Source organism: Sanguibacter gelidistatuariae (assembly GCF_900096585.1).
Taxonomy (GTDB): Bacteria; Actinomycetota; Actinomycetes; order Actinomycetales; family Cellulomonadaceae; genus Sanguibacter; species Sanguibacter gelidistatuariae.
Window position 1 is genome coordinate 498451 of record NZ_FMYH01000002.1, and the last position, 57671, is coordinate 556121.

General features: G+C 70.6%; 50 protein-coding genes and 2 tRNA genes (1 of these 52 running past the window's edge). 23 read left to right on the plus strand and 29 right to left on the minus strand.

Annotated features, from left to right (window positions below):
• Positions 1 to 33: 33 nt before the first annotated feature.
• The gene (locus BLQ50_RS07060) at positions 34 to 1404 is read left to right on the plus strand and encodes an MFS transporter (RefSeq protein ID WP_093182353.1); all 1371 of its coding nucleotides are present in this window, start codon (positions 34 to 36) and stop codon (positions 1402 to 1404) included.
• Positions 1405 to 1464: 60 nt separating this feature from the next.
• Positions 1465 to 2265 (plus strand): exodeoxyribonuclease III, encoded by an 801-nt coding sequence (locus tag BLQ50_RS07065; protein WP_093182355.1) that lies wholly within the window; start codon positions 1465 to 1467, stop codon positions 2263 to 2265.
• 6 nt (positions 2266 to 2271) lie between these two features.
• Here BLQ50_RS07065 and BLQ50_RS07070 read toward each other — a convergent pair whose 3' ends face one another.
• The 15 genes from BLQ50_RS07070 to BLQ50_RS07140 form a co-directional block, all read right to left on the minus strand.
• Positions 2272 to 3252, minus strand: coding sequence for a hypothetical protein (locus BLQ50_RS07070; protein ID WP_093182356.1), 981 nt, complete (start codon positions 3250 to 3252; stop codon positions 2272 to 2274).
• On the minus strand, positions 3249 to 4214 hold the full coding sequence (locus BLQ50_RS07075; protein ID WP_093182358.1) for a hypothetical protein: 966 nt from the start codon (positions 4212 to 4214) through the stop codon (positions 3249 to 3251). The genes BLQ50_RS07070 and BLQ50_RS07075 overlap by 4 nt, the downstream gene beginning before the upstream one ends.
• Positions 4215 to 4218: 4 nt before the next feature.
• Positions 4219 to 5655, minus strand: a complete 1437-nt coding sequence (locus BLQ50_RS07080) for an ABC transporter permease (protein WP_245700937.1) — start codon at positions 5653 to 5655, stop codon at positions 4219 to 4221.
• Positions 5655 to 6368: an ABC transporter ATP-binding protein gene (locus tag BLQ50_RS07085; protein ID WP_175559059.1), complete on the minus strand. Its 714-nt coding sequence runs from the start codon at positions 6366 to 6368 to the stop codon at positions 5655 to 5657. Before BLQ50_RS07085 ends, BLQ50_RS07080 begins: the two co-directional genes overlap by 1 nt.
• The gene (locus BLQ50_RS07090; protein WP_093182359.1) at positions 6365 to 7939 is read right to left on the minus strand and encodes an efflux RND transporter periplasmic adaptor subunit; all 1575 of its coding nucleotides are present in this window, start codon (positions 7937 to 7939) and stop codon (positions 6365 to 6367) included. The genes BLQ50_RS07085 and BLQ50_RS07090 overlap by 4 nt, the downstream gene beginning before the upstream one ends.
• Complete coding sequence (locus BLQ50_RS07095) at positions 7936 to 8802, minus strand: hypothetical protein (RefSeq protein ID WP_093182361.1); 867 nt, start codon at positions 8800 to 8802, stop codon at positions 7936 to 7938. Before BLQ50_RS07095 ends, BLQ50_RS07090 begins: the two co-directional genes overlap by 4 nt.
• A 279-nt stretch (positions 8803 to 9081) precedes the next feature.
• The gene (locus tag BLQ50_RS07100) at positions 9082 to 9489 is read right to left on the minus strand and encodes a hypothetical protein (RefSeq protein ID WP_093182362.1); all 408 of its coding nucleotides are present in this window, start codon (positions 9487 to 9489) and stop codon (positions 9082 to 9084) included.
• Entirely contained in the window at positions 9486 to 9809 is a 324-nt protein-coding gene (locus BLQ50_RS07105) for a hypothetical protein (RefSeq protein ID WP_139185763.1), read from the minus strand. Before BLQ50_RS07105 ends, BLQ50_RS07100 begins: the two co-directional genes overlap by 4 nt.
• 128 nt (positions 9810 to 9937) lie before the next feature.
• Positions 9938 to 10999, minus strand: coding sequence for a hypothetical protein (locus BLQ50_RS07110; protein WP_139185764.1), 1062 nt, complete (start codon positions 10997 to 10999; stop codon positions 9938 to 9940).
• Positions 11000 to 11133: 134 nt separating this feature from the next.
• On the minus strand, positions 11134 to 12303 hold the full coding sequence (locus BLQ50_RS07115) for a P-loop NTPase (RefSeq protein WP_093182367.1): 1170 nt from the start codon (positions 12301 to 12303) through the stop codon (positions 11134 to 11136).
• A 64-nt stretch (positions 12304 to 12367) separates the two neighbouring features.
• Positions 12368 to 13366: a hypothetical protein gene (locus BLQ50_RS07120; RefSeq protein WP_093182368.1), complete on the minus strand. Its 999-nt coding sequence runs from the start codon at positions 13364 to 13366 to the stop codon at positions 12368 to 12370.
• 122 nt (positions 13367 to 13488) lie between these two features.
• Positions 13489 to 14487 carry a hypothetical protein gene (locus tag BLQ50_RS07125; RefSeq protein WP_139185765.1) on the minus strand — a complete coding sequence of 333 codons (999 nt, stop codon included), beginning with the start codon at positions 14485 to 14487 and terminating at the stop codon, positions 13489 to 13491.
• Positions 14487 to 15491, minus strand: a complete 1005-nt coding sequence (locus BLQ50_RS07130) for a hypothetical protein (RefSeq protein WP_093182371.1) — start codon at positions 15489 to 15491, stop codon at positions 14487 to 14489. Before BLQ50_RS07130 ends, BLQ50_RS07125 begins: the two co-directional genes overlap by 1 nt.
• A gap of 131 nt (positions 15492 to 15622) precedes the next feature.
• A complete protein-coding gene (locus tag BLQ50_RS07135; RefSeq protein WP_093182373.1) occupies positions 15623 to 16192 on the minus strand; it encodes a DUF1003 domain-containing protein in 570 nt (189 codons plus the stop codon).
• Complete coding sequence (locus BLQ50_RS07140; RefSeq protein WP_093182374.1) at positions 16185 to 17468, minus strand: magnesium transporter MgtE N-terminal domain-containing protein; 1284 nt, start codon at positions 17466 to 17468, stop codon at positions 16185 to 16187. Before BLQ50_RS07140 ends, BLQ50_RS07135 begins: the two co-directional genes overlap by 8 nt.
• Positions 17469 to 17581: 113 nt before the next feature.
• Between BLQ50_RS07140 and BLQ50_RS07145 the strand changes: the two genes are divergently transcribed.
• On the plus strand, positions 17582 to 18280 hold the full coding sequence (locus tag BLQ50_RS07145) for a YflT domain-containing protein (RefSeq protein ID WP_093182376.1): 699 nt from the start codon (positions 17582 to 17584) through the stop codon (positions 18278 to 18280).
• Here the strand turns inward: BLQ50_RS07145 and BLQ50_RS07150 are convergent.
• Positions 18277 to 19818, minus strand: a complete 1542-nt coding sequence (locus BLQ50_RS07150; RefSeq protein ID WP_175559060.1) for an aminopeptidase P family protein — start codon at positions 19816 to 19818, stop codon at positions 18277 to 18279. The two genes, BLQ50_RS07145 and BLQ50_RS07150, sit on opposite strands and share 4 nt — an antisense overlap.
• A 10-nt stretch (positions 19819 to 19828) precedes the next feature.
• Complete coding sequence (locus BLQ50_RS07155; RefSeq protein ID WP_245700939.1) at positions 19829 to 20653, minus strand: alpha/beta fold hydrolase; 825 nt, start codon at positions 20651 to 20653, stop codon at positions 19829 to 19831.
• A 117-nt stretch (positions 20654 to 20770) separates the two neighbouring features.
• On the opposite strand from BLQ50_RS07155, the gene BLQ50_RS07160 reads away from it, so the two are divergent.
• Both BLQ50_RS07160 and BLQ50_RS07165 read left to right on the plus strand, forming a co-directional pair.
• A complete protein-coding gene (locus tag BLQ50_RS07160) occupies positions 20771 to 21625 on the plus strand; it encodes a PHP domain-containing protein (protein ID WP_093182642.1) in 855 nt (284 codons plus the stop codon).
• Entirely contained in the window at positions 21622 to 22245 is a 624-nt protein-coding gene (locus tag BLQ50_RS07165; protein ID WP_093182378.1) for a MarC family protein, read from the plus strand. Before BLQ50_RS07160 ends, BLQ50_RS07165 begins: the two co-directional genes overlap by 4 nt.
• A 171-nt stretch (positions 22246 to 22416) precedes the next feature.
• Here the strand turns inward: BLQ50_RS07165 and BLQ50_RS07170 are convergent, their stop codons facing one another.
• Entirely contained in the window at positions 22417 to 24129 is a 1713-nt protein-coding gene (locus BLQ50_RS07170; protein WP_093182380.1) for a DEAD/DEAH box helicase, read from the minus strand.
• Positions 24130 to 24458: 329 nt separating this feature from the next.
• Between BLQ50_RS07170 and BLQ50_RS07175 the strand changes: the two genes are divergently transcribed.
• Positions 24459 to 25109 carry a ferritin-like fold-containing protein gene (locus BLQ50_RS07175; RefSeq protein WP_093182381.1) on the plus strand — a complete coding sequence of 217 codons (651 nt, stop codon included), beginning with the start codon at positions 24459 to 24461 and terminating at the stop codon, positions 25107 to 25109.
• A 52-nt stretch (positions 25110 to 25161) separates the two neighbouring features.
• Here BLQ50_RS07175 and BLQ50_RS07180 read toward each other — a convergent pair whose 3' ends face one another.
• On the minus strand, positions 25162 to 25386 hold the full coding sequence (locus BLQ50_RS07180) for a DUF3107 domain-containing protein (protein ID WP_093182383.1): 225 nt from the start codon (positions 25384 to 25386) through the stop codon (positions 25162 to 25164).
• 57 nt (positions 25387 to 25443) lie between these two features.
• Complete coding sequence (locus BLQ50_RS07185) at positions 25444 to 26109, minus strand: TetR/AcrR family transcriptional regulator (protein WP_093182384.1); 666 nt, start codon at positions 26107 to 26109, stop codon at positions 25444 to 25446.
• Positions 26110 to 26215: 106 nt separating this feature from the next.
• Between BLQ50_RS07185 and BLQ50_RS07190 the strand changes: the two genes are divergently transcribed.
• The 3 genes from BLQ50_RS07190 to BLQ50_RS07200 all read left to right on the plus strand — a co-directional run bounded on the left by BLQ50_RS07190 (position 26216) and on the right by BLQ50_RS07200 (position 33978).
• Entirely contained in the window at positions 26216 to 27223 is a 1008-nt protein-coding gene (locus tag BLQ50_RS07190; RefSeq protein WP_093182386.1) for a DUF3152 domain-containing protein, read from the plus strand.
• Positions 27224 to 27289: 66 nt separating this feature from the next.
• Positions 27290 to 30610, plus strand: a complete 3321-nt coding sequence (locus BLQ50_RS07195) for an ATP-dependent helicase (protein WP_245700941.1) — start codon at positions 27290 to 27292, stop codon at positions 30608 to 30610.
• Entirely contained in the window at positions 30607 to 33978 is a 3372-nt protein-coding gene (locus tag BLQ50_RS07200; protein ID WP_175559061.1) for an ATP-dependent helicase, read from the plus strand. The genes BLQ50_RS07195 and BLQ50_RS07200 overlap by 4 nt, the downstream gene beginning before the upstream one ends.
• Before the next feature lie 4 nt (positions 33979 to 33982).
• Here the strand turns inward: BLQ50_RS07200 and BLQ50_RS07205 are convergent, their stop codons facing one another.
• A complete protein-coding gene (locus BLQ50_RS07205) occupies positions 33983 to 34492 on the minus strand; it encodes a MarR family winged helix-turn-helix transcriptional regulator (protein WP_093182388.1) in 510 nt (169 codons plus the stop codon).
• Positions 34493 to 34599: 107 nt separating this feature from the next.
• Between BLQ50_RS07205 and BLQ50_RS07210 the strand changes: the two genes are divergently transcribed.
• On the plus strand, positions 34600 to 34962 hold the full coding sequence (locus BLQ50_RS07210) for a DoxX family protein (protein ID WP_093182390.1): 363 nt from the start codon (positions 34600 to 34602) through the stop codon (positions 34960 to 34962).
• Between the two features lie 20 nt (positions 34963 to 34982).
• Here BLQ50_RS07210 and BLQ50_RS07215 read toward each other — a convergent pair whose 3' ends face one another.
• On the minus strand, positions 34983 to 36197 hold the full coding sequence (locus tag BLQ50_RS07215; protein WP_093182391.1) for a phosphotransferase: 1215 nt from the start codon (positions 36195 to 36197) through the stop codon (positions 34983 to 34985).
• A gap of 101 nt (positions 36198 to 36298) precedes the next feature.
• Between BLQ50_RS07215 and nudC the strand changes: the two genes are divergently transcribed.
• Positions 36299 to 37294, plus strand: coding sequence for an NAD(+) diphosphatase (nudC, locus tag BLQ50_RS07220; RefSeq protein ID WP_093182393.1), 996 nt, complete (start codon positions 36299 to 36301; stop codon positions 37292 to 37294).
• Positions 37295 to 37482: 188 nt separating this feature from the next.
• On the opposite strand, the gene BLQ50_RS07225 is transcribed toward nudC, so the two are convergent.
• A complete protein-coding gene (locus BLQ50_RS07225; RefSeq protein ID WP_093182394.1) occupies positions 37483 to 37761 on the minus strand; it encodes a mycoredoxin in 279 nt (92 codons plus the stop codon).
• 171 nt (positions 37762 to 37932) lie between these two features.
• Between BLQ50_RS07225 and BLQ50_RS07230 the strand changes: the two genes are divergently transcribed.
• On the plus strand, positions 37933 to 40005 hold the full coding sequence (locus BLQ50_RS07230; RefSeq protein WP_093182396.1) for an ATP-dependent DNA helicase UvrD2: 2073 nt from the start codon (positions 37933 to 37935) through the stop codon (positions 40003 to 40005).
• 388 nt (positions 40006 to 40393) lie between these two features.
• Positions 40394 to 40816: a WhiB family transcriptional regulator gene (locus tag BLQ50_RS07235; RefSeq protein WP_245700943.1), complete on the plus strand. Its 423-nt coding sequence runs from the start codon at positions 40394 to 40396 to the stop codon at positions 40814 to 40816.
• Here BLQ50_RS07235 and BLQ50_RS07240 read toward each other — a convergent pair.
• Positions 40813 to 41847, minus strand: coding sequence for a ThiF family adenylyltransferase (locus tag BLQ50_RS07240; protein ID WP_093182397.1), 1035 nt, complete (start codon positions 41845 to 41847; stop codon positions 40813 to 40815). The two genes, BLQ50_RS07235 and BLQ50_RS07240, sit on opposite strands and share 4 nt — an antisense overlap.
• 107 nt (positions 41848 to 41954) lie before the next feature.
• Between BLQ50_RS07240 and BLQ50_RS07245 the strand changes: the two genes are divergently transcribed.
• Complete coding sequence (locus BLQ50_RS07245) at positions 41955 to 42527, plus strand: M48 metallopeptidase family protein (protein ID WP_245700945.1); 573 nt, start codon at positions 41955 to 41957, stop codon at positions 42525 to 42527.
• 4 nt (positions 42528 to 42531) lie between these two features.
• Here BLQ50_RS07245 and BLQ50_RS07250 read toward each other — a convergent pair whose 3' ends face one another.
• Entirely contained in the window at positions 42532 to 44040 is a 1509-nt protein-coding gene (locus tag BLQ50_RS07250) for a zinc-dependent metalloprotease (RefSeq protein ID WP_093182647.1), read from the minus strand.
• Between the two features lie 125 nt (positions 44041 to 44165).
• On the opposite strand from BLQ50_RS07250, the gene BLQ50_RS07255 reads away from it, so the two are divergent.
• Together BLQ50_RS07255 and BLQ50_RS07260 are read left to right on the plus strand one after the other, a co-directional pair.
• On the plus strand, positions 44166 to 45200 hold the full coding sequence (locus BLQ50_RS07255) for an NAD-dependent epimerase/dehydratase family protein (RefSeq protein ID WP_093182399.1): 1035 nt from the start codon (positions 44166 to 44168) through the stop codon (positions 45198 to 45200).
• A gap of 60 nt (positions 45201 to 45260) precedes the next feature.
• A complete protein-coding gene (locus tag BLQ50_RS07260) occupies positions 45261 to 46448 on the plus strand; it encodes a YlbL family protein (protein WP_245700947.1) in 1188 nt (395 codons plus the stop codon).
• Between the two features lie 10 nt (positions 46449 to 46458).
• Here the strand turns inward: BLQ50_RS07260 and BLQ50_RS07265 are convergent, their stop codons facing one another.
• Positions 46459 to 47037 (minus strand): PPA1309 family protein, encoded by a 579-nt coding sequence (locus tag BLQ50_RS07265; RefSeq protein ID WP_093182400.1) that lies wholly within the window; start codon positions 47035 to 47037, stop codon positions 46459 to 46461.
• A 160-nt stretch (positions 47038 to 47197) separates the two neighbouring features.
• Between BLQ50_RS07265 and BLQ50_RS07270 the strand changes: the two genes are divergently transcribed.
• The 6 genes from BLQ50_RS07270 to BLQ50_RS07295 all read left to right on the plus strand — a co-directional run bounded on the left by BLQ50_RS07270 (position 47198) and on the right by BLQ50_RS07295 (position 54555).
• The gene (locus BLQ50_RS07270) at positions 47198 to 50212 is read left to right on the plus strand and encodes a UPF0182 family membrane protein (protein ID WP_093182401.1); all 3015 of its coding nucleotides are present in this window, start codon (positions 47198 to 47200) and stop codon (positions 50210 to 50212) included.
• A gap of 129 nt (positions 50213 to 50341) precedes the next feature.
• The gene (locus tag BLQ50_RS07275) at positions 50342 to 51355 is read left to right on the plus strand and encodes an aldose 1-epimerase (protein ID WP_245700948.1); all 1014 of its coding nucleotides are present in this window, start codon (positions 50342 to 50344) and stop codon (positions 51353 to 51355) included.
• A gap of 264 nt (positions 51356 to 51619) precedes the next feature.
• Positions 51620 to 51693: transfer RNA gene (locus BLQ50_RS07280), tRNA-Met, on the plus strand.
• Between the two features lie 321 nt (positions 51694 to 52014).
• Positions 52015 to 52088 (plus strand) — tRNA-Met (locus tag BLQ50_RS07285).
• 159 nt (positions 52089 to 52247) lie between these two features.
• Positions 52248 to 53240 (plus strand): SDR family oxidoreductase, encoded by a 993-nt coding sequence (locus BLQ50_RS07290; RefSeq protein WP_093182404.1) that lies wholly within the window; start codon positions 52248 to 52250, stop codon positions 53238 to 53240.
• Positions 53241 to 53391: 151 nt separating this feature from the next.
• The gene (locus BLQ50_RS07295; protein WP_093182406.1) at positions 53392 to 54555 is read left to right on the plus strand and encodes a N(5)-(carboxyethyl)ornithine synthase; all 1164 of its coding nucleotides are present in this window, start codon (positions 53392 to 53394) and stop codon (positions 54553 to 54555) included.
• 48 nt (positions 54556 to 54603) lie between these two features.
• Here BLQ50_RS07295 and BLQ50_RS07300 read toward each other — a convergent pair whose 3' ends face one another.
• Together BLQ50_RS07300 and BLQ50_RS07305 are read right to left on the minus strand one after the other, a co-directional pair.
• Positions 54604 to 56049: a dihydrolipoyl dehydrogenase family protein gene (locus BLQ50_RS07300; RefSeq protein ID WP_093182651.1), complete on the minus strand. Its 1446-nt coding sequence runs from the start codon at positions 56047 to 56049 to the stop codon at positions 54604 to 54606.
• Positions 56050 to 56122: 73 nt separating this feature from the next.
• Entirely contained in the window at positions 56123 to 56539 is a 417-nt protein-coding gene (locus tag BLQ50_RS07305) for a winged helix-turn-helix transcriptional regulator (RefSeq protein WP_093182407.1), read from the minus strand.
• Between the two features lie 133 nt (positions 56540 to 56672).
• On the opposite strand from BLQ50_RS07305, the gene BLQ50_RS07310 reads away from it, so the two are divergent.
• Positions 56673 to 57542 carry an SDR family oxidoreductase gene (locus BLQ50_RS07310; RefSeq protein WP_093182408.1) on the plus strand — a complete coding sequence of 290 codons (870 nt, stop codon included), beginning with the start codon at positions 56673 to 56675 and terminating at the stop codon, positions 57540 to 57542.
• Between the two features lie 21 nt (positions 57543 to 57563).
• Here the strand turns inward: BLQ50_RS07310 and BLQ50_RS07315 are convergent, their stop codons facing one another.
• On the minus strand, positions 57564 to 57671 hold the end of the coding sequence (locus BLQ50_RS07315; RefSeq protein WP_093182410.1) for a universal stress protein. The gene runs 273 nt beyond the window's last position; the window shows 108 of its 381 coding nt (coding positions 274-381); its start codon lies off the right edge, out of view; its stop codon occupies positions 57564 to 57566.

The following is a 57671-nucleotide window of genomic DNA, read 5'->3' on the forward strand; positions in this document are numbered from 1 at the left end:
GTCCCGTCGACGTTGAGGGGCTAGTGTGCGGCAATGAGCTCAGTGCGCCGGCCGCCACCAGCCTCTCCCGCGAGCACGCTCCTGCGACGCGGCCGGGTGAGTGTGACTGCTGCCTACGCCGTCCAGGGCATGGCCTTCGCCGTCATGCTGACGAACGTCCCCACGTACAAAGACCGCCTCGGCATGGACGACGCGATCATCACGCTCGCCGTCCTGTGGGTCTGTGTCTGCGCCGGCACGGGCAGCGCTCTCTCCGGGCTGCTCGCCGCGCGCTACGGTTCCGCCAAGGTAGTCACCGGCGGCCTGATCGGTGCGGCGCTGGCGGTTCTCGCGGTCGGCTTCGCGACGACGTGGCCCGCCTTCCTCGTGGCCTTCGGTGCCTATGGGCTGTGCCTGGGCTCGGTGGACGCGTCGATCAACATGCAGGGCATCATGGTCGAGCGCGGCTACGGGCGCAGCGTCCTCGCCTCCTTCTTCGCGGCCAACGCCGCGGGCGGCGTGCTCGGCGCGCTGAGCGTGTCGGCCGCGGCCCTGGCCGACGCCGAGCTCGACCAGTCGCTCCCGCTCGTCGCGGTCGTGGTCGTCGCCGCGACGCTCGTGCTCTCCCGCGGCCTGCTGCACGGGGCGGAGACGCCCGCACCCACAGTCCCCGCACCGACCATGCCCGACGACGTCGCGCACGCTCTGCCCTCCGCCTCGCCCTCCGCAGTGCCGCTGTCCACGATCGTCGTGCTCGGTGCGGCGATGCTCGCCTACCCGGTCGCCGACTCCTCCGCGTCTACGTGGGGCGCGCCGTTCCTGCGCGACATCCTGGACGCCGGGAAGGTGGTCGCCCCGCTCGGGTACGCCGCCTATCAGGCGACGCTCATCGCCTCCCGACTGTTCGCCGACTCCTGGGTGGCCAGGGCTGGGCGGGTCACGGTCGTGCGCCTGGGTGGGACGGTCGGCGCGGCCGGGTTGCTGACCGTTGCACTCGCGCCGGGCTGGCCGGTCGCGCTCGTGGGTTTCGCGGCGACCGGGCTAGGTCTCGGCGTGGTCGCACCGCTCGCCTTCTCGGCTGCGGGGGACCGTGCGGCCGAGGCAGCCGCGCGTGCGGGCCAGGCGACGACCGTCGTCGGGACGTCGGCCGTCTCGACCGCCGAGACGTCTGTCGAGACGGTCACCGACCAGGCGGTCGCCAGGCTCAACATCTTCACCTACGTCGGTGCGGTCCTGGGCGGGGCGCTGACCGGCGTCTTCGCGACCGCGGACGCCCTGCGGGCCGGATTCGTCGTGCTGGCCGGGCTCGCTCTCGTGTCTGCCGTCCTCGCGCGGCGATTCCGCGAGACGGCGCTGCCTGAGACTGCCCCGCCGGAGACTGCGCTGCCCGTCAGGCCCGCGCCGGACGGCACGTCCCGACCCTGAAACCACCGTTCCACCCGCGAGCCGACACAGACTGTCGGTGGCATGCGGTTGGATGGGGGCATGGTCACCATCGCAACTGCCAACGTCAACGGCATCCGTGCCGCCTACCGCAACGGCATGGCCGCCTGGCTCGCCGAGCGCCAACCCGACATCCTCCTGCTGCAAGAGGTCCGCGCCCCTGACGAGATCGTCACGGGGTTGCTCGGCGAGGAGTGGCACATCGTCCACGAGGCTTGCGAGATCAAGGGCCGCGCCGGCGTCGCGATCGCCTCCCGGCTGCCCTTCCACGCCGTGCGCATCGGCCTGGGCAATGGCGAGCCGGAGGTTCCCGTCGACACGGGTCGCTGGGTCGAGGCCGAGCTCGACCTGCCGTCGGGGGAGCGGATCACCGTCGTCTCCACCTACATCCACTCCGGGACCGCCGGCACGCCGAAGATGGACCAGAAGTACGCCCACCTGGAGAAAGTCACGGCGCGCCTGACCGAGCTCGCGGAGAGCGGGCAGCACGTCGTGGTGGCGGGCGACCTCAACATCGCCCACACCAACAACGACATCAAGAACTGGAAGGGCAACCTCAAGAGCGCGGGCTTCTTGCCCGAGGAGCGGGCCTACCTCGACGCCTGGTTCGCCCAGGGCTGGGTCGACCTCGGCCGGGTGCACGGCGGCGACGGCCCCGGCCCGTACACGTGGTGGTCCAACCGCGGCCAGGCCTTCGCCAACGACTCCGGCTGGCGCATCGACTACCAGCTGGCCACCCCGGCCCTGGCGGAGCACGCCTCCGGCGTACGCGTCGACCGGGCGGACTCCTACGAGGCCCGCTGGAGCGACCACGCCCCGCTCGTGGTCGACTACGCGCTGTGATCTAGGTCAGGGGGGCGCCGTCTCCGGCAGTCGTGGGGTGTTCTCCCGGACGGTGAGGAGCAGCGCGTCGAGCTCCTTGCGGTTCTCCTCGAGGAACTCCTGCTCTCGGGCGATGCGGATCCCGTCTGTGATCGCGTCGTAGTCGAGGTCTGTGCGGCACGCGAGGTCGGCAGCAGCAGCCGCCACCTCGTCCGCTCGCTGGGCCTCGATCTCGTCGGGCGTCAGCTCGCCGTCGTTCGGGGGGAGCGCCTCCTCGAAGGTGGATGACGCGTTGCCGGGCGTGGTGTAGCCGAGGTACCCGGAGTCGGTCATGCACTGCGCCCACCGGGCGGCGATCTCGATCGTGCGCGGGTCGGTCCCGTCGGACGCGTACAGCTCGAAGATCTCCTCGTACAGGGCGAGGAGATCGGGGGTCGTCGCGAGGGCGCTCTCGATCGAGTATTCCGCCGTCGCCTGGTCGTTGCACCCGCCGACGTCCAAGAAGGCCGCGTAGTACGCCTCGCGCGCGGCCGGGGACAGGGCCAGGGCGATCTTGAGGTTGGGGTCGGGCTCGGACGCCGTCTGACCGGTTAGTGAGACGAGGGCGGCGGGGTTCTCCATCCCGACGCCCGTCTGCCCGGCCGTCACCCCCCACCCCTCGACAAGCTGGAATGCGGCCCAGTCGTCAGGCTCTGGCAGTGTGAACTCAAGCGGGCCGGCCAAGGACGGGATGTACTCGAAGCCCGCATCGCCCATGCATGTAGCAATGAAGTCTTGCTGCAAGCGGGCTTGTGCGACAAGGTCGACGCCGGCGTAGACCTCGGAGACGTACTCCTGGAGCAGGTAGGCGGACTCGGTGGGCGCCGTGGCCGGCTTGTCGTCGTCGGAGTCGCATCCGGCCAGCACCAGCGAGGAGCCCATCAGGGCCGCGCCGGTGGCGATCCCGAGGCGCCGCCGACGACCACTGCGCGGAGCGGGACGACCTCCGGTGCTCGCAGTGTTCGTCATGGAGTTTCCGTCTTCTCCGGCAGCCGTGGGGTGTTCTCTTGGGCGGCGATCACCATCGCGTCGAGGGCGTCCTGATTCTCGGTGACAAACTCGATGTTGCGGGCGGAGCGGATGTCCAGGGTGACCTGGTCGTAGTCGAGCGCCTCGCGGCACTGCTCGTCCGTGACGGCGGTCGCGACCTCGAGGGCGCGCTGGGTCTCGAACTCGTCGGGAGTCAGCGGAGACAGGGGATTGGCGACGATCTCCTCGAAGCGGCTCGAGGCGTTGAATGGGGTGGTGTACCCGAGGTACCCGGCGTCCGTCATGCACTGCGCCCAGCGGGCGTCGAGGTCGAGTATGCGGGGGTCGGACCCGTAGTTGGAGCGCACCTCCCGCATCTCCTCATACACGGCGGCGAGGTCCGGGGTAGGCGCGAGGGCTCCCTCGATCGAGTACGTCTCGCGGGCCACCTGGGAGCAGCTGGTCGTCGACACAAGCTCACCGGTCGCGCGATCGATGCCGTAGAGCGCAAGGTCATAGGCGTCCTTGGTGGACGCGGACATCGCGTCGACGATCACTTCGTTGGGGTCCACGTCGACGACGGGAGTGAGCCGGGTGGACGACCCGGGGCCGGCCATGCCGGTCCCCGACTGCTCGGCAGTGACTCCCCACCCCTCGACGCGCCGGAACTCCGCATTCTCGGCTGGGTCGCCGAAGTCGAGGCTGATGGCGGCCGCGCGCGCGAACGTCGGGATGTACTCGAAGCCGAGGTCCCCCATGCAGGCAGCGATGGCGTCCTGCTCGAGGGACAGGCTCGCCGTGTAGTCGAAGCCGGCGAAGATCGCGTCCATGTAGGACTCGAACTCGTCCCCGGGGGAGACCGCCGTATCCGGGGTGCCGGGAGTCGAGCACCCGGCCAGCGCGGCGACGCACAGCCCCAGGGCGCTTCCCAGCACCAGAGAGCGTGCAACGCCGGCCGCCACGGCGCTAGATCCCCCCGCGCAGCGCGGTGATCGGTTCGATCGCCGCGGCTTTCATCGCCGGGTACAGGCCGGCGAGCAGGCCGATGACCCCGCCCATCGCGGCGGCGCCGAGCGCCATCTTGATGTCGAGGATCGCCGTCCAGTCCTTCATGATCGACACACCCACCACGACGAACACCCCGATCGAGGCGCCGATCAGCCCGCCCAGCAGACCGATGACGACGGACTCCACGACGAACTGCCACGCGATGTTGCGCCGGGTGGCCCCGAGCGCACGGCGCAGGCCGATCTCCCCGCGCCGTTCCATGACGGACAGCAGCGTGACGTTGGCGATCCCGAGCCCGCCGACCAGCAGCGCGACGCCGCCCAGGGCGAGGAAGATCGCGTTGATGTCCGCCTGGACGTTCGCCCGCAGGTCCGATCCGGCCGGGGGAGCCTTGACCTTGAAGTTCTCCGGTCCGTTCGGGTCGAGCGCGATCGGTGCCTGTACCTTGACGAGCGGCCCGGCGCCGGTCGCGATCTGGATCTGCAGCTCGTCCGGGCGGGTGAGGCCGAAGTCCGCCTGCGCGGTGCCCATGGGGAGGATCACGGCGTCGAGCATGTCCGGGCGACGCTCCATCGCATTGACGATCCCGATGACCGTGTAGCTGTCGTCGCCGATGAAGATCGACGGCTGGCTCTCCAGCCGGCTGATCCCCAGCTTCTCCGCGGCCCGCTCGCCGAGCACGACGACGCGGTCGGCGCGGGCGCTGTGCCCGTCGTCGAAGTAGCGTCCGGTGTTGACCTGGCCGCGGACGGCGTCGAGCAGCCCGCCGGAGGTCGCCAGGACCGCGGGGCCGATGCTCGCCGACGCGGAGGGGTCGTTGACCGGGACGGCCGTGACTTTGGCGCTGTTGGTGTTGACGATTGCGATGAGGCCCGCCTGCTCGACGCCGTTGAGCCGCATGACGCGTTCGGGGGCGTCCCACGGCAGCTTCGTCTTAGGCTGGGCGTTCCCGCTCCAAGAGTTGCCCGTCGTGTCCGGCTCGACGACGACCTGCGTCGCGGCGACCGCGTCGAACTGCGCGCTGATCTGGCCGGCCGCGGTCTGGGCGAGGCCGACGGTCACCACGACGCTGCCGATGCCGAGCACGGTGCCCAGGATGGTCAGCAGCAGCCGGCCGGGGCGGGCGCCGATGCCGTGGGCGGCTTCGGCGAACAGGTCACGGACCGAGAAGCGGTCCCGTCGGGCGCTGAGGTGGATCTGCGCCTTCGCGGTGCGCTCGCCGCGCCCGCGGCGCAGGAAGCCGGGCACCCGCAGGCGGCGACGGGCCTTGGGACGTTCCTGCCCGACGTCGGGCAGGACGCCGGCGAGCAGGTCACCCTGCGGAGTGGTCGTCTCGGCGGTCGCCTCAGGGGTGGCCTCGGGCTGCGGGGCGCCCCGGGTCGAGATGCGGTCCATCAGGCGACCTCCGTCAGTTCGCCGTCGGTGATCCGGACCCGGCGGCTGGCGCGGGAGGAGACGGCGAGGTCGTGGGTGATGACGATGAGGGTGAGGCCGTCACGGTGCAGCTCGTCGAAGAGGTCCATGATCCCGGCGGAATTTGTCGTGTCGAGGTTCCCGGTGGGCTCGTCGGCGAGAAGCAGCTTGGGGCTGGCGACGACGGCCCGGGCGATGGCCACGCGCTGGCGCTCGCCGCCGGAGAGGGTCGACGGGGTGAAGGTCATCCGGTGTCCCAGGCCCACTCGTTCGAGGGCGACCTTGGCCCGCTTCGTGCGCTCGCCCCGCGGGACGCCGGAGTACAGGGTGGCGAGGAGCACGTTGTCGAGCACGGTGCGGTTGGGCAGCAGGTGGAAGGACTGGAACACGAAACCGATCCGCCCGCCGCGCAACGCCGACCGGTCGGACTCGGAGGCCTTCCCGGTGGGCAGCCCGTCCAGCAGGTACTCCCCGCTCGTGGGGCGGTCGAGCAGCCCGAGGATGTGCAGCAGGGTCGACTTGCCCGAGCCGGATGGGCCGATGATCGACAGGTAGTCACCGGGGTTGACGACCAGGTTCGCCCCGGTGAGCGCGTGGACGTCGGGCGGACCCGGGAACGTCCGAGTCAGCCCGGCGAGCTCGACGACAGGGTGCGTGACCGGTCCCTGCAGGTGGATCTCTTCGGTGACCGTCACTTGCCCACCACGACGAGGTCGCCGTCGGTGAGGTCGATCTCCGAGGAGACGATCTGGACGTACCCGCCCGCAGCCAGGCCGGTCTCTACCTTGATCAGCTCGGTCGTGTCACCGGTGACCTTGCGCTCGACCCGCGACTCCCCGCCCGGCCCGGCGGTCAGCGCGGCCGAGGGGACCGCGAGGACCTTGTCGCCGGTCGAGTTGACACCGATCGTGACCTTGATGTTGCTGCCCTGCAGGGTGGCGATCTGTTCCGGGGTCAGCGCGTCCGGGGTGAAGAGGACGGTGAAGCGGCCGGTGGTGGTCCCGGAGTCGCCGGTATCTCCCTCGTCGGTGCCGGTCTTCTCGGCGGCCTTGATCTCGGTGATCGTCGCGGTGGACGTGGTGCCGTCGGGGAGCGGGAAGGTCCCCGTCATGCCAGCCTCGAGCAGGTCGGCGTCCGAGCCCGCGACGGAGCCGGAGACGACGATGTTCGCTCCGGAGACGCTCATGACCGCCTTGGCGCTGGTGACGGTCTCGCCACGGGTCACAGTGACCTGGTCGACGCGTCGCGGGAGCGCGGCGAAGTACGTGATCTCGCTCGCGGGGAGGGAGGTCAATGTCGCCTCGAGCGCTAGGGCCAGCTCGGTCTCGGCGTCCTTGACGGCCTGGCTCGCGCTGTTGCGTGCGGTCTGCTGGGCGGCTGTGCCGGTCCCGGCGATCACGGCGTCGCGCTGGACGATCACGAGGTTGAGGCGATCCTGGGCGTCGGCGACGTCGTTCTCCTGCCCGCGGATGTCCTTGGGCAGGGCCACACCGTCGGCATCGACCTCGGCCGGGGCGTCACGCACGGCGATCGCCGTGTTGAGTGCGCGCTGGGCGCTGTTGACCTCGTTGTCGGCCGCGAGTCGCTCCGCCTTGGTCGGTCCGGACTTCGCGGTGGTGAGCTCGGCGTCGGCGGCGGTGAGCATGTCCTTGGCCGAGGCGAGCGAGGCGCGTGCCCCGGTCAGCGCGGCTGCGGCGTCCGCCGACGCGACGGGCGAGGGGTACCCGGCCATGACGTAGAGCTTGTCGACGGCGGCGGCAGTGCGGGCGTCGTAGAGGTCGGACTCGACGTTGCCCGGGTCGATCCCCAGGCTCGCGAGGGCCTGCTTGAGCTGGATGACGTCCGGGCCGGAGACTCCCACCCGCAGGCTGCGGAAGGCAGGCAGCTCGCCGGGCAGGGCGATGACCGGGCGCCCGGCGATCTCCAGCAGGATCGACGCCGCGGCGAGCTCGGTCCCGACCTCGGGGACCTTGCCCGTGACCACGGCGGCCCCGGAGATCTCGCCGGTCTCGATCTTCACCTCGACCGCCTCGTCGTAGAGGACGTCGGCGCGCATCGTCACGTCGTTGGCGATGACCCGGTTCTCGACCGGGACGGTGATCAGACCGGCGGTCGGCGGCTGGGCCTTCGCGGCGGCGTCGCTCGGGGACTGGATGAAGCGGCTGAGCAGCATGCCGGCAGCGAGCGAGAGGACGGCGACGATCGCGATCAGCCAGATGACTCGGTGACCGCGCAGCAGCGCGGTCCCGCGACCTGCGCCGCTCACTTCCGGGTGTCCTGGACGGCGGCGACGAACTCGTCGAGGGCGGCCTTGTTGTCCTTGACGAAGGCTTCCTCGAGCTCGAACTGAACCTTCTGCGAGATCTTGGCCAGGTCGACCGATTCCTTGCACTTGAAGTCGGCGAGCGCGGTCGAGAGCTCGATCTCACGGAAGGCCGCGATGGCCTCGCTCGAGGGGCCGGTGTAGTCCTCGGCCATCTCACCCTCGAAGCTGTAGAGCTCGTTCTGCGCTTCGCTCACGGAGGTCATGGCGTCGTCGGGGGTGGCGAACTCGGCGAAGCCGGCGTCAGCCATGCAGTCGGCCCATTTGGCGGACAGCTCGACGACGCGGGGGTCCTTCTGCGCGGACGTGTAGAGCTCGTTCATGGAGTCCATGAGGTCTTCGAACCGAGGGTCGGAGTAGATGTCCTGCTCGTCGCCGCTGATCTCGTGCTGAGCGGAGCCCTGGCAGCCGCTGTCCTCCCAGTTGTACTCGTAGGTCTCCATCTCTTCTTCGGTCATCTCCGGCTGGACACCGTAGAGCACCTCGTAGAAGGCCGTCATCTCGGTCTCGGACAGGGTGGCGACGTAGTCCGCGTTCGGGTCGACCCACTCCTGCGTCGGCTCGCCATCGGTCGGCTCCTCGGTCGCCTCCATGCCCATCGACATGCCGTAGCCGTTCTTGGCCACCCACTCCTCGGTGTTCATGTCGGCGAAGTCGTCCTCGTTGAAGGACATCGACATGCTCGAGTAGTCCTGCGGGGTGTACTCGAAGCCCTCCGCGGCCATGCACTCGGCGACCAGGTTCTCTACCTCGGCCTGCTGACGGGTGCTCTCCTCCTGGTCATACTCGCCAAAGGCGGCGCTCATGATCTTGGACAGCGGACCTTCCTCAGGCTCGGCGCCGGTGGACCCGGGCTTCTCGTCGCCCGAGCACCCGGCCAGGGCAACAGGCCGACGAGTGCAACTGCTGAGGACAGGCGCAGGAGGGAAGGTCGGATCATGGTCGGCAGGTCTCCTTTGACGAGGAATGCAATATGGTTGAAACCGGTACTAGACGGCATGCTGCTTGCCACAACCCTAGACGCTGTGAGTCTCCTATGGGTCCACCCATAGGTGGACATTCACTCACGTTCTCGCAGGTGGGGATCATCCGATCGGCTGACGGGCCTCCGTGAGTGCGGCGACGTATTCATCGAGGAGGGCCTTGTTGTCTTTGATGAAGGTCTTCTCGAGCTCGAACCGGACTTGTTGCTCTGTCGTGTCCCAGTCCACCTTCTGCTTGCACCTGAAGTCAGCGAGCGCGGTCGAGAGCTCGAGCGCGCGAAACTCGGCCCTGGCATCACTTGAGGGGCCGCTGCCCGCCGGGGATCCCGCACTGAGGTCGCGGTCAGCTGAACGCATAGACGTCTCGTCGTCCTCGGGGGTGGCGAGGTCGGTGAAACCGGCGTCGGCCATGCAGTCCACCCAGTCGGCGGCGGCCTCGGCGACGCGAGGGTCGTCCAGCTCCGCGGAGAAGAGGACGGAGAGGGCCTCGGTGAAGGTCTCGTAGGTCACGCTCTGGTAGACGGCATCTTCTTTGGCGTTGATCTCGTGCTGAGCGGCGCCGTCACAGCCGCCGCGCTCTGGGCCGACTCCCGAACCGTGTCCATGGCGGTCGATATGCCGTAGCCGTTCGTGGCCACCCACGCCTCGGTGTTCTGGTCGGCCAGGTCCTCGTCGGTGGCCACGGTGACGGTTCCCGTGAGGTCCCGTGGAAGGTACTCAAAACCCTCCGCGGTCATGCACTCCGCGATCAGGTTCTCAGATCTGACCCCGATCTTGTCGTAGTACTCCTGGTCACGGGCGCCCTCGGCGTCCCCGAGGAGCTGGGCCAAGGGGCCCTCCCTGTCCCCGGGGGCAGCAGTTGGCGCCGCCGTGCTGCCCGAGCACCCGGCAACGATGACCAGGCCGATCAGAGACGCCACTGACATCTCCCACGTGGGCATACGCCCGCTCATGCCGTTCACTCCCTGGCCTCGTGGTACGCCGCGACGAACTCGTCGATCTCGGCCTTGTGGTCGTCGACGAAGGTGGCCTCGAGCTCGAAGACGACCGTGTTCCACGTCGACTGCCAGCCGACCTGCTCCCGACAGGTGAAGTCCGCAAACGCGAGGGCGATCTCCTGCTCGCGGAACTCCGCGAGCTGCTCGCGGGTGGGACTGACGTAGTCGCCGGGAGTCCCGACGTCGCTGAAGAGTGCATTCGAGGCGCTGCTGAGGGAGTCCGCGGCCTCCGCCGGAGCGGGGAAGTCGGTGTACCCCTCGTCGGCCATGCAGTCGGCCCATGCAGCATCGGCGGCCATCGTGCGGGGATCTTCCTTCACATCGGCGTAGATGTCGTTCATCGCCCGGAAGAGGACGGTGAACTCGGGGCCGTTGAAGAAGGCGGACTCGTTGCCGGAAACCTTCTCGTCGGCTATGCCGGAGCACCCGGCCGTCGACGGGTCATAGGAACTCTCGCCCGACTCCACCTCCTCCTCGGTCAGGCCCTTGGACTCGCCGTAGAGAGCCGCGCGGTACGCGGCCGACTCCGCTTTCGACAGGGACGCGGCATAGTCCGTGTTGGGGTCGGTATGCAGGGGAACGGGCTCGCCGTCGGCCTGGGTGTTGACCAGCACGATGCCGTAGCCGTTCGTGGCGGCCCACTCGGCGGTGCCCTGCCCGACGAACCTCTCCTCATCGACGGCGTCGAACAACGACGAGTAGTCGACCGGGATGTAGTCGAAGCCCTGCTCGGTCATGCACGCCGCGATCTCGTTCTCAAGGGCGGCGCTCCTGGTACGCATCTCCTGAGGGTCCGGTCTGCCCAAGATCCCGCCCATAGCCTTCGAGAGCGGGCCGTCCTGCGGCCACGTGGCGGTGGCCTCGGGAGTTGGTGTCTGTGAGGCGCATCCGGTGAGGGCCATCGCCGCGACGAGGATCGTGACGCGCAGCGGTTGGTAGTTCACGGGGCGAGGCGCGCCACGCTCTCGCGAGCGTCGCGTGCTTGCTCGGGGGAGCAGGCCGTCGGCGGGGTGGTGTGACATGGGCGAGCATCCTTGCTCGAGACGCTTGCAACGGCCAGATCCGGCACCGGGCGGCGTTTTGATACGCCCACCCTAGGTGCCTGGATCGCCCGCGTCTATCCATCCCGGGACGGATATCACCACCACACCGACCGTCAGACGACGCTGAGCCCCAGCCGGCGTCCGGCCAGCCCGCGGCCGCGCGCCGCGAGCGTGCGGGAGATCTCGATGAGGGCCAACGCGGCGGGGGAGGTGGGGTCGCTGAGCACGACGGGGATTCCCTCGTCCCCGCCCTCGCGCAGCGTCACGTCGAGCGGGATGTGGCCGAGGAGCGGCACCTCGCCGCCGGTCAGCGACGTCAGGTTCGCGGCGACCCGCTCCCCGCCGCCCGTCCCGAACAGCGCGAGCCGGGAGCCGTCGGCCTGCTCGAACCAGGACATGTTCTCGATCACGCCGACAAGTCCCTGGTTGGTCTGCACGGCCACCGACCCGGCGCGCTCGGCGACCTCGGCCGCGGCCACCTGCGGGGTGGTCACCACGACGATCTCGCTGTTGGGGAGTAGCTGGGCGACGGAGATGGCGATGTCACCGGTGCCGGGGGGCAGGTCGAGCAGCAGCACGTCCAGGTCGCCCCAGAACACGTCCGCGAGGAACTGCTCGAGCGCGCGGTGCAGCATCGGACCGCGCCACACGACCGGCTGCCCGGCGGGCACGAACATGCCGATCGAGACGACCTTGACCTCGTGGGCGATCGGCGGCAGGAGCATGTTGTCGACCTTGGTCGGCTGGCCGGTCACTCCCAGCAGGCGGGGGATCGAGAAGCCGTAGATGTCGGCGTCGAGCACACCGACCTTGAGGCCGTCCGCGGCCATCGCGGCCGCGAGGTTCGCGGTCACGGTCGACTTACCGACCCCGCCCTTGCCCGAGGCGATCGCGTACACCTTGGTCAGGGAGCCAGGCTTGGAGAAGGGGATCTCGGGGGCGCCGGTGCCGCCGCGCAGCAGGGTGCGCAGGCCCAGGCGCTGCTCGGTGCTCATCACCCCGAGCTCGATGCGCACGTCTTCGATGCCCTCCACGGTGAGCGCCGCGGCGCTCGACTCGGAGGTCAGCGTGCTCTTCATCGGACACCCGGCCGTCGTGAGGTCGATCCCGACGACGGCGCGCGCCGCCCCCGGGCGCCCCGCGATCTCCTGCACGACGACGGAGCGCACCATCGACAGCTCGGTGATCGGTCGGCGGATCTCTGGGTCGATGACCGTGGTGAGCGCCTCGTGGACGGCGGTCTCGAGGGCGGTCAGGTCAGCCGGGAGCAAGGAGTCAGCCATGGCGCCATCCTACGCAGCGTGGGGCCGTGGAAAGTGTGACCTTGGTCGATCGGAGGCTTGCGGACTACTTCGCCTGGGAGGCCTGGACGACATAGTCGATGTACTCGTCGATCTCGGCCTTGTTGTCTGCGAGGAACTGGGCCTCGACCTCGTCGATGACGGAGTCCCGTACCGTCTCCCAGTCCACGGCTTCCTTGCAGTCGTAGTCGGCGAGGGCGACGGCGATCTCAAGGGCCTTGACCTCGTCGGAGGTGATGTAGGGGTCACCATCGGGACCGGGAGTGCCCTGGATCACGGCCGAGACGGACTCCCAGGCGTCGGTCGGAGAGGTGTAGACGTGCCCGGCGTCGGCCATGCAGTGCGCCCACTCGGTCGCCAGGTCCACCATCCTGGGGTGGGTGTCCAGGTCGCGCCAGGTAGTGGCGTACATGCGTTCCAGCAGGTCGGCATAGTCGGCGAAGAAGGCAGTGTCCCTGTCGGCATGCTGGACGAAGGCGGCCCAGGTGTAGCACCCGTCGGCCCGGGACCAGGGGGTGGACTCATCCCTGTCGTTGGAGAGCGGGGGTCCGTTCAGCGCGAGATCGTAGGCGGCCTTGGTGCCCTCGGACAGCTGGGCGTAGATCGCGTCGTTCGGGTCGACTGACGGGGGCCGCGCGGCGTTGGCGACACCGGAGGCGATCCAGGCGTCTCGTTCTGGACCTTCCAGCATTCCGCCGCTGAGGTCGTAGCCGACCCGGGCCACCCAGTCTCGGGTGCCCTTGTCGGAGACCTCGAGGTGGATCGTCTCGGGGGCGATGTAGGGGATGTAGTCGAACCCTGCCTCGGCCATGCAGGTGGCGATCCCCTCCTGGATCTCGATGTTGAGCGCAAGCTGTGCATCCTCGCCCGTCAAGGCTTCGGTGACCGGCGCCAGGTACTCCGTGAGCGGTCCCTCATAGCCCGTGCTGGGGCTGGCCGTGGCTTCGGGTGCGTCGCTCGCCGAGCAGCCTGACAGGACGAGGCTCAGTGCGGCGAGGAGCGCAGCAGTGCCTGCAGCGGTCCAGGGGTGAGCGGGTGCAGGCAACTGACATCTCCTCAGGTGCGGCCGCACGACGTCGGACGGCGCGAGTAGCTGATGCTAGGCATCCTAGGATCGGCGGTTCCCCGCGACATCCCCCCACAGGCGGATATGACGTACGGACTGCCCTATTCGAGCATGCTCTCCACGGCGGCGATGTACTCGTCGATCTCGGCCTTATTGTCGGCGAGGAACTGGGCCTCGACCTCGTCGCGGACCGTGTTCCTCATGGCATCCCAGTTCAAGGATGCCTGGCAGTCGTAGTCGGCCAGGGCAACGGTGATCTCAAAGGCCTTCAACTCCTCGGATGTGGCGTAGAGGTTGCCGCCCGCGCCGGGATCACCGTGGATCACGGCGTAGACGGAAGCCCATGCGTCCTCCGGCGAGGTGTAGGCGTGCCCGGCGTCGGCCATGCAGTGCGCCCACTCGGCCGTGAGGTCGATGATCTGGGGCTGAGAATCCAGGGTCTGCCATGCCGCATCCATGCGCTCGAGGAGATCGGTGAACTCGCTGAGGTCGTCCCGAGTCCGGCGGTCGGCCTGCTCGATCGCCCAGCTGGAGCATCCATCCTCCTTGGTCCACGTCGGGGAAGGGAGCGGCGAGCCGTTGACATCGATCGTGACCTGGTTGCGATTCTCCGGACCGTCGAGCGCGAGGTCGTAGGCGGCCCGGGTGCCCGGGGAGAGCTGCGCGTGCGGAGCGGCGTTCGGGTCGACGTAGTCGGGTATGTTCGCCTCCGCAGCCGCCCATGCCTGGGCCTCAGGCGTGCCCATGGCTCCGCCGCTCAGGCGGTATCCATGCCTGGCCACCCAGTCTAGGGTGCCCGCGTCCGAGACGGGTGCCACGACGAAGGGCGGCGCCACGAAGGGGATGTAGTCGAAGCCTGCCTCGGCCATGCAGCTGGCGACATCCTCCTGGTAGACGGCGTCGTCCGCCGCGGTCTGCTCGTCGCTCATGGTGGGGGCCAGGTATTCCAGGAGCGGCCCGCGGTGCTCGGTGGAGGTGGCAATGGCGGGGGTGCCCGGGGTGTCAGCTGATGAGCAGGCAGTCAGAACGAGCGCGACCGCGACGAGCGCCACAGCCGGCCCCCCGGTGGCCGCTGGTCGCGAGCGGGGAGACGCGCGCATCAGGGCTGTGGCCCTTGGAGCACGGCGGCGATGAACTCGTCGATCTCGGCCTTGTTATCGGCGAGGAACTGGGCCTCCACCTCGTCGACGACCGAGTTCCGCACCTCGTCCCACTTCAGGGTCTCCCTACAGTCGAAATCGGCCAGTGCGACTTCGATCTCGAGGGCCTTCGCCTCGTCAGAGGTGACATAGGGGTCGCCGTCAGGTCCGGGGTCGCCCTGGATCACGGCATAGACGGATTCCCACGCGTGTGTCGGGGAGGTGTAGACGTGCCCGGCGTCGGCCATGCAGTGTGCCCACTCGGTCGTCAGGTCCACCATCCGGGGTTGGCTGTCCACGGATATCCGGGAGACGATCATGCGTTGTGCCAGGTCGTCGTAGTCGCTCAGGTGGGCTGAGCGCCGAGCGGTGACCTCGCCGGACGCCCAGAAACTGCACCCGTCGTCGCGGGTCCACTCGACGCGCGTCCCAATCTCGTCGTCCGCTCCGTCGTCCTCGGTGAACCCAGGTCCGTATAGCGCGAGGTCGTAGGCGGCCTGGGTGCCCGGGGAGAGCTGGGCGTAGAGGGTCGTATTCGGGTTGACCCACTGGGGCAGCTCGGCGTTCGCGGCATCTTCGGCGAGCATGGCCTCGAGCTCCGGTCCCTCCACGACGCCACCGCTGAGACCGTAGCCGCGTCGAGCCACCCAGTCCCGCGTACCTGCGTCCGAGACCGGAACGCTGACACCGTTAGGGGTGGTGGCGTAGGGGATGTAGTCGAAGCCCGCGTCGGCCATGCAGCTGGCGATGGCCTCCTGGGTTTCGGTGTTGAGCGCGAGGTTTGCCTCTTCGCCCCCCACAACGTCGGCGATAGGGGCCAGGTACTCCGAGAGCGGCCCCCGGTGCGCCTCGGCGGTGGCCGCCGCAGCCTCGGGTCCCTCGCCCGCGGAGCAAGCCGTCAGGGTGAGGGCGAACGCCGCGGCCAGGGTGGCGGCGACCAGGGCGATCGGGCGGCGAGCGGTCATCGCGGTCTCCTTCACCGAGAGCCGCAGGTCCCGCGACGCCCCAGGCGGGCTGGTGGCCCCAGCCCTCGATGCCGGGAATCTACCGCACATCCGCCCACAGGCGGAGATCTTCGGTGGGCGCGCCAGCGCCGTCAGGCCTGGGCGTCCTTGCCGGTCGGCGTCTCGCCCTCGCGCTCCGCCTCACGCTCCGCCTGACGATCGGCCTCGCGTTCGGCGTCGCGTGCGCTGTCCTTGAGGGCGATCTCCTCGAGCAGGTTGCGGATCTCAGAGCGGACGAAGTCGCGGGTGGCGACCTCGCTCAGCGCGATGCGCAGCGCGGCCATCTCCCGGGCGAGGTACTCGGTGTCGGCGAGGTTGCGCTCGCCGAGCTGGCGGTCCTGCTCGGCGGTGACCCGGTCCCGGTCGGTCTGACGGTTCTGGGCCAGCAGGATGAGCGGCGCCGAGTATGACGCCTGGAGGGAGAGCATGAGGGTCAGCGCGGTGAAGCCGAGCGCCGCGGAGTCGAACTGCAGGCTCTCCGGCCCCCACACGTTCCAGGCCAGCCACGCGATGCAGAAGATCGTCATGTAGACGAGGAAGCGCGGCGTCCCCATGAAGCGGGCGATGCCCTCGGCGGTGCGGCCGAAGGCGTCCTGCTCGACCCGGATGGTCGGCAGCAGGGAGCGCTTGGCCTCCTTGGGCGTGTCCAGACGGTCAGCCACGTGGTCCCCCCTCACGGGTGCTCTCGGAGTCGTCACTCTCCCGCCAGTCCTCGGGGAGCATGTGGTCGAGCGCGTCGTCGACGCTCACCACCCCCACGAGGCGGCGTTCGGCGTCGAGCACGGGCAGGGCGAGCAGGTTGTACGCCGCGAGCAGGCGCGCGACCTGCCCGAGCGGGGCGTCGGTGCGCACGTGCTCGACGTCGGAGTCGAGCACCGAGCCCAGGGGCTCGTGCGGCGGCTCGCGCAGCATCTTCTGGAAGTGCACGACGCCGAGGAAGCGCCCCGTGGGCGTCTCGAGCGGCGGGCGCACGACAAAGACCATGGAGGCCAGCGCGGGCGACAGGTCGGCGCGGCGGATGTGCGCCATGGCCGCCGCGATCGACGTCTCGGGGGACAGGACCACCGGCTCGGTGGTCATCATGCCGCCCGCGGTGTTCTCGTCGTAGGCGAGCAGGCGTCGCACGTCCTTGGCCTCGTCGGGCTCCATGAGGCCCAGCAGCTCGGCGGCGTGCGCGACGGGCAGCTCGTGCAGGAGGTCAGCGGCGTCGTCGGGCTGCATGGCCTCCAGGACGTCCGCGGCGCGGTCGTTGTCGAGGGAGGACAGGATCGAGACCTGGTCGTCGCCGGGGAGCTCCTCGAGGACGTCGGCTAGGCGTTCGTTGTCGAGGGCGGTGGCTACCTCCAGGCGCCTGCTCGCGCCCAGCTCGTGCAGCACGTCGGCCAGGGCGGCGGGCTTGAGGTCGTCGTACGCGGCGAGCAGCCGGGCCGCGCCCTGGGAGGCGGCGGTGTGGGCGAGGCCGGTCACCGCGTCGAGGTCGACGACCTGGGTATGACCCCGGCGCCGCAGGCCGAGCGCGGACTTGCCCACGGGAGCGCGGCGGATGAAGAGCTTGTTGACCCGCCAGTCCCCGGTGCGCTGCTTCTCGATGGCCAGGTCTTCGACGATGGCCTTGCCCGAGCCGTCGGTCAGCTCAACCGTGCGGTCCAGCAGCTCACCGACGGCCAGCGTCTCCATCGCCCGCTGCTCGAAGCGGCGCATGTTGAGCAGGCCTGTGCTGATCACCTGGCCGGCATCGATGCTCGTGACCCGGGTCAGCGGCAGGAAGACGCGGCGGCGTCCGGGGACCTCGACGACGAGCCCGACGGCTCGCGGCGCGCCCTTGGACCCCATGAGGATGACGACGTCGCGCACCCGCCCTACCTGGTCGCCGATCGGATCGAAGACGATGGTCCCGGCGAGGCGCGCGACGAATACTTGAGTTCCGGCGCTGCTCACGCGGTAAGCCTACGCACTGGTCTGCACTTCGGCGTGCGACGACCACTGTTTGTGCAGGTGAAGGTCACAGATCCGGATCTGGCGGGTTGGCGGCAGGTGGGCGAGAATGAGGTATGAGCATGCCTCGCCAGAATGTTGCGCCCAAGCTTCCTACCCTCCCGCGCGGTGACCAGATCGCCGCCTACTCGACGTACCTCGAAGCGCAGAAGGCGGTCGAGGCGCTGTCTGCTGCGGGCTTCCCGGTCCAGCACGTCACGATCGTGGGGACCGACCTGAAGATGGTCGAGCGGGTCACCGGCCGGCTGACATACTCCCGGGTGGCCGCGGCTGGCGTGGCCTCAGGGGCCTGGTTCGGGCTCTTCGTGGGCCTGCTGCTGTCCCTGTTCGGGGGCACCGGGACGGCCCTGCCGCTGTTCGTGGCGATCGGCATCGGCGCCGGTTTTGGGCTGCTCTTCTCGGTCCTGTCGTACTCCCTGACCCGCGGCAAGCGTGACTTCACCTCCGCGAGCCAGATCGTCGCCATGTCCTACGCCCTGCTCTGCGACAGCGACCGCGCCGGGGAGGCCGGGCGGATCCTGCGCGAGAAGAACCTGCAGGGCACGGCGGCGGTCCTCCAGCAGCCGGTCGGATACTCGGCACCGGTCCAGGCGGGCACCCCAGCACCGTATGTCGCCCCGGGACAACCGGCCGCGACCCCGCCGTCAGGGCCGCCAGCAGGTCCGACGCCCCCCGCCCCGACCGGCGAACCCAAGTACGGCGTCCGCGTGGTCGACGGCAAGCCCCAGTACCCGACCCAGCCCCCCACCCCCTAGCGGAAGGTGGCCATCCAGGCCTCGACTGCCTCGGGGCGGCGGGGGAGGGCGGCCGAGAGGTTCTCGTGGCCGTCGGCGGTGATCAGGACGTCGTCCTCGATCCGGACGCCGATCCCGCGGAACTCCTCCGGGATCGAGAGGTCGTCGCTCTTGAAGTACAGGCCCGGCTCGATCGTGAAGACCATGCCCGGCTCGAGGCGGGCCTCGAGGTACATCTCGCGCCGCGCCTGCGCGCAGTCGTGCACGTCGAGCCCGAGGTGGTGGCTCGTCCCGTGCACCATCCACCGACGGTGGAACTGTCCCTCGGGGGCGAGGGACTCCTCGGCGGTCCCCGGCAGCAGGCCCCAGTCGGCCAGCCGGTCCGCGATGACCTCCATCGCTGCGGCGTGCACGTCCGCGAACCGGGAGCCCGGGCGCGCGACGGCGAAGGCGGCGTCCGCGGCGTCGAGCACGGCCGTGTAGACCTTGCGCTGGACGTCGGTGTACGTGCCGCTCACCGGGAGGGTGCGGGTGATGTCCGCCGTGTACAGCGATTCCACCTCGACGCCCGCGTCGACCAGGATGAGGTCGCCCGAGCGGACCTGGCCGTCGTTGCGGATCCAGTGCAGGATCGTGGCGTGCTCACCCGAGGCGGCGATCGTCTCGTAGCCCACGGTGTTGCCCTCGAGCCGGGCGTGGGCGTCGAAGGTCGTCTCCACGACGCGCTCGCCGCGGCGGTGATCGGTGGCTTGGGGGAGCGCGCGGACCACCCCGGAGAATCCGTCGATCGTGGCGGCGACCGCCTCGCGCATCTGGGAGATCTCGTAGGGGTCCTTGACCAGGCGCAGCTCAGAGAGGGCCTCGGCCAGCTCGGCGTCCAGATCGTCGTAGGCGGCGGCCTGGGCGTCCGTCTCGGCCTCGGCGCGCAACGACTCGACCAGGGCGGCGACGAGCTCGTCTGCGTCTGGCACGACCCGCAGGCGCACGGTACCGGCGTCGAGCGCGAGCGCGTCGGCGAGGGAGTCGATGTGCGCGGCCCGGATGCCGGTCAGCGTCGTCATGTCGTCGAGGGAGGGGCGGGCGCCCACCCAGAACTCCCCATAGCGGGAGTCGGCGTAGAACTCCTCGGTGTCGCGCGCGGCGAGCGGACGCACGTAGAGCACGGCGTCGTGGGAGCCGCCGGCCACCGGCTCGAGGACGAGCACGGCGTCGGGCTCCTGATCGGTGCCCAGGCCTGTGAGGTGGGCGAAGGCCGAGTGCGGGCGGAAGCGGTAGTCCGTGTCGTTGGACCGCTGCTTGAGCGTGCCGGCCGGGATGACCAGACGGTCACCGGGGAAGGCCGCCGAGATCGCGGCGCGGCGGGAGACGGTGAACGCAGCGGCGGGACCGGCCTCGACGGACAGGCCCGCGCGCGGGGCCCAGCTGCTCGTGATGAAGTCCCGGAAGGCGGGGGAGGACGGCCGCTGAGAGCGGTTGTCGCCCCGGTCGGCGAGAGGCTGGTCGTCGGAGTGCGTCGCAGGGTGGGCGGCGTCGGGGACGGGAGTGGTCTGGTCGTTCATACGTCCATCTTCACACCCCGTGCGCCACGGCCACACCCGAGGCGGCCGGAACATCGACCGGGGCGGGCGTCCGCGCCGTCGCGGGTTGCGTGGCGCGCTCGTGCTCGATGTCCTCCAGGACGGTGAGCATGACCCGGTTGAACTCGTGCGGGGCCTCGAAGCTCACGTCGTGACCGGCCTTGGGGATGACCACGAGGCGGGAGGTCGGGACGGCGGCGAGGTACTTCTTCTCCTCGAGGCGCAGGTGGTCGCGCTGGCCGTTGACGAACCAGATGGGGACGGTGATCTGCTTGAGGTTCTCGATCGAGGACCGCCCGGCGAGCTGACCGAGCATGTCGGTGACTACGTCCCAGCCGGGACGGAACGGTGCGGTCGAGCCGTCGACACGGAGCCGACGGCCCGCGAGGTCGGGGACAAGAGCCGGGGTCCACCGGCCGGCCCAGGCCTGCACGGAGGAGATGGCGCGGGTCACGTGGTGGGCGACCTGACCGTACATCCGCACGGGCTTGCCCTTGGGGTCGCAGGTGCAGGCGGAGGCGATCACGCCGGCGAGGCGTGCGGGACGACGGGCGGCGTACTCGAGGGTCACGTACCCGCCGAGGGACAGGCCGACGAGCACGACGGGGCTGGTGCCCTCCCCGACCGAGGCGATCGCGTCGTCGATCACGGTGAAGGCGTTGTCCAGGGTGAAGCGTTCGTCCCGGCGCGCGCCATGGCCGGGGAGGTCGACGGCGACCGCCTCGTAGCCGGCCGCGTGGGCGGCGCGGATCTGGGCATCCCACAGTGCGCTGGAACTACGGACGCCATGGATGAACACGAGAGCCGGACGCCTCACTGAAACCGCCTTGGTGATAGAGAACCGATGGGAGAAGTGACCTTCTACGAGGGTGCCACCGACCGTGCCGTCGGTGGCGAGAGCACTGGGCGCGAGACGTGAAAGTACAGTGAGGGTGTGCCTCGCGACCCGGTGATCGACCTCCATACCCATTCCAACGCCTCCGACGGCACGGAGAGTCCCGCCGCGCTGGTCGCCGCTGCCGCGGAGGCCGGGCTCGACGTCGTGGCCCTCACCGACCACGACACGACCGCCGGATGGGCCGAGGCCGCGGGCGCCGCGCGCCGGTTCGGCGTGGCGCTCGTACCGGGGACGGAGTTCTCGGCCCGAGCACGCGGGGTGAGCGTCCACCTGCTCAGCTACCTGCACGACCCGGCCCACGAGGCGCTCGTCCTGCAGAATGCCGAGGTCCAGGCCGCCCGCACCGAACGCGCCCGGCGCATGGTCGGCCGTCTCGCCGTCGACTACGCGATCACCTGGGAGGACGTCCTGGCCCACACCGAGCCGGGCACGACCATCGGGCGCCCGCACATCGCCGACGCGCTGGTGGCCCTGGGGTACCTGCCCGACAGGTCCGCCGCGTTCTCGTCGATCCTGCGCCCCGGGACCCCGTACTACGTGCCCCACTTTGCCCCGGACGGCCTTGAGGTGATCCGCGCGGTGCGCGACGCCGGCGGTGTCCCCGTCTTCGCCCACCCGGGAGCGGACGGGCGGGGTCGAGTGGTCCCCGACGAGGTCATCGAGGAGATGGCCGCCGCAGGGTTGGTCGGACTCGAGGTCTACCACCGGGACAATAGTCAGGCACAACAGGTGCGACTCACAGAGATCGCACGGTCGCTCGGCCTGCTCATGACGGGGTCGAGCGATTATCACGGGACCGGAAAACCGAACCGGCTCGCGGAGAACACCACCCACCCCGAGGTGTTCGCACGGATAGAAGAGTTAGGTCGTAGTGAAGTGATTCGTCAGTGAGCGCAGTGCTCGACGCACGTCTGTTTACCGAGGTGTTCATCACCTTGTTCGTCATCATGGACCCGCCAGGGACGGTCCCTATCTTTCTCGCCTTGACCAGCTCCATGACGCACAAGCAGCGGGCCAGGGCCGCGCGGACCGCGATCTTCGTCGCCGCCGGGGTGATCCTCGCCTTCGGGTTGTTCGGTCGACAGCTGCTCAGCTATATGCACATCTCCTTGCCCGCGCTTCAGGCCTCTGGCGGCCTGTTGCTCCTGCTCATCGCGATGGAGCTGCTCACGGGCAAGATGGAGGAGCCCAAACCGGGGGCCAAGGGCGTCAACGTCGCCCTCGTCCCCCTGGGCACCCCGTTGCTCGCCGGCCCTGGCGCGATCGTCGCGTCGATGCTGTTCGTCCAGCGCTCCGACGGCTCCGCCCAGGACTGGATCTCGATCTCCCTCGGCTTCCTCGCGGTGTGCGTGTGCCTGTGGCTGGCCATGCGCTTCGCCAACGTGGTGCACAAGGTGTTGGGTGAGAGCGGAACCGTCCTGGTCACCCGGATCGCCGGCCTGCTGCTCGCGGCCATCGCCGTCCAGCTCATCGCCGACGCGGTGACGGCCTTCGTCCAAGCGGCCGGCTGACGCCGAGCTCGTGAACGCCTCGCCGAGCTCGTGAATGAGGCCGGCTTCTCGCGTCAGGACGCCGGTGGCTCACGAGTTCGGCGGGTGCTTTACGAGTTCGACGGGCGTCGGGAGAGATGCGGGAGGGGCGTGGCCATCGGCCACGCCCCTCCTGTGTGCGCCTGTTTCAGGTCATGCGGTGACCGGTGCGTCCCCACCTGCGGTGGGTGCGCCCTCGGCGCCCGTGCCGCGGGCGCGACGACGGCTCCGCTGACGACGAGGGTGGTCCGCCCCGTCGTTCTCGGTCTTGACGGCAGTCGTGTTCGACGACGGCCCAGCGGTCGAGGAAGCAGCGTCCGGCACTGCGCTGGACTGCGGGGTGCTGGTGACCTCTCCGGCCGGCGCCGCGTCGGTCCGCGTGCGGCGGGACCGGGAGCGACGCTCCTCGCCCGCCGGTGCGGCGTCGTGCGCAGGGGCCGCTTCGCGTGCAGGTCCAGCTTCGCGCGGAGCGGAGCGTGCGCCCTCGCGGGAGCCGCCGCGACCGCTGTCACGTCCACCATCACGACCGCCGTCGCGCTTGGGGGCGCCGCCGCGCTTGCCGGTCTCGCCGAGGTCCTCGAGGGTCTCGGCGCCGAGGCCGGCCCGGACCTGGGCGGACTTGGGCAGGCGACCCTTCGTGCCCTCGGGGATGTCGAGGTCGGTGTACAGGTGCGGTGACGTGGAGTACGTCTCGACCGGCTCGGGGATGTCCAGGCCGAGGGCCTTGTTGATCAGGCCCCAGCGAGGCATGTCGTCCCAGTCGACGAAGGTCACCGCGGTGCCCTTGTGCCCCGCGCGCCCGGTGCGGCCGGTGCGGTGCAGGTAGGTCTTCTCGTCTTCGGGGCACTGGTAGTTGATCACATGCGTCACGTCGTCGACGTCGATGCCGCGGGCCGCGACGTCCGTCGCGACGAGCACGTCGACCTTGCCGTTGCGGAAGGCACGCAGCGCCTGCTCGCGGGCGCCCTGGCCGAGGTCGCCGTGGATGGCACCGGCCGCGAAGCCGCGCTCGGTGAGGTCGTCGGCGACCTTCGCCGCGGTGCGCTTGGTACGCGCGAACACGATCGAGAGGCCGCGGCCGTTCGCCTGCAGGATCCGGGCGAGCACCTCGACCTTGTCGAGGGCGTGCGCGCGGATGACGACCTGCTTGATGTTCTTGACCGTCTGGCCGACGTCATCGGGGTCGTTGGCCCGGATGTGGGTGGGCTGCGTCATGTAGCGGCGGGCCATCGAGACCACGGCGCCGGGCATGGTCGCGGAGAAGAGCATGGTCTGGCGTGAGGCCGGGGTGCGCGAGAGGAGCTTCTCGACGTCGGGCAGGAAGCCCAGGTCGAGCATCTCGTCGGCCTCGTCGAGCACGACGCACTGCGCCCGGGTGAGGTTGAGGTGCCCCTGGTTGAGCAGGTCGATCATTCGGCCGGGGGTGCCCACGACGACCTCGACGCCCTTGGTCAGCGCGCTGACCTGCGGCTCGTAGGCACGGCCGCCGTAGAGCTGGACGATGCGCACGGGGCGCTTCGCCGACGCGGCGGTCAGGTCGTTGGCGACCTGCACGGCGAGCTCGCGGGTCGGGACGATGACGAGGGCCTGCGGCTTGCCCGGGTCGGGAAGTTCGTCGTAGCCTGCTTCGCCCGGTCCGATGACCCGGTGTAGGAGCGGCACGCCGAAGCCGAGCGTCTTGCCCGTCCCAGTCTTGGCCTGGCCGATGATGTCGTGCCCGGCCATCGCGACCGGCAGCGTCATCGCCTGGATCGGGAACGGGGTGGTGATGCCTGCATCAGCCAGGGCTTGGACGATCTCGGGACGGACGCCGAAGTCGTCGAATGTTACGTCAGCAGCTTGGACGCTGCTTGAAGTGCTGGTCACGTTGCCTCATGTAGGTCTGGGCGGCGGCGCGCGACGCTGCAGGGGTCGCGCCCTGGTGAATTCAGGGCGCTCCGGTGTCAGGACGGGCATGCTCGCCTGTGGCCGGCAGCCGATCGCGTATTTGCGGTGTCAGGCACGGATCGCTCGCTTGAGCGGTCCTGCGTGACTGTGGTCGAGACGACCGGGCAACCGATGTACTCACACAGTCTATCGGACGAGCGGCCCATCCCAGTGGATTGCCCGCAGAACACTCGGGTGAACGGGTGTGGCGCGCTCGCCCGGTCGCGTCGGCGACCCGCTGGGCAGCCGCAGCGTCCTATCCTGGAGGGATGAGTGACACCCTCGAGCTCCTCGGTTTTATCGCCTACACCGAGCTCACGACCTTCACCCGTCTTGCCGGTGCGGCCACCACGGCCCCGACCCCCGAGCACCAGCTCCGCCTCGTGCGGCTGGCAGGGGACGCGGTGAGCCGGATGGAGCGAATCCTTGCCCGGATCGGCGAGCTGGACGGCGACCCGGACGCACAGCTGCTCGCCTTCGACGGCACCTTCGACGACTACAACGCCCGCACGGTGCCGGGCACGTGGTGGGAGAACCTGCTCAAGGGCTACGTGGGCAACGGCGTGGCCGACGACTTCTGCCGGATCGCCGTCGACGGCCTTGACGCCCAGACCCGCGCGCTGGTCATCGAGGTGCTCGACGACAACCGCAATGCCGAGATGTCCGTCCGGGTGCTCGCCGACGCCGCGAGCGGCGACGCGGTGCTCGCCTCGCGGCTCGCGCTGTGGGGACGGCGCCTGGTGGGGGATGCGCTCGGCCTCCTGCAGAACCTGGCCACGCGTAACGATGCGCTCGGCCGGCTGGTGCTCGACGGCGCACGCCAGCGGGCCGGAGCGGCCGACGTCGACCAGAGCTGGGTGTTCGCCCAGCTCACCGCCGAGCACACCCGGCGGATGGGCCGCTTGGGTCTCGCGGCCTGATCGGCCGGATCGGCCTGATCGGCCAGGCGGCTGGTCGACGCCGGGAGTCGGCTCAGACGGAGCCGAAGCCGACCTTGCGCTGCTCTTCGGTGCCGATCTCGACGTAGCCGATCGTCGCCGAGGGGACCAGGACGCGCCGGCCCTTGGTGTCGACGAGCTCAAGCACGGGCCCGCCGCTGAGGGCCGCCGTCACGAGCTTGGTGATCTCGTCGGCCGTCGCATCCGTCTCGACGGTGATTTCGCGTGCCAGGTTCTGAACGCCGATCGTGATGTCCACGAGGTCTCACTTTCCATGGTCGAGGGCTGAGAGGATCAGCCGGGCTCGCTTCTGATCCTAGAGCGCCGCAGGGGGCACAGGTGGCTCTTCGCGCCGTAACATCCCATGGATTCCGCGCCAAGCGAACTGGGCGATGAGATCTGCGGTCTCCTGGGCGGTCGTCGCCGTGGCGCCGTCCGCCGTCGTCAGGGACGGGTCCGGGTGCAGCGCGTCCGAGGCGGCCACCCGGGCCATCGACGTGGACGCGCGGGCGACGGTGAGCGCCTGCGCGGGCGAGAGGTCCGTGATGGAGCCGAGCACCTGGGCGAACAGCTCCGCGTTGCGCCGGTTGGGCTCCTCCACCCGTTCCCGCACGGCGGGGTCCCGGGTCACGTCCGACTCGAAGAGGAGTGACGCCGCCACCCCGGACCCTTCCGCGAACTCGACGTACGCGCGCACGACCGCGTGCACGACGTCGTAGCCGTCGAGGACCTGGTTCGCGGCGATGCCCCAGCCCTCGACGGGCTGCAGGGCGCGGGAGACGGCGTCGACAAGAGCTTGGCCGCGTTCGTCGATGACCGCGAGGTAGAGGTCGAGCTTGGAGGGGAAGTGGCGGTAGAGGATGGGCTTGGAGACGTCAGCCTGGTCGGCGATGTCATCCATAGAGATGTGGTGGAAGCCGTGGGCGGCGAAGAGCCCTTGCGCGATCGCGAGAAGCTGCGCCTGCCGCTCGTTCTTCGGCATGCGAGGTCGGTTGCGTCTGTGTGATTCGGGCACCGGATCGGACGCGGGACGGCTGGTCACAGCCACAGCCTAGGGGAGGGGTCGCATCGTCTGGCACGATGGTCCGATGACCACCCCCGATCCGAGCACGGTCGACGGCATGCCCACGGGTGCCTTCGAGGCGCCCGGGGCGACCCGCCACGAGCTGCGTGAGGACGCCGGGACTCGTCGCGGCCACTCGCCGGTGCGACCGCGCAGGCGTGCCAGGTCGCGGATGCGGGCAGGCCCGGCCGTCGTGCTGGCCGTGGCCGGGCTGGTGGCCGGAGTGGGCTCGGGAGCCGCCGTCTCCGCGCTGATACCCACCCCGCCGCCGCTCTCGGTCGAGGCCGACGCGACGTCGGGCGTGTCCTCGGCCGCAGACCAGCGCGACCTGCTGCTCGATGCGGCGAGCCGCAGCGTCGAGCGGACTGCGCTGGACGGTGCCCTGGACCCCGAGCTGGCGGGCCAGCAGGTGCCCGAGCCGCAGGTGCCCGAGCCGCAGGTGCCCGAGCCGCAGGCGCTCCCCGAGGGCGTCGACGAGATCAGCTTCGCGGCCGGCCTGCTCTCCATGACCGTGCACGACGCCGCGAGCGGGGTCTTCGACGTCGTGCCCGGCGAGGTGCCCGCTCCCGGCGCAGGCGAGGTGAAGTCCGTCCGGATCGAGGTCGAGCAGGGGCTCGACATCGACCCAGTCAAGTTCGCTGACCAGGTCCTGGCCACGCTCAACGACCCGCGCAGCTGGGGTGGGGACGGGTCGCAGACCTTCTCCCGCACCGCGGGCGAGGCGACCCTGACCGTGACCCTGGCCAGCCCCGCCAGCGTGGACCGGCTCTGCGCCCCGCTCGACACCGGCGGCCTGTGGTCCTGCGGCGTCGAGGGGCGGGCGGTGCTCAATCACCTGCGCTGGGTGACCGGCTCGGAGAACTACGGCGACGACATGGCCGCCTACCGCCAGTACCTCGTCAACCACGAGGTCGGCCACGTGCTGGGCCACCGGCATGCGAAATGCAGCTCGTCGGCCGCACTGGCCCCCGTCATGGTCCAGCAGAGTGGGGCGCTCGTCGCGTGCACGCCCAACGGGTGGCCGTTTCCCTGACCGGTCTGTGACCGTCCCCTGATCTGCGATGACCGTGATGTCAGTGGCGTGTGGTGGGATTCCCCTGTGGATCTTCTCCCGCCCCGATCGGGCTCCCGCAGCGACCGCCGCCCCGCGCCGGAGGGCGCCGACGCGCCCTTGAGCCCGCGCGAGCGCCGCATCATGCTGGACGCCGCGCAGGTCAGGGCGCTCGAGGGGGCCCTCGCCGCACCGACGTCGCTCATCCTGGGCGCGCCGGGGACAGGCAAGACGACGCTCGCGCTCGAGATCGCGGCGACCGCGGTCGAGCGGGACGGGCTCGACCCCGACGAGATCCTCGTGCTCAGCGCGACCCGGCGTGGCGCCGGCCTGCTGCGTGACGCTCTCGCGGCCCGGCTCGGGATGACCGTGCGCGGGGCGGTCGTGCGGACGGCTGCCTCGGCAGCCTTCGCGATCCTCACCAAGCATGCCCAGGCCGCCGGCGACCCGGTCCCCGTCTTGATCACCGGGCCCGAGCAGGACCTTGCACTCGCCGAGCTGCTCGCCGGCCACGCCCACGGCGAGGGGGTCAGCGTTCCGTGGCCGGCGACGATCCCGGCCGAGACCCTCGCGCTGCGCGGCTTCCGGGAGGAGCTGCGCGACCTGCTCATGCGGTCCGCCGAACGTGGGCTGACACCCGACGACCTGTGCGCCCTCGGGCGCAGGTACGGGCGCCCCGAGTGGGAGGCCGCAGGCCGCCTCTACGACGAGTACCTCTCGGTCATGGCGCTGCGCCAGCTCACCCCCGACTCGGGCGCGCGCTATGACCCGGCGGTCGTCGTCGACGAGGCCGCGCACGTCTTCGAGCGCTGGAGCGGGCCGGAGCGTCCCGCCTGGCGCCTTGTCGTCGTCGACGACTATCAGGAGGCCACGGCGGCGACCGCGCGGCTCTGCCACGGACTGGCCTCGGCTGGGGCGCGGCTCGTCCTGCTCGGCGACCCCGACGCCTCCGCCCAGGCCTTCCGCGGCGCGACGCCCGCGCTCATCGGGCGGGCCGCCGCCGGTCGCCCGCCGGTCCTAGGCGCGGTCGGGGGTACCGGCGACGAAGGAGAGTTCGGGGCGACCACCCTGGTCCTGGAGACGGCCTGGCGGCACGGGCCAGCCATCCGGGAGGCGACGCAGGCGGTGACCCAGGAGATCGGGTCGGTGGGTGCCGTCGAGCACCGACGGGCCGAGGCACGCCCTGGCGCCGTGGACGGTTCTGCCGACGGCGACGGCGACGGCGACGGCGTCGTCGAGACCGCGATCCTGCCCAGCCCGGCCCTCGAAGAGGCCCATATCGCCAAGACGCTGCGGTCGGAGAACCTGCTCCGGGGCACGCCGTGGTCCCAGATGGTCGTCATAGCACGCTCCGGCTCGGAGCTGCTGCGCCTGCGACGTGCCCTGACGAGCGCGAGCGTCCCTGTGACGGTGCTCGGGGCGGACATCCCGCTGCGCGACGAACCTGCCGTCCGGCCGCTGCTCGGCGCGCTGCGGGCTGCCGTCTCGGGGGACATCCCGGTCGAGGCGGTCGTCGACCTGCTCACGTCGCCGCTGGGCGGGATGGACGCCGTCGGGCTGCGACGGCTGCGCCGGGCGCTGCGCACCGACGAGCTGAGCGCGGGCGGGGGCCGGTCCTCGGACGCGCTCCTGGTCGAGATGATCGCCAACCCCGCCCAGGTCGAGCTGCTGCCTTCCGACGTGGCCCGCGCGCCGCGCCGGATCACCCGGGTGCTGGCGGCCGGGCGCATGGCGATCGAGGCCCCCGGCGCGACCGCCCAGACGGTCCTGTGGGCGCTGTGGGCCGCGGCCGACGTCGCCGAGACCTGGCGGTCGATCGCGGTCAACGGCGGGCCCGGCTCCGCGCGGGCCGATCGTGACCTCGACGCCGTGATGGCGCTGTTCCGCTCGGCCGAGCAGTTTGTCGACCGGGTCCCGCAGGCGACCGCGCTCGCCTTCGCGGACTTTCTGCAGTCCCAGGACCTGCCGGCGGACAACCTGGCTCGTGCGGGCGCGACCGAGACGGTCTCGCTGCTCACCCCGGCCGGGGCCGCGGGCGGGGAGTGGGACGTGGTGATCGTCGCCGGGCTGCAGGACGGCAGCTGGCCCGACCTGCGCCTGCGCGACTCCCTGCTCGGCTCGCAGGCGCTCGTGGACGTCCTCTCGGGGCGGTCCGCGGATGCAGCCGGCGCCGGTCGTGAGGCGCGTCGGTCGGTCCTGGCCGACGAGCTCCGCGCCTTCGCGGTCGCGGTCTCCCGCGCCACCCGGCGCCTCGTCGTCACTGCCGCGAGCGACACCGACAACGAGCCGTCGGTCTTCGTCGAGCTGCTGACCGGCCCCGACGACGAGGACGAGACCGGGGCGAGCGCGCCGGACGTCTTCGCCGCCCCGCTCGACCTGCGCGGCGTCGTCGCGACCTTGCGGACGGAGCTCGCCGAGGCGGTCGGACGGACGGACGGGGCCGAGGGTGGCCGCGCGATCGCCGCGCTACTTGCCCGGCTGGCCCGGGCCGGCGTCGGCGAGGCGGACCCGCGCACCTGGTACGGCTCCGCGCAGGTCTCATCGGGGGAGGGGCTGTGGGCGCCCGGCGAGGCCGTGATGGTCTCCCCGTCCAAGGTGGAGCAGGTGCACCGGTGCGCCCTGCGGTGGGCACTGGAGAGCGCCGGTGGGACGGGCGCAAGCGCCCTGTCACAGTCTGTGGGCACTCTGATCCACGACATCGCCCGCGAGCTCCCCACGGCTGGGCATGCCGCGCTGGCCGCCGAGCTCGACCGCCGATGGCACGAGCTCGGTCTGCCGCAGGGATGGCCGACGACGCAGACCCGCCGGCGCGCGGACGCGATGATCTTGCGGCTCTCGGAGTACTACAAGGAGATCTCCGGCGACGTCGTCGTCGAGGAGGCCTTCGAGGTCATGGTGGGCCGGGCGGTCCTGCGCGGCGCGGTCGACCGGCTCGAGCTCTCCGGCGTCGACGGGGTCCGGGTGACCGACCTCAAGACCGGGAAGGGCATCCCCACCGTCCCCGAGGGACGCACCAACGCCCAGCTCGGCGCGTACCAGCTCGCCGTGGAGGCCGGCGCGTTCGCCTCGCTGCCCCCCGGGACCCGCAGTGTGGGTGCCCAGCTCGTGTTTCTCAGCGACGGTGCGAAGGGCACCCGCCGCGGTCAGGACGCGCTCGGCCCCGACCCGGAGAACTGGGCACGCACCCTCGTGGAGGACGCGGCCGAGACCATGGCCGGCGCGGCGTTCACCGCGACGGAGAACTCGCTGTGCTCGATGTGCGGGGTCCGGCGCTCGTGCCCCCTGCAGTCCGAGGGGCGGCAGGTGGTAGACCTGGGGCTGCCTGGCCCGGCAGCGCGGTCAACGGCTTTGCGAGAGGACCGATCATGACCGACCGGCCGAACGGAGGCGAACGGGTGAGCCCCGAGCTCATGAGCGCCGCCGAGATCGCCGAGATGCTCGACCAGCACCGGCCGACCCCGGAACAGACCCAGGTCATCGAGGCCCCGCTGAGCCCGATGCTCGTGGTGGCAGGGGCCGGATCCGGCAAGACCGAGACGATGTCCGCGCGCGTGGTCTACCTGATCGCCAACAAGCTCGTCGAGCCGCACGAGGTGCTGGGCCTGACCTTCACCCGCAAGGCCGCGGGCGAGCTCGCCGAACGCGTGAGCAAGCGACTGCGCCAGCTGCGCCGGGCGCGCTCGTCCGTGGGCGGCAGCGCCCTCGATGCCCTCGACCGGCCGACCATCTCGACCTACAACTCCTACGCGGCATCCCTGGTGAGCGATCACGGGCTGCGGATCGGCCGGGAGCCGGGCGCGCGGCTGCTGTCGGAGGCCTCGAGCTGGCAGGTGGCCAGCGACGTCGTGGAGAGCTGGCACGCGGACCTGGCGACCGACGCCGCGGTCTCGACCGTCGTGGCGGCGGTCCTGGACCTGTCCAACGCGCTGAGCGAGCACCTGCTCTCCGTCGAGGCGGCCCGGTCCGGGATCGACGCTTTGCTCGCGGACATCGAGGCGACGCCTTTCGGCGGCAAGCGCACCGGTCTGCACGCCGATGTGGTCAAGCTCGCCCAGTCGCTGGCCGAGCGCCGCCGCCTGCTCGACGTCGTGGAGACGTTCCAGGATCGCAAGCGCGCCATGGACGCGGTCGACTTCGGGGACCAGGTGGCGCTCGCGGCCCGGCTCGCCGAGGAGGTCGAGGCCGTGGCCCCGGGAGAGCGCGACCGTTTCAAGGTGGTGCTCCTCGACGAGTACCAGGACACCTCCTATGCGCAGATCCGCCTGCTGAGCTCCCTGTTCGGGGCCGGGCACCCGGTCACCGCGGTCGGAGACCCCAACCAGTCCATCTACGGCTGGCGCGGGGCGAGCGCGTCGGGGCCAGCCCGGTTCCCGAGTCAGTTCAGGGACGCGGACGGGACCCCGGCACGGGTGCACCGGCTGAGCACCTCCTGGCGCAACGACCTCGCGGTCCTCGAGGTGGCCAACACGACGTCGAGCCCGTTGTACGCGGCCGACCCGGAGAACTCCCTGCCGTCCCTGGAGGCACGTCCCGCGGCCGGGCTCGGATCCGTCCACGCGGTCTACACACCCACCGTCGAGGAGGAGGGCGCGGCGATCGCGGAGTTCATCGTCAAGCGATGGAAGCCGGGGGTCGCGACGGCGGCCGTGCTGTGCCGCGCCCGCAGCCAGTTCCCGGTGATCGAGGCCGCGTTGCGGATGCGCGGGCTGCCGGTCGAGGTCGTGGGCCTCGGCGGGCTGCTGACCACCCCCGAGGTGGTCGACCTCGTCGCGCTCCTCGAGGTGGTCCACGACCCCTCTCGGGGTGACTCGCTCATGCGCCTGCTGACCGGCCCGCGGCTCAACCTGGGTGCGGCGGACCTGCACGCCCTGGGCAGCCGGTCCAAGGAGCTCGCCCGTCGGCGAACGGCCCACGGCGTCCACGGCGCCGGCGGCGCCGTGGAAGGGGACTCCTCTGACGAGCGATCGATCGTCGACGCGATCGACGACCTGCCCGGAGCGGACTGGCACGCACCGGACGGCCGGTCGTTCACCCCCGAGGGCGGCAAGCGTCTCCGTGAGCTCGCTACCATGCTCCGCGAGCTGCGGGCGCTGACGTACCTGTCCATCCCCGAGCTGGTCGACCGGGCCGAGCGGGCCCTCGGCCTGGACATCGAGGTGGCCCTCCTCGCGGCCGCCGGCTGGGAGGGATCGCCTGACCGCCCGACCTCCGACCCTCGCGGCCGGGCGCATCTGGACGCCTTTCGTGACGTGGCGGTGCACTTCGCGAACACCTCCGACCTGGCCACCCTCGGTGCCTTCCTCGCCTGGCTGACGATGGCCGAGAAGCGTGAACGAGGCCTGGACCGTCCGGCGAACGCCCCCGACCCCAAGGCCGTCCAGCTCATCACCGTGCACGCCTCGAAGGGCCTCGAGTGGGATGTCGTGGCCGTGCCCGGCCTGGTGGACGGGGTGTTTCCGTCGACGAAGGCGAACGGTGCCAAGGGACCTGTCTCCTCGGGCTGGCTGACCGGGCTCGGAGCGCTGCCGTTTCCGCTGCGCGGGGACGCCGCCGACCTGCCCGAGCTCAACCTGGCGGGCGCGGACGACTCAGCCGAGCTCAACACCCGCCTCACCGACTTCCGGGAGAGCTGCGGCGAGCACGAGGTGTTCGAGGAGCGCCGGCTGGCCTACGTCGCCTTCACCCGGGCCCGCTCGGACCTGCTGCTGACAGGGGCGTGGTGGCGCACGGCCCAGAAACCGACCACGCCGTCGCTGTTCCTCACCGAGCTGCACGACGCCGACGTGCTCGCGGAGTTCACCGTCGCCGACGCGCCGCCCGCCGACGCGACCAACCCGCGCGACGACCTCACCCGGCAGGCCGACTGGCCCGCCGGGCCGGAGCCGCTCCTCGGCGACGGCGAGGCTCCCGCGCCGCTCGTGGCCGTGCTGCGCCGGTCCGCTGACCTGGTCGCCCGGGCGCTCAACTCGCCGGGTGGGGCCAGCGCAGATGAGCCCGACGTCGACCGGTCTGCCGGAGTCGCCGTGCTCGGACGGGACGGCACGGACCTCTCTGAGCTCAGCGAGATTCTGCTCACAGAGCGGGCCTCGCGCGGCAGCTCGGCGACGTCCATGGCGTTCCCCGCCCACATCTCCGCCTCCGGGCTGGTCGAGATCGCCCTCGACCGGGACGCCTACGCCCTGTCGCTGCGTCGTCCGATCCCGCGCGAGCCCTCCGTGCACTCGCGCCGGGGGACGGCGTTCCACCTGTGGGTCGAACGCTTCTACGGCTCGACGTCGCTCTTCGACCTCGACGACATGCCCGGAGCCGACGACGAGCGGATGGATGCCGACCAGACCTTGGACGACCTGCGGCGCACCTTCGAACGCTCACCGTGGGCCGCGCTGCAGCCGATCGCCGTCGAGGTCGCGATCGACACGGTCGTCGCCGGGGTCATCACGAGGACCCGGATCGACGCGGTCTTCCCTGACTCTGAGCGGCCGGCCTCCGCCGGCCCCGGGGTGGTTGTGGTCGACTGGAAGACGGGCCGGTCACCGAGCGACCCGGAGGCCATGCGGGCCCGGGAGGTGCAGCTGGCCGTCTATCGGATCGCATGGTCGCAGTGGGCCAAGGTCCCGCTCGAGGACGTCTCGGCGGCCTTCTACTACGTCGGCGACGACCGGACGGTCCGACCGACCGACCTGGCCGGCCTGGCAGACCTCGAGCGGCTCATCGTCGGTGAGCCGCGCGTCGGCTGAGCGATCAGTCGGAGTGGGACACGCCGCACTGCCCTGATCGGCCGCGGGCGACGGGGCCGTTGGGATCGAGCTCGAGGGCGATGGGTTCGAGGATGTCCGCGAGCATCGTGATCTGGTCGGGGCGCAGCTTGCTCAGGACGAGCGCACGGGCTTCGTCCGTGTAGGTGGGCAGAGCGGCGAGGATGGCGTGCTGACCGTCGGTCGTGAGCTCGAGGCTCGTCGCACGCGCGTCGGCCTGACAGGCGGAGCGCCGGACCAGCGCCTTCGCCTCGAGCCGGGCGACAACCTTCGACATCCGCGGCAGCGGCGCATGGGTCAGCTCGGCGAGCCGACTGATCCGGAGGGAGCGTCCGGGAGCGTTCGAGAGGGTGACCAGTGCGCCGAGCTCGAACGCCGTCAGGCCGAGCGGGCGGAGGCGGGTGTCGAGCGCTGGCGTGAGGGCTTGGGCGAGAGAGACGAGCGCGATCCACGCACGAGATTCCGACTCGTCCATACCCATCACCCGTGCAGCCATCTCACCAACCTAACAGATGGTTGCAGCGGCAACTGATTACGCTATGGTTGCACCGGCAACCTTGCCGCAGCGCACGACACACGACGCACGACAGAATGGAAAACCCGGTGCTCATCGCCCTCTGGATCATCAACGTCCTGCTCGCCATCGCCTTCCTCGGCGCGGGTGGCATGAAGCTTGCCCGTCCGAAGAGCGCCCTCGCCGAAATGGGCATGGGCTGGGTCGAGAACGTTTCCCCCACGTCTATCAAGATGCTCGGCGGCCTTGAGGTCCTCGGCGCCATCGGCCTGATCCTGCCCCTGGCCACGGACATCGCGCTGATCCTCACCCCGATCGCCGCGGTCTGCCTCGCGATCACGATGGTCGGCGCGACGGTCGTCCACGCCCGGCGCGCCGAACCCATGACCGTCGGGATCGTGCTCACGCTCCTCGCGGTCGTCAGCGCCGTCCTTGGTTTCCTCGCCCTCTGAGCGCAGCCCGGGAGCTTGGGTCAGGCGTCGTCGCTGCTCTCATCGCTGGGGGCCGCGACCGCCGCATAGGCGGTTGTGTCGACGTCCTGGGAGGGACGGGGCAGGACCTTGTCGTAGTCCGGGAGGAGCTCCTGCGGACCGGAGGCGTCTGAGGACTCGGCGGCGGCGTCGGCTGGGGCTGGGGCCGGCGTGGCACGTGGCGCCGGCTGTGCGGTCGGCGCCGGCTTCGAGCCCGGCGCGCCGGCCGAGCTCCCGCGGTGCGTCTTGGAGGTGCCCCCCGTCGGCGACTGGCCCTGGTCGGCGACCGCGACGCTGAACGCGCCGACCTCGGTCGCTGCGCGGTCCAGGTCGCGTAGCATGCCGACCGCGTCCTTGACCACGTCGCCCCGGTCGTTGCGGACCCCGTGCAGCAGCCAGCGGGCCAGGGCCAGCTCGCTCGCGAGCAGCGCTCGGTCCACCAGGTGCGGGTCGATCAGCTCGGTGCGGCGCAGCTGATAGGCCTCCAGGATCGACTCGACCGACTCCTGCGGGGCGGTGACCAGCAACCAGGACAGGTCGTCCGCCGGGTCGCCGACCTGCACCTCGAAGAAGTCGGTGATCGCGCTGATCTGCCCGGCGCGGACCAGCAGCGTCTCGGCCGAGAGAGCCGTGTGGGTCACGGTCGGGCGGAACCGCCACATCGACACGTCCTCGAGCGACCGCTCCCAGCGGCGCAGCAACGTTGCCGGGACCTGGCCGGTCTGGGCGGCCTCGTCGACCTCGGACAGGCGCCGTTGGCGATACTCCTCGGCCGAGTACACGGGGAGGCCGGAGCTCTCGACGAGCGCGACGGGCAGCTCGTGCAGCGCGGCGATCGCGCGGCCCAGGCTCGCGCTGATCCCCGGACCCGGGACGATCCGTTCGACGCGGAGCGGGTGACCGGGCAGCTCGGGGTAGACGACCGCCCGGCCGCCGTCGGACAGTGGTGCGAAGCCGGCCGCGCGCGGGACCTCGAAGGGCAGCCGCCCGGAGTCGACGAAGTCCTCCAGGCCGGACAGGAACGCGGCCTCGGCCTCCAGAGCCGCACCGGCGGCCAGGGTGCTTGGTGCCCGGACGACCCACCGGCGCTTCTCGGCGTCGATCGCTATCGCGGCGTCGAAGCCGTCGGGCGCGGTGGTCTCCTGGACGTGGTGGACGTCCAGACCGGGTACGGCGAGGGTCGAGAGGGCGGCGAGGGCGAGCGGTGAGCGGGACACACAACAACGGTAATCGGCTCAGCGGCGAATGGCCCGAAGGCTCCCCGCCCCGCCTTGCGTCGATGGTCGCGGTGGGTGGCGGCGAGTCTTACGGTGGAGTCATGGGATATGTCGACTGGGATACGTTGCCGCTGTCACGGGCCACCACGGGACGCGGGGCGCACCGACGCACCGAACCGGACGTCGTCGCGCACGTGCTGACCGAGGAGGGCACGCGGGTGCTGCTGGTGCACCGCGGACGGCTCGCGGCCTCCGGTGACTCCGGCGGTGCCGAGCTGGTCTTCGTGGCCGGTCCGGCGACGGACCCCGCGCTCGCGCCGTCGAAGGACGTCCCGGAGTCGCAGCGCGGCGCGTGGCTATACCTCGGCGAGGACGACGCCGGTGCTTTCGTGGCGCTCGTCCTGCCCGACGACGCTGGCGTGCCGGCCGTCGGCCTCGAGGGGATCGCCCCGGTGAACCCCGCAGGTGACCTTGTCGCCGCCCACACCTGGCTGTCGCTGCGCGATCTCGGCGCTGCCCTCTCCGCGCGGGACGCGGGCCTGGCCACGGAAGCCGTCGCGCTCGCGGCCTGGCACGCGGCCCATCCTCGGTGCCCGCGGTGCGGTGAACCGACCGAGCCCGTTCATGGCGGGTGGGTGCGCAGGTGCACCAACGATGCCAGTGAGCACTACCCGCGCACCGACCCGGCAGTCATCATGGCCGTGGTCGACGACGGGGACCGCCTGCTGCTGGGGCGCGCCGCACAGTGGGCGCCGGGCAAGTTCTCGACCCTGGCGGGGTATGTGGAACCGGGGGAGCCGCTCGAAGCGGCCGTGCGCCGCGAGGTCCTGGAAGAGGTCGGGGTCCGGATCGGCGCGGTGGAGTACCGCGGGAGCCAGCCGTGGCCGTTCCCGGCATCGTTGATGCTGGGCTTCGTCGCCCACGCGACCTCGACGGAGATCCACGTCGACGGCGACGAGGTCGTCGACGCCCGGTGGTTCAGCCGCGCGGGCCTCGCGGAGGCCATCGATGCCGGATCCGTCGTGCTGCCCAGCCGCACGTCCATCGCCAGGTCGCTGATCGAAGACTGGTTCGGCGCGGCCCTGCCCGGCGCGTGAAATCGCCCAGCTCGCCCGACGCAGGCCCGCCCTCCGTCGCCCTACCCGTCCCCGCGCTCCCGCGAACTCGTGAGCCACGGACGTCGTCCGCTGTCGAACGGCTCTAGCTCACGAGTTCGGCGGGGGATTCACGAGCTCGGCGGGGCGGGGGTGCGTGGAGGGGGCTCCGGGCGGGTGGGTCCGGGGTGTCAGACCGTGAGGCGGGCCTTGACGTCGGCCAGGGACGGGTTGGTCGCGGACGTGCCGTCGGGGAAGACGAGGGTCGGCACGGTCTGGTTGCCGCCGTTGACAGCCTGGACGTACTCGGCCGTCCCGGGGACCTCTTCGATGTTGATCTCGGTGTACCCGATCCCGGCCGAGTCGAGCTGCGTCTTGAGCCGGCGGCAGTAGCCGCACCACGTCGTCGAGTACATCACGACCGATCCGGCCTCGGGGATGGTCGGGGAGGTGATGGTGGTCTCGCTCATGGCGCGTGAGTCCTCTCGTAGCGGTGGGTACAACGTGGTCAACCGTAGGTTGCGGGCCAAGTATTCCCTCCGTCGGCGGCCCGAGCAGTCACCGAGCGGGCCACCGGCCCGCCCACCGTGTCGCCCACCGTGTCGCCCGCATGTCGGTCGAGCCTGGGAGAATGGGCGTTGATGTCAGACAACCCGCGTTCGCTGCCCAACGTCCCTCGCTCCGCCGAGGCGATCCTCGACGCGCTCGACCCCGACCAGCGCGAGGTCGCCGAGGCGCTGACGGGTCCGGTGTGCGTGCTCGCGGGAGCCGGGACCGGCAAGACCCGGGCCATCACCCACCGCATCGCCTACGGCGTGCGCACGGGCATGTACACCCCCACGACCGTGCTCGCGGTGACGTTCACCGCGCGCGCGGCCGGGGAGATGCGCACCCGGCTGCGGGACCTCGGCGTCTCGGGCGTCCAGGCGCGCACCTTCCACGCGGCCGCGCTGCGCCAGCTGAGCTTCTTCTGGCCGCAGGTCATCGGCGGACCGCCGCCACGGATCCTCGAGCACAAGGCGCCGGCCATCGGCGAGGCGGCCCGCCGGCTCGCCCTGAGCGTGGACCGGGTCGCGGTGCGAGACCTGTCCTCCGAAGTCGAGTGGGCCAAGGTCTCCCTGATCACGGCCGAGGACTACGAGCGGGCATGCACCGCGATCGCCCGCCCCGCCCCGGGCGGCTTCGACCACCGCACGGTCGCCCGGCTGCTGACCACCTACGAGGAGGTCAAGACTGAGCGCTCGGTGATCGACTTCGAGGACGTGCTCCTCATGCTCGGCGACATGCTCGCCTCGCAGGCGAACATCGCCGACACGGTGCGCCGCCAGTACCGCCACTTCGTCGTCGACGAGTACCAGGACGTCTCTCCGCTCCAGCAGTTTGTCCTCGACCAGTGGCTCGGCGGCCGGGAGGAGCTGTGCGTCGTCGGGGACCCGAGCCAGACCATCTACTCCTTCACCGGCGCGACCCCCCACCACCTGCTCACCTTCAAGAAGGCCCACCCGACCGCCCACGTCGTCAAGCTCATCCGCGACTACCGCTCGACCCCGCAGGTCGTCGAGCTGGCGAACAACCTGCTCTCCGTGCGCGGTGTGCGCCGCTCCGGCAGCCACCCGGCCCTCGAGCTCGTCGCCCAGCGCCCGGCCGGCCCACCCGTGCAGTTCACGACGTACGACGACGACGAGTCCGAGGCCACGGGCGTCGCCGCCCGTGTGGGCCGCCTCATCGCGGCCGGCACCTCGGCGAGCGAGATCGCCGTCCTCTACCGCACCAACGCTCAGTCCGAGGGCTTCGAGGCCGCCCTGGCCGACGCCGGGATCGGGTACCTCGTGCGGGGTGGGGAACGCTTCTTCGCCCGCCGCGAGGTTCGCGACGCGATCGTGCTGCTGCGCGGTGCGGCGCGCTCGGCCGAGCCCGACATCCCGATGCCCACGACCGTCCGCGACGTCCTCACCTCGGCTGGCTGGTCTGTCGCGCCGCCTGCGGCCCGCGGCGCCGCGCGCGAGCGGTGGGAGTCCATGCAGGCTCTCGTTGCGCTCGCGGACGACCTGGCCGCCAAGCAGCAGGCGACCCTGGCTGACCTGCTCATGGATCTCGAGGAACGTGCCTCGGCCCAGCACGCCCCGACCGTGGAGGGTGTGACGCTCGCGTCCCTGCACGCGGCGAAGGGGCTTGAGTGGGATGCGGTGTTCCTGGCCGGGATGAGCGAGGGCCTCATGCCCATCTCGCTCGCCGAGACCGACGAGGCCGTCGCGGAGGAGCGACGCCTGCTCTACGTCGGGATCACCCGTGCCCGGGTGCACCTGGACCTGTCCTTTGCGAAGTCCCGCAACCCGGGTGGCCGGGCCTCTCGGCGCCGCACCCGTTTCTTGGACGGGTTGTGGCCGGGGGAGGGGCCTGGCGCCGGGGTGCGCCGGCCCGCGCGCGACGCGCGCGACGTCGTCGGGCGCAGCGCGGTGAAGATCTCCGGCGACTACGACGAGGCCCTCTACGAGGCGCTGCGGGAGTGGCGCCTGGCCCGTGCGAAGGAGATCGACCGGCCCGCCTTCGTCGTGTTCTCCAACACGATCCTCGAGGCGATCGCTGAGACCCGGCCGACGTCGGTGTCCGAGCTCGTGCGCATCGGCGGGGTCGGTCCGAGCAAGATCGACACGTACGGAGCGTCGGTCTTGGAGGTCGTCAAGACCTTCGTGGAAAACTCGTCCGATAAATAGGTTGCGCCGCTCGGACGCGGCGACCTATGGTTCTTGAGTCCCTGTAGGAGGGCGACGGCCGAGAGGTCCGAGCCCGAGACGAAGAAGGAGGTGGGTGCACAGATGAAGATCAACACAATGACCGCTCCGGTCACCGGGCATGACGCAACAACCGGAATTACACACCGGTTCCGCGCTACCGGATCTCGCGCACCCCACGTCTCCGTCCCCAGGGCACATCTCATCTGAGCACCAGATGAGTTTGACCAGGCCGCGGAGTCCTCAGGGATCCGCGGCCTTCGTGTTCTCTCCAGTCCTCGGGCATCGATGCCCGTAGGCGGTCAGTCCCCCGAATTCCGCGAATTCCTTTTCGACGACATATACGAAACAGGGATTTGAGGAGGACACCGTGCGGCCCACGCTGCTCGACACGATGTCACACACGAACGTGACGACACTGACGACACTGACCACCACATCGACTGCACCTAGCTCGACTGAACCGACCGCACTGACGACACCGATCTACGTCGCACCCACCCTGCCGGAGCGAGCTCTCACCCGGCAGGAAGGGCGAGAGTTCGCCCAGCTCGTCGCGGGCCTGCTGCCCTGCCGGTCCAACGATCCAGAGCTCTGGTTCGCCGAGCAGGCCGATCAGGTCGAGCAGGCAAAGGCCATGTGCCAGCAGTGCCCGCTCATGGCGGCCTGCCTGTCCGGGGCGATCGATCGCGCAGAGCCCTGGGGCGTCTGGGGCGGGGAGGTGTTCGTCGACGGAGCCGTCGTCGCCAGGAAGCGCGGGCGCGGGCGCCCGCGCAAGGATGCGGCGGCCTAGCCATGACCCGCGCCCGACACGTCGATGCACCCGCACTCCGGGTGCATCGGCCACTCGCGCAGCCGGGGCACCGCATCAGGGGCTGACACCTCGATGCACGCCCCGGCCGTCGCGGGCAGGCGCCCATCCAGCTGGGCGAGCACCTGCGCGGCCCCGAGGGCCCCGGCCACCGCGGCGGTCGAAGACTCCTGCGCCGGAGGCACGAGCGCGGCCGCTTCCTTGAGCTGGTCGCGTACCCGCGGCCACGCCGGATCCAGATCCGTGCGCCCCGCATCCAGGCAGTTGAGGCACGGCGTCCGCCCGGGCAGGACAAAGGGTCCGACGACCACGTCCCCCTCGCGCACCGTGACCACCAGGTGTGCGACCCCCTCGACCATGAGCCGGACGGTCCGTAACGAGTCGGCCACCTCGTCGAAGACGACCACCACGACGTCGGGCACCTCGTGTGCCCCCGCCCCGAGCCGTAGCGCCGGGTATGTCCCCCCGAGCACCTGAGCCGCGGCCTGCGACCGCAGCAGGCCCACGTGCCGCTCCCGCAGCCCGCCCACGCCGACGTCGCACGCGCGGACCCTGCGCGCGTCGTCGAACAGGAACCCACCCACCCCGGCCGAGGCCAGGGTGTCGGCCAGAACCATCCCGAGCCGGCCGAGCCCGACGACCGCCACCGTGGCACGCCTCCGAGCTGCCACGACCTGTGCACCATCGCCGTCCGGCGCCGTGCACGCCGCCGCCCGCGCGTCGTCTCCGGCTCCGGAACCGACCGGGAGGGCACCGGAGGGCCCCTCGATGAGCAGACCGTCTCGGTCGAGGCCGGCGAGCAGCTCGGCCATCCGTGCGGAGGCCACCCCGCGACCGGCGCAGCGGCGCAGCAGATCCTCCCCGGTGGCCGGCGCCGGACCGGCCAGGGTGCGCAGCAGCGTCGCCTCTGCGGGGGTGAGGCCGGACAGGACCGTCGCCCACCTCTGGTCGACGCCGATCTGGAGCGTGCCGGGGTCACGATCGAGGACCCGCAGGCCGGGGCGGAGCTTCATCCTGTGATCGTGGCATGCGAGCTGGTTCCGTCGACGTTGTGCACAACCTGAGCGTGTCCTCGGCGCGTAGCGCCCACTTCGGGCAGAAGACCCGCTACGGTCATCACGTGCCCGACATTGTTGACGGTGTTCGCAACGCCCAGGTCGAGGTACGACGGAGCCGTCGCCGCACGAGCACGGTCAGTGCGTACCGTGACGGCGAACGGACGATCGTATCCATACCCGCGAGATTCTCGCGCGCCCAAGAACGCGAGTGGGTGCAGCGGATGCTGGACCGTCTCGCCGACAAGGAACAGCGGCGCCGCCCCTCGGACGAGGGGCTCGAGGCGCGCGCGCACGAGCTCTCGGAAAAGTATCTGGCTGGCCGCGCGCGGCCGTCGTCGGTGCGCTGGTCCTCCCGGCAGGGCCGGCGCTGGGGCTCGTGCAGCCTGCCGGAAGGGTCCATCCGGATCTCGACGCGGGTGCGAGGGATGCCCGGTTGGGTGCTCGACTACGTGCTCCTGCACGAGCTCGCGCACACCCTGCACAGCGGCCACGGCCCAGACTTCTGGGCGCTGCTGGACTCCTATCCTCGCACCGAGCGTGCGCGCGGATTCCTCGAGGGCCACTCCTTCGCCCGGGACGTCGGACCCGAGGACGAGCCCGGTGAGGGCGACACGCTCGCCACCCTCACCGAATAGCTGGTCAGCTCGCGGGTGCGTCCGGGGCGCTCGTTCCGTCTCCGTCGGTCTCGTCGCCCGGGCCCTCGCTCGAGCCCTCGTCCTCCGCCTCACCGAAGATCTCGGCGAGTGCGCGGTCGACGTCGGACTGCTCCGCCGTGACGGCGTCGCGGCGGGTGAAGTACCCGGCCGGTTCGTCGAGGTCGATCGTGCCGGGGAGCAGGTCCGGGTGGTCCCAGACGGCGTCCCGCGTCGATGGTCCACCCTGGGACTCGATCGAGGCCCACAGGGCGGCGGCGTCGCGTGAGCGGCGGGGCCGCAGCTCGAGCCCGACGAGGGAGGCGAAGGTCTGCTCAGCCGGTCCCCCGGCCGCCCGGCGGCGCCGGATCATCTCGCGCAGCGCGACGGCGTGCGGGAGGTGGGGGAGCGCGGCGCGGGCCACGACCTCGTCCACCCATCCCTCTACCAGGGCCAGGACGGTCTCGAGGCGGAGCAGCGTCGCCTTCTGCTCGGGGGTCGACTGCAGGGCGAAGACGCCACCGGACAGCGCGCCGCGCAGCGCCTCGGTGTCGGTCGGGTCGATCTCCCGCATGGAGGACTCGAGGGCGTCCATGTCGATCGTGATGCCCTTGGCGTACGCCTCGACGAGACCCAGCAGGTGCCCGCGCAGCCACGCGACGTGGGTGAACAGGCGGGCGTGGGCGACCTCGCGCAGCGCCAGGAACAGCCGGACCTCCTCCTCGGGGGCGTCGAGCCCTTCGGCGAAGGCCGCGACGTTGGCGGGCACGAGCACCGTGGCCGGTTCGCTGAGCAGGGGCACGCCGATGTCGGTCGCCCCGAAGACCTCCCGCGAGAGGGTGCCGGCTGCCGTGCCGATCTGCATACCGAAGACGGCCGCACCGATCTGACGCATGATCTGGCTGGGGTCGATCGCGCCGCCATCGCCACCAAAGAGCCCAGCGGGCAGCCCGCCAGTCAACCCACCCGAGTCGCCCATGGCCGACAGGTCACCGGGGAGCTGGTCTCGCAGGATCGCAGTGAGCGCGTCGGCGACCGACGATGCGACTGGCTGCGCGAGGGTGTTCCACGCCGGGAGGGTCCGCTCGACCCATTCCGAGCGGGTCCAGGCGACGGCCCTGCCGCCGCCCGGGGGGATGTCGGTGGCCGCGTCGAGCCACAGCTCGGCGACGGACAGTGCCTCGGTGGCCACCCGCACCTCGCGGGAGGTGAGCGACGGGTCGCCCCCGACGACGGCGGCCTGCCGCGCGACGTCGTGCGCGACGTCGGCGTTGACCGGACCCGTCCCGGAGGAGGTGAGCAGGCGCTTGACCTGGTCGAGGATCTGCTGGAGCATCTGCGGGTCGTTCTGGAACTCCGAGCCGGCTGCAAGGGTGGCGGGATCGAAGCCGCGCGCGCGGAGCTCGCGCAGGGCGTCCTCCGCGTCGGCCCCGAAGAGCGAGCGCAGGAGCTCCTCCCACTGGGAGGGGTCCGGCTCGCGCGGCGCGCCAGAATGGTCGGACGGGTCGCTGCTCATAGAGTCTCCTCGTGCGATGGCTGATCGACGGCCGGTCTTCGACGCGGTCGCCTCGATGACGTGGCCGTTGACCTCGATGCTCTTTACGGTAACCACTAAACCGTCTCCAGGGAGGCAGGATCACCATGCCCACACGACCGGTTCGCTCTGGGCGCACCAACGTGGTCGTCGTGGGGGACTCCCCGACAGCCCGCGGCATCCGCAACCGACTCCGCGCCTCGGGTGCTGACAGCACCACGGGCGAATCGGGCGCCGACCCGGTCCGCTTTGCAGGCGCCCGCGCCGTCGTCCTGGTCGGGCACACCGGGGACTTCGCGCGGGTGACCTCGCGCCGCGCCGCCGAGCGACGCGGCGAGCTGGTCGCCGGCCTCGAGCAGGACCTGGCCGACGCCGCTGCGGCGGGCGTCGAGCACGTGGTCGCGATCAGCTCGGCGATGGTCAACGGCGCCGAACCGGACCGACCGGTCATCAACGACGACGAGCCGCGCCAGCCCGTGGTCGACGACAGCTACGCCGGGGACCTGCTGACCTTCGAGGCGACGATCGAGCGTGTGGCGTCGACCCTGGCCGACGTCTTGGTGACGGTGCTGCGACCGGCCGTGCTGGTCGGCCCCGACATCGACACGCTCATGACCCGCCACTTCGAGGCACCCCGCGTGCTGACCATCCGGGGTGCGCGCCGCGGGTGGCAGTTCGCGCATGTGGAGGACGTCGCCGACGCGGTGGGCGTCGTCGTCGCAGCCGGCCTGACCGGGCACCTGACGCTCGGCGCGCTGCGGGACGGGGAGCCTGACGTCCTGGAGCCCGAGGAGGTGACGACGATTGCCGGAATGCGGGGGATCGACCTGCCGGCCGCCTCCGCCTTCGGCACGGCCGAGCGCCTGCACCGGGTCGGGGTGCTCCCCGCCCCGGCCTCCGACATGAGCTACGCGGTGTACCCGTGGACTGTCAGCGCGAGCATCCTGCACGACGCCGGGTGGTCGCCGTCGTGGTCGAGCGAGGCATGCCTGCGGGCCCTGCTGGCACAGATCCGCGGACGGGTCGGCGTCGCCGGTCGGCGCGTGGGTGGGCGCGACGCGGCCGCGCTCGGCGCCGCGGGCGCCGCCGTCGCGCTGCTGGGAACAGCTGCGATCTGGAAGCAGGCCCGCGGCCGGCGCTGAGGGGCGTCGCCAGGCGGGTGCGCTCAGCGCGCATCCAGACTTGTCGGGGATGATGGTCTCGTGTCGATCGAGCCGAACGCCGAGAACCAGCCCCACGCAGCCCGCCTCCCCACTCCGGGAGAGCCCGGTCCGGAGGCGCCCGCGCACGGAGGATCTGGCCTGGGCGACGCCTACATGGTGACCGGCAACGAACGCCCCAGCCCGCGCTCGATCACCCTGGGTGTGGCATTCATGGCGACGATCCTGCTGCTCTCCGGGCTCGCGGTGCTCCCCGCGCCCTACGTCGTGAAATCGCCCGGGCCGACCCGCGACACCCTCGGGCAGGTCGACGGCAAGGACCTCATCGAGATCACCGGGGCCACGACCTACCCGTCCACGGGCGAGCTGCTGCTCACGACCGTCGGGGTGGGTGGGGGACCGGGATACCCCGTCAACCTCGCACAAGTTGTCCAGGGCTGGGTCAGCGACACCCGTGCGGTCTTCCCCGTCGAGGAAGTCTTCCCCCCCGACGTCACCCGTGAGGAGAGCGCGGCCGAGAGCGCGGCCGAGATGTCCAGCTCGCAGGAGAACGCGACCTACGCAGCCCTGACCGAGCTCGGCTACGACATCCCCGTCTCGGTCCAGGTGGCCGCGACCGTCGAGGGCTCGCAGGCCCTCGGCCACGTCGACGTGGGGGACACGATCACCTCCCTCGACGCCGCACCGGTGACCAGCCCGGCCGAGCTCATCGAGGCCATGACCACGATCGAGCCGGGCACGACGGTCACGCTCGGGCTGATCCGCGACGGCGCGCCGGTCGAGGCGTCCTTCGCCACGACCGCGCCCACCGATGGTGGGACCGGGTCGCGGCTGGGCATCCAGGTCAGGTCCGCCTTCGACTTCCCGGTCGACGTGCAGATCCAGATCGACGACATCGGCGGTCCCAGCGCCGGGACGATGTTCGCCCTCGGAATCATCGACCGGCTCACCCCCGAGGACGAGGTGAACGGCCAGGTCATCGCCGGGACCGGGACGATGGACACGACCGGGACCGTGGGTGCGATCGGTGGGATCCGCCAGAAGCTCAACGGCGCGCTGCGCGACGGCGCGACCTGGTTCCTGGCCCCGGCCAGCAACTGCAACGAGGTCGTCGGACACGTGCCCGACGGGCTGCGGGTCGTGAAGGTCTCGACCCTCGCCGAGGCGCGAGCCGCGATGACCGCGATCGGCGCGGGCGACGGGGGCTCGCTCCCGACCTGCACGTCCTAGCGGGAGCGGCTCAGACGAACGTCGAGCGCAGCGCCTCGATCAGGCCCGGGACGAGGCTCATCCCGGTCGCGACGTCGGCGTCGGAGTCGTTGGCGCGGGTGCGCAGCGCGCACCAGGACGCGCCGTCGCGCAGCACGCCTACGGCCATCCGGACGTCCTGACGGTCGGGGTGCTCGGCGAGGAAGACGAGCGCCGCGGCGGGATCGTCGGGGATGTGCGCCTCGGCCGAGGGCGGCAGGATGATGCACTCGACGACGACCGCTGCCCCGGAGACAGCCTCGGGCCAGATGATCGAGGCGAGCAGGTCCTCCAGGGACCCGGAGTCGGGCAGGCCGTCCTGCTCGACCGACGTCAGGTGCGTCGGGTCGGTGAGGGCCGCCTGGACCGTGGCGGGGGGCAGCACGCTGGCGAGCTCGGGCTCGGCCGCGAGGGCGGCCTGGGTCGAGACCAGCGCAAAGACGCGGGTGGGTGCGTCCCACCCGGTGGACGCGACGTGCTTCTCGACGTCGACGACGGCGTCGGCGAGGGCGCGCTGGGTGGGGGAGAGCGGAGACGTGAGAGGCGCTGAGGGCTCGGTGGGCACGGTCATGGTCACCAGGATGTCAGAAGACCGGTCCCGGGGGCACCATAGCAATGCGCCCTGCGGATGAACTGTGGGAACCTAAGGAGGCTCGTAAGCGTTTGACCGGGTGAGAGCCGCGCGGCGGCCCTCACCGATGAAGTGCCACCAACAGCGAGGATTTCACGTCGTGTCTTCAGCAGCACCTCCGCGCCGTCCGGCCCCCGTGCGGGGTCGGGGCGGTCGCAGGCCGAGTCCGCTCGCCATCACCATCATCGCCGTCGGCGTGGTCGTGGTGGTGTTGTTCCTGCTCGCGCAGTTCTGGACGGAGGTGTTGTGGTTCGACCAGCTCGGGTACGGGAAGGTCATCTGGACCCAGTGGGGAGCCCGTGCGGCGCTCTTCGCCGGTGGCTTCCTCGTCATGGGCGCAGCGGTCTGGGCGAGCCTGCAGCTGGCCTACCGGAACCGACCGATCTATGCGCCCTCCACCCCCGAGCAGGCGACGCTCGACCAGTACCGTGAGGCGATCGAGCCGCTGCGCAAGCTCGTCATGATCGCCGCGCCGGTCCTCGTGGGGCTGTTCGCGGGGGTCGCGGCGTCCTCGCAGTGGACCACGGTGCTGCTCTCGCTCAACTCGGTGCCCTTCGGCACGAAGGACCCGCAGTTCGGCATCGACCTGTCGTTCTTCGTGTTCACGCTGCCTGCGTTGCGCTTCGTGGCAGGGTTCCTGGTTGCCGTCGTGGTGATCTCCGGGATCGCCTCGCTCGCGACGCTGTACCTCTATGGTGGTCTGCGGATCGCCGAGGGTGGGATCCGCACCACCCGTGCGGCCCGGGTCCAGCTCGCGGTCCTCGCCGCGGTGCTGATGCTCCTCATCGGCCTCAACTATTGGTTCGACCGCTACTCCTTGCTCAAGACGGACGGTGAGAAGTTCGCGGGTGCGGGCTTTGCCGACGTCAACGCCGTCATCCCGGCCAAGGCGATCCTGGCCGGGGTGGCCGTCCTCGTGGCGGCACTCTTTGTCATCGCGGCGGTGCGCGGTACCTGGCGGCTGCCGGCGATCGGCGTCGGCCTCATGGTCGTCTCCGCGATCGCCGTCGGCGGCATCTACCCCGCCGTCGTCCAGCGCTTCCAGGTCACCCCGAACGCACAGGTGAAGGAGGCCGAGTACATCCAGCGCAACATCGACGCGACCCGGACAGCATTCGGCATCGACGGCATCGAGGTGCAGAATTACGACGCCAAGACCACTGCCGAGCAGGGTGCGCTGCGCGAGGACGCCCAGACGACCCAGTCGATCCGGTTGCTCGACCCGACGATCGTCAGCCCGTCCTTCCGCCAGCTGCAGCAGAACCGTGGTTACTACAACTTCGCTGACACCCTCTCGGTCGACCGCTACGTGATTGACGGCGAGAGCCGCGACACGGTCATCGCCGTACGTGAGCTTGAGCTCGACGGTCTGGGCAACGAGCAGCGCAACTGGGTCAACGACCACACGGTCTACACCCACGGCTTCGGTGTGGTCGCCGCCTACGGCAACCAGATCGGTCCGGATGGTCGGCCGGCCTTCTTCGAAGGTGGCATCCCCTCGGTCGGCGCGCTGACCGACCTCGACGCCGGCGGCTACGAACCGCGGATCTACTTCTCCCCGTCGTCCCCGAGCTACTCGATCGTCGGCTCCCCCGAGGGGACTGACTCCTGGGAGCTCGACTATCCGACGGACGAGGCAGGCGGCCAGGTCGACACGACCTTCCCGGTCGAGACGACGTCGATCGGCCCGTCGGTGGGCACCTTCCTCAACAAGATGCTCTACGCGCTGAAGTTCCAGTCGGAGGAGATCTTGTTCTCCAACCGGGTCACCGATGTGTCGCAGATCGTCTACGACCGTGATCCGCGCGAACGGGTCCAGAAGGTCGCCCCGTACCTGACGCTGGACGGCAGGGTCTACCCGGCCGTCGTGGACGGCAAGGTCGTCTGGATCGTCGACGGGTACACGACGTCCGACGAGTACCCGTACTCGGCCTCGGAGTCTCTAGAGGACGCGACCACGGACTCGCTCACCGCGTCTTCGCTGAGCATCCAGGCGCAGGCCCCGCAGGAGGTCAACTACATCCGCAACTCGGTCAAGGCCACGGTCGACGCCTACGACGGCACGGTCACGCTCTACGCCTGGGACGCGAAGGATCCGGTCCTTCAGGCGTGGCAGGGCGTGTTCCCGAACACGGTCAAGCCGGTCTCGGAGATCTCCAGCGACCTCATGAGCCACATCCGCTACCCGGAGGACATGTTCAAGGTCCAGCGGTCGCTGCTCACCAAGTACCACGTGACCACGGCGAGCGAGTTCTTCTCCGGGCAGGACTTCTGGCGCAGCCCGGACGATCCCACCACGAAGAAGGGGGAGACGGCCACGCTGCAGCCGCCGTACTACCAGACGCTGCAGATGCCCGGCCAGACCACTTCGGCATTCTCGCTGTCCTCCTCGTTCATCACGGGAGGCACGAGCGACCGTAACGTCATGACGGGGTATCTTGCGGTCAATGCCGAGGCGGGCAGTGCCGCGGGGGTGCCCGACGGCGACTACGGCCAGCTCCGGCTGCTGGAGCTGCCGCGTGGGTCGACCGTGCCCGGACCGGGTCAGGTGCAGAACAACTTCGACTCCGACCCGGAGATCGCACGCAACCTCAACCTGCTGCGTCAGGGCAACTCGGTCGTGATGAACGGGAACCTGCTGACACTGCCGATGGGTGGCGGGCTGCTCTATGTGCAGCCGGTCTACGTGCAGTCCTCGAGCGGTACGGTCTTCCCGCTGCTGCGCAAGGTGCTGGTCGCCTTCGGTGACCAGGTCGGCTTCGCCGACACCCTCGACGAGGCGCTCGACCAGGTCTTTGGCGGTGACTCCGGTGCCAACGCCGGGGACGCGACCGCCCCCGACGAGGGCGACGTGCCGGTGGCCCCGTTGCCGACGGACACACCCACGGACACCCCGACTGACACCCCGACTGACACGCCCACGGACACCCCGACGGACACGGCAACCGGGGATGCCCAGTCGCGGCTCACGGCGGCGCTGACCGACGCGAGGAAGGCCATGGAGGACAGCCAGGCTGCCCTCACCGCTGGTGACTTCGCGACCTACGGTGCGGCGCAGGCGCGGCTGCAGGTCGCGATCGAGGCCGCACTGGCCGCGGACGCGGAGCTCGGCTAGGTCTCATCTAGGTCGCAAGTCCCTTTCGGGACGCACGGATGACGGCGGCGACGCACCTTCGGGTGCGTCGTCGCCGTCGTCGTCCATGGTTATTTGCTCGCACCGTCCTCAAGCGTGGACGATAGGTGCATGACAACGATGAAGACTCCGGCGACGACCGTCGCGAACACGATCACGGACGGTACGTTCGGGTCCCTCCCCACGAAGATCCTCCGCCACGGTGCCAGCGGCGCGCAGGCGGAGATCCTCGTGCGCGGCGCGACCGTGCTGTCCTGGGTCGCCCCGTGGCACGGCGGGCTGGGGGAGTTCATCGACGGGTACGCCGACGAGGCGGACTTCGCCGGCCAGTACGGCGGACGCAGCGGGATCCTGTTCCCCTTCGCCAACCGCCTGCGCGACGACCGCTACACCTTTGACGGGGTGACCCACGAGGTGGGCCTGCAGTTCCCGGTCGACAAAGAGGTCATCCACGGCTCGGCGCGCATGGCCGACTGGACGATCCTCGACGAAGACACGTCCGACCCCCGCGCGGTCAGCATCACCTTCGGATACTCCATCCGCCCGGGCGACATCGCCGGGTACCCCTTCTCCGTCGACGCGACCGTGCGCTTTGAGCTCACAGAGTCCTCGCTCGACCTGCTGCTGACCTACCGCAACGTCGGACACGTCGACGCGCCTGTCGCGGCCGGCTGGCACCCGTACTTCAAGGTCCCCGGGCACGCCACGATCGACACGCTCTCCCTGCGTGTGCCCGCGCGCGCCGCGATCGTCACAGACGCCAAGCTCGTCCCGCTCGCCGGTGAGGCCGCCTACGCGCCGATGGACTCCGACCTGGTCCACGAGACCCTTGCAGGCGTCGTCTACGACCACGCCTGGGATCGCCTCGTGCCCGACGCCGACGGTCGGGCCCGTACGTTGCTCACCGACCCCGCGACGGGGGAGGGCGTGGCCGTGTGGCAGGAGGGCGGCACGCTGCTCGTCTTCACCGGTGACGCGCTGACCCGCCCGCGCGAGTCCGCCGCAATCGAGTCCCTCGAGACCACGACGGATGCGTTCAACCGCCCGGACCGTGCCGACGACATCCGCCTGGCCGCCGGCCAGCAGAAGACCTTCGCCTTCGGCGCCCACACGGTCACCCGCTGACCCGCTGACCCGTTGACCCGGTCTTCACCCCGCCCCAGCTGACCCACCCAGCTGCCCGCCCCCTCCGCTGAGTGCGGTCAATCGGCTGCCCGATGTCCGGTTTGGGCAGCCGATTGCCCGCACTCAGCGGAGTTGTGTGGGTCCGGGGGCGGTAGACGGCGGGACTGGGGGCTGGATGGGGGTGGGGACCGGTGGCTTGTGATGGGGGTCACGGGCCTTCTGGTTGGCATCCCGGTTGGCATGACGTAAGGTTGTGTTTACCGACGCGGGGTGGAGCAGCTCGGTAGCTCGCTGGGCTCATAACCCAGAGGTCGCAGGTTCAAATCCTGTCCCCGCTACAAGAGAAAGTCCCGTTGGGTCCCCGGATCCAACGGGACTTTCGCGTTTCCGCACCAGGCCCCTCCCGGGGCGGACTCGCCCCTGCCCTGCCCTGCCCCGCCTCGCCCCGCCCCCGCTCGCTGTCGAACTCGTGAATGAAGCGCCGAGCTCGTGAGTCAGGGCTGGTTCACGCGTGGGAACCTGGCTGGCTCACGAGTTCGGCGTCCGGTTCGCGGGCTCGGTGGGCGAGTTCGGCGGGCGAGCGAGGGGGCGCGTGAAGGGGCGAGGGAGAGGGTGTGGTTTGGAGGGCGCGGAAACTGGCGTAGAGTTGTGTTTACCGACGCGGGGTGGAGCAGCTCGGTAGCTCGCTGGGCTCATAACCCAGAGGTCGCAGGTTCAAATCCTGTCCCCGCTACTGTGAAGTAGATGTTCAACCCAGAGGCCCTCTTGATCTTCGGATCTGGAGGGCCTCTGGCGTTGCCGGAAGGCACCGTCGGCCTTTGGCGCTCGCCGGATCGAATCGATTCGGCCGCGTCTGTTCCCCCATGCCGCCGCGGCGGCTATCGTGGCGAAGATGAGCGCACTGAAAGTTCTCTTCATCGGCGGCAGCGGAGTCATCAGCTCGGCGAGCGCGCAGCTCGCCGTCGAGCGGGGGATCGACCTGCACGTCCTCAACCGAGGGTCGAGCTCGCCCCGGCCGCTGCCCCCCGAGGCCACCGTCCACCACGCCGACGTGCGGGACGCCAAGGCCGTCCGGGAGGCGCTCGCCGGCCAGGACTTCGATGCGGTCGTCGACTTCGTCGCCTTCGACCCAGGTCACGTCCAGGCAGACATCGACCTATTCACGGGCCGGACCGGACAGTACGTCTTCATCAGCTCCGCGTCGGCCTACCAGACGCCGCCCGCGCGGGTCCCGGTCGTGGAGTCGACGCCCCTGCGCAACCCGTTCTGGGAGTACTCCCGCAACAAGATCGCCTGCGAAGACCTGCTCGTGAATGCCTACCGCGACTATGGATTCCCGGCGACGATCGTGCGTCCCTCGCACACCTACGACCGCACCTCGGTTCCGATGGACGGCGGCTGGACGTCCGTGGAGCGGATGCGCCAGGGCAAGGAGGTCGTCGTCCACGGGGACGGGACCTCGCTGTGGACGCTCACCCACCACGAAGACTTTGCCAAGGCCTTCGTCCCGCTGCTCGGCCACGCCCGCGCGGTCGGGGACGCCTTCCACATCACCTCCGACGACGCCCCGACGTGGAACCAGATCATCGCGACGCTGGCGCACGCGGCCGGCGTCGAGGCGAAGATCGTGCACGTCCCCTCCGACGCGATCAACGCGGTCGACGCCGACTGGGGGGCGGGGCTGCTCGGCGACAAGGCGCACTCGATGATCTTCGACAACTCCAAGGTGCGCTCCCTGGTTCCGGAGTTCCGCGCGACCATCCCCTTCGAGCAGGGTGCACGCGAGATCGTCGAGTGGCACGACGCCGACCCCTCGCGCCGCAGCGTCGACGCCCGCATGAACGGGCTCATGGACGACCTGGTGGCACGGTTCCGCGTGGCCTGAGCACGGCCTCTTGGGGATCTCTTGACGTTATCTCCAGGTACTCTTGGGAATGGTTCACCATTGTGGTGACCCTTGAGGGAGCAACGATGACCGCCAAGACTTCAGTTTTGTCCAGTCTGCAGTGCTCGTCCATGACCGAACGGGCGTACCGATGACCGGGCCGCTGCTCTCCCTCGGAGTCATGGCCACCTCGCGCAAGCCCGATGAGCGGCGCCTCCCGATCCACCCGTCGCACCTGGAGCTGATCGACGAGGACCTGCGCGCGCGGATCATCCTGGAGAGCGGCTACGGGGCCGACTTTGGTTTCACCGACGCTCAGCTCACCCCGCTCGTGGGCAGGATCACCTCTCGCGCCGAGCTCCTCGCCGACGCCGACGTCGTCCTGCTGCCCAAGCCTCAGGCGAGCGACCTCGCCGACCTGCGCGAGGGGCAGGTCCTGTGGGGCTGGCCGCACTGCGTGCAGGACCGCGAGGTCACCCAGCTCGCGATCGACCGGCGGCTGACCTTGATCGCCTTCGAGGCGATGAACCACTGGGCCAGCGACGGCGGCTTCGGCCTGCACGTCTTCCACAAGAACAACGAGCTGGCCGGGTACTGCTCCGTCCTGCACGCGCTCCAGCTGTGCGGATCGACCGGCGACTACGGCCGGCGGCTCAGCGCCGTCGTCATCGGCTTCGGGGCGACCGCGCGCGGCGCGGTGACGGCGCTCAACGCGCACGGCATCCACGACGTCCAGGTGCTCACCAACCGCGGGGTCGCCGCCGTCGGCGCGCCGATCCACTCGGCCACGATCGTGCAGTTTGATCACGACGACACCGCGCCCTATCTCAGCAACGTCATCACCGACCAGGGCAAGGTGTCGCTCGCGCCCTACCTCGCGGCCGTCGACATAGTGGTCAACTGCACGCTTCAGGACCCCGAGGCGCCGCTGACCTACCTGCGCACCGAGGACCTGAAGGCGTTCCGCCCCGGAAGCCTGATCGTCGACGTCTCCTGCGACGAGGGGATGGGCTTCGAGTGGGCGCGCCCCACGACCTTCGCGGAGCCCATGTTCACCGCGGGGGAGACGACCAACTACTACTGCGTGGACCACAGCCCGTCCTACCTGTGGAACTCCTCGACCTGGGAGATCAGCGAGGCGCTCCTGCCGTTCCTGCGGACCGTGCTGGAAGGCCCGGCCGCGTGGGAGGCGAACGAGACGATCCACCGAGCGACCGAGATCCGGGACGGCCGCGTCCTCAATCCCGCGATCCTTTCCTTCCAGGGCAGGACCCGGGACTACCCCTACGCGCCGCTTGAGGGCTCGGGCGACTGAGCCGATCCGACGACGGTCGGCCGACCTCTCACGACCGGCGGATCGGCGTCAGTCGATCCCCGCGAAGAGCAGGGTGAAGCCCTCGGTCATGGTCGGGTGGATGATGATCGCGTCCCGCAGCGCCGTATAGGGCAGCCCGGCGGACATGACCATCTGGGCGCTCGTGAGCGACTCCGAGGCCTCGGCGCCCATGAGCGTCACCCCGAGCAGCAGGTTCGTGTCAGCGTCGACGACGGCGCTCCACAACCCGGCGGTCGCGCGCAGGGTGTGCGCCCGGGGGATCTTCGCGACCGGCATCCGTGCGACCTTGACGGTGTAGCCGGCAGCCTCGGCCTGCACCTGGCTCAGGCCGATCATGGCCAGCTCGGGATCGATGAACACCGCTGACGGGATCACCCGCCCGGCCGTGGACACCGAGCCGCCCGCGAGATTCGCGCGAAGCACCCGGTAGTCGTCGTAGGACGCATGCGTGAACTGCGGCGTCCCGGCCACATCGCCGGCCGCCCACGTCCCGGGCGCGGTCGTGCGCAAGAACTCGTCGGTCGCGACGAAGCCACGGTCGGTGACGTCCACCCCGGCAGACGGCAAGTCGAGGGTCGCCGTCGCGGGTGTCCGCCCGGTCGCCACAAGCAGCGCGTCAGCCGTGATCTGGGACCCATCGGCCAGATGGACGACGACGCCCTCACCGCCGGGCCAGTGCGCTCGGGCGACCGAGTGCGCGGGGGCGGACAGGCGCACGTCCACACCGTCGGCGCGCAGCGCGTCAGCCACGGCGTCGGAGACGGCCGGGTCGAGCCTGCTGAGCAGGTGCGGGCCGCGCTCGATGACGGTGACGCTCGAGCCGAAGACGGCGAACATCTGCGCGAGCTCGGTGCTGACGACCCCGCCGCCGAGCACCACGAGGCTGCGCGGGATCGTGCGCAGCTCGAGCAGGGTCTCGCTGGTCAGGTACGGGACGTCGGTGAGGCCGTCGAGGTCGGGGACGAGGGGGCGGGCGCCGGTGTTGATGACCACCTGCTCCCCGCGCAGCGTGCGCCGGGACCCGTCGTCGGCGGTGACTCGGACCGTGCGCGGGGCCACGAAGACGGCCTCCCCGATCACCAGATCCATGCCGCTGGCCAGGAAGAGCGACCGCTGGGAGGCGACCATCTCGCCGACCACGCCCTCCTTGTGCGCCCGCAGCAGGTCGATGTCCACGGCGACGTCCCCGGCCAACGGGTCCCCGGGCAGCTGCCCGACGACGAAGCCCAGCTCACGCGCGCGGCGCGCCATCCGCAGCGCGCGGGCGCTCGTGACGAGCGTCTTGGTCGGGATGCACGCGACGTTGATGCACGTGCCACCGATCCACCCGCGCTCGATCATCGCGACCCGGCGACCGGCGTTGGCCCACTCCATCGCGAGCGTCTTGCCGGCCTTCCCGCCGCCGACGACGAGGAGCTCGATGTCTTCGATCGCGGGGTCGGACAGGGCGGTGGGAGGGGGCTGCTGGCTCATCAGGCCATCGGACCACGGGCCCGGGAGGGCCGCCACCGGGATCGTGCCGCAGGCCCGGTGCCGGCGCACTGACTCAGGAGGCGGACAGGCCGCGGGTGTCGTAGGCCGCACGGGCCTCGACCACCTCGGGAACCGACTCCTCGACGACGGTGATGAGGGCGAGCAGCCGGTCGGCGACCCGGGTCCCGAGCGGGGTGAGGGAGTACTCCACGTTCGGGGGGATGGTCTCGCGGACCGTGCGCAGCACGAGCCCGTCGCGCTCGAGTGCCTGCAGGGTCTGGGCGAGCATCTTCTCGCTCACCCCGTCGACGCGCCGTCGCAGGGCATTGAAGCGGATCGATCCCTCGCGCAGCGCGGCCAGGGACAGCACCCCCCACTTCCCGGCGACCGTCTCAAGGGTCCGGCGTGAATCGCAGCCGCGCTGGAAGACGTCCGGGACAAGGGTGTCGAAGGCGTCGAGCTCGGTGGGCGGGGCTGTCGTCGTGGGCACACCTCATCATAGCGGCAGTGCTCGCCCAAGGGTAGTGCCTGCCAAATGGTTGCACTAACTAAAAGTTAGTGTGATGCTGGAGGGGTTCCGTACTTCGCCCTTCTGCAAGGCCAACCTCTCAAGGAGTCTCACCATGATTGCTGTCACCGGAGCCACCGGCCACCTCGGCCGCTTGGTCGTCGACGCGCTGCTCGCCCGTGGGGTCGCACCCGAGCAGATCGTCGCTGCGGTGCGTACTCCCGCGCGAGCCAGCGACCTCGCCGCGCTCGGCGTGGCCGTCCGTGAGGCGGACTACTCACGCCCCGAGACCCTCGTGCCGGCCCTCGAGGGGGTCAAGACCCTTCTGCTCGTCTCCTCCTCCGAGGTGGGCCGGCGCGCCGCGCAGCACGCCAACGTCATCGACGCGGCCAAGGCCGCCGGTGTCGAGCGCATCGTCTACACGAGCGCACCCCACGCCGACACCTCGACGCTGATCCTGGCCCCCGAGCACAAGGCGACCGAGGAGCTGCTCACAGCCTCCGGACTCGCCACGACGATCCTGCGCAACAACTGGTACACCGAGAACTACGCCCCCGCGCTCGAGCAGGCGCGCGAGAGCGGGGTGATCTCCGCGAGCGTGGGCGAGGGCCGGGTGGCGAGCGCAACCCGCAAGGACTTCGCCGAAGCGGCCGCGGTCGTCCTGATCCGCGACGACCAGGCCGGCAAGGTCTACGAGCTCACCGGTGACCTGGCCTGGACCCACGAGGAGCTCGCCCGCGCCGCCTCCGAGATCCTTGGCCGCGAGGTCACGTACAGGTCGCTCACCTCCGCCGAGCACGCGGCGGCGCTGGCCGCCGCGGGTCTCGACGAGGGCACAGCCGGGTTCCTCGTCGCGCTCGACGCCAACATCCGCGAGGGCCTGCTCGGGGAGGTCACGAACGACCTGACCGACCTGCTGGGACGCCCGACGACGCCGCTCACCGAGGGCCTGGCTGCGGCGCTCGAGGCCACCTCTGCGAGCTGATCCGCGAACGCTCGCGACCGGCTAGACGGCCGCCTTGATCACGAGAACCGGGACAGCGGCGTCGAGCAGGACGCGCTGGGTGGTGCTGCCGAGCAGGAACTTCCCGACCGGGGAGCGCTTGCGTGAGCC

Excerpts from the sequence above, each read along its gene's own strand:
- BLQ50_RS07060 (WP_093182353.1), top strand. The coding sequence starts at position 34 with ATGAGCTCAGTGCGCCGGCCGCCACCAGCCTCTCCCGCGAGCACGCTC.
- BLQ50_RS07065 (WP_093182355.1), top strand. The coding sequence starts at position 1,465 with ATGGTCACCATCGCAACTGCCAACGTCAACGGCATCCGTGCCGCCTAC.
- BLQ50_RS07070 (WP_093182356.1), bottom strand. The coding sequence starts at position 3,252 with ATGACGAACACTGCGAGCACCGGAGGTCGTCCCGCTCCGCGCAGTGGT.
- BLQ50_RS07080 (WP_245700937.1), bottom strand. The coding sequence starts at position 5,655 with ATGGACCGCATCTCGACCCGGGGCGCCCCGCAGCCCGAGGCCACCCCT.
- BLQ50_RS07095 (WP_093182361.1), bottom strand. The coding sequence starts at position 8,802 with ATGAGCGCCGCCTTTGGCGAGTATGACCAGGAGGAGAGCACCCGTCAG.
- BLQ50_RS07110 (WP_139185764.1), bottom strand. The coding sequence starts at position 10,999 with ATGTCACACCACCCCGCCGACGGCCTGCTCCCCCGAGCAAGCACGCGA.
- BLQ50_RS07115 (WP_093182367.1), bottom strand. The coding sequence starts at position 12,303 with ATGGCTGACTCCTTGCTCCCGGCTGACCTGACCGCCCTCGAGACCGCC.
- BLQ50_RS07125 (WP_139185765.1), bottom strand. The coding sequence starts at position 14,487 with ATGCGCGCGTCTCCCCGCTCGCGACCAGCGGCCACCGGGGGGCCGGCT.
- BLQ50_RS07130 (WP_093182371.1), bottom strand. The coding sequence starts at position 15,491 with ATGACCGCTCGCCGCCCGATCGCCCTGGTCGCCGCCACCCTGGCCGCG.
- BLQ50_RS07145 (WP_093182376.1), top strand. The coding sequence starts at position 17,582 with ATGAGCATGCCTCGCCAGAATGTTGCGCCCAAGCTTCCTACCCTCCCG.
- BLQ50_RS07150 (WP_175559060.1), bottom strand. The coding sequence starts at position 19,818 with ATGAACGACCAGACCACTCCCGTCCCCGACGCCGCCCACCCTGCGACG.
- BLQ50_RS07175 (WP_093182381.1), top strand. The coding sequence starts at position 24,459 with ATGAGTGACACCCTCGAGCTCCTCGGTTTTATCGCCTACACCGAGCTC.
- BLQ50_RS07185 (WP_093182384.1), bottom strand. The coding sequence starts at position 26,109 with ATGCCGAAGAACGAGCGGCAGGCGCAGCTTCTCGCGATCGCGCAAGGG.
- BLQ50_RS07190 (WP_093182386.1), top strand. The coding sequence starts at position 26,216 with ATGACCACCCCCGATCCGAGCACGGTCGACGGCATGCCCACGGGTGCC.
- BLQ50_RS07200 (WP_175559061.1), top strand. The coding sequence starts at position 30,607 with ATGACCGACCGGCCGAACGGAGGCGAACGGGTGAGCCCCGAGCTCATG.
- BLQ50_RS07205 (WP_093182388.1), bottom strand. The coding sequence starts at position 34,492 with ATGGCTGCACGGGTGATGGGTATGGACGAGTCGGAATCTCGTGCGTGG.
- nudC (WP_093182393.1), top strand. The coding sequence starts at position 36,299 with ATGGGATATGTCGACTGGGATACGTTGCCGCTGTCACGGGCCACCACG.
- BLQ50_RS07225 (WP_093182394.1), bottom strand. The coding sequence starts at position 37,761 with ATGAGCGAGACCACCATCACCTCCCCGACCATCCCCGAGGCCGGATCG.
- BLQ50_RS07230 (WP_093182396.1), top strand. The coding sequence starts at position 37,933 with ATGTCAGACAACCCGCGTTCGCTGCCCAACGTCCCTCGCTCCGCCGAG.
- BLQ50_RS07240 (WP_093182397.1), bottom strand. The coding sequence starts at position 41,847 with ATGAAGCTCCGCCCCGGCCTGCGGGTCCTCGATCGTGACCCCGGCACG.
- BLQ50_RS07250 (WP_093182647.1), bottom strand. The coding sequence starts at position 44,040 with ATGAGCAGCGACCCGTCCGACCATTCTGGCGCGCCGCGCGAGCCGGAC.
- BLQ50_RS07255 (WP_093182399.1), top strand. The coding sequence starts at position 44,166 with ATGCCCACACGACCGGTTCGCTCTGGGCGCACCAACGTGGTCGTCGTG.
- BLQ50_RS07265 (WP_093182400.1), bottom strand. The coding sequence starts at position 47,037 with ATGACCGTGCCCACCGAGCCCTCAGCGCCTCTCACGTCTCCGCTCTCC.
- BLQ50_RS07275 (WP_245700948.1), top strand. The coding sequence starts at position 50,342 with ATGACAACGATGAAGACTCCGGCGACGACCGTCGCGAACACGATCACG.
- BLQ50_RS07290 (WP_093182404.1), top strand. The coding sequence starts at position 52,248 with ATGAGCGCACTGAAAGTTCTCTTCATCGGCGGCAGCGGAGTCATCAGC.
- BLQ50_RS07295 (WP_093182406.1), top strand. The coding sequence starts at position 53,392 with ATGACCGGGCCGCTGCTCTCCCTCGGAGTCATGGCCACCTCGCGCAAG.
- BLQ50_RS07300 (WP_093182651.1), bottom strand. The coding sequence starts at position 56,049 with ATGAGCCAGCAGCCCCCTCCCACCGCCCTGTCCGACCCCGCGATCGAA.
- BLQ50_RS07310 (WP_093182408.1), top strand. The coding sequence starts at position 56,673 with ATGATTGCTGTCACCGGAGCCACCGGCCACCTCGGCCGCTTGGTCGTC.